This is a genomic window from Maribacter sp. UBA3344, from assembly GCF_002362375.1.
Taxonomy (GTDB): domain Bacteria; phylum Bacteroidota; class Bacteroidia; order Flavobacteriales; family Flavobacteriaceae; genus Maribacter; species Maribacter dokdonensis.
In genome coordinates this window covers 115,344-173,014 of the sequence record NZ_DERI01000021.1, presented here as the reverse complement: position 1 = coordinate 173,014, position 57,671 = coordinate 115,344, and the positions used below count along the sequence as shown (strand labels likewise).

Here is a 57,671-nt window from a genome sequence, read left to right as displayed (position 1 = left end):
ATTGTCCGTCCACGTTCCACCGGTATCCGGGGAACCGGTCAGTTGCGCGAACAAGTCTGCATTGGTGAATGTATCACCTTGGCAAATATTCAATGTTCCATCACCCCCGGCATTTGGCTGTGCCTGCTCGGTTACAGTTACGATACTTTCGTCATCCGTTGTACATGGTGCTATTGCAGCAACTGTGTACGTGTGAGTTCCATCACCATTATCAACCCAAGTTCCACCTGTATCTGGAGAACCGGTCAATTGTACGAATAGGTCATCGTTATCAAAGGTAGCTCCGGCACAGATATTTAAAGTTCCGTCAATACCTGCATTTGGTTGTGCTTGTTCGGTTACCGTTACGATGCTTTCGTCATTTACTGTACAAGGTGATGTTGCTGCCACAGTATACGTATGCGTGCCATCACCATTGTCCGTCCACGTTCCACCGGTATCGGGTGAACCGGTCAATTGTGCGAACAAGTCCGCATTGGTGAATGTACCGCCTTGGCAAATATTCAACGTTCCATCACCCCCGGCATTTGGTTGTACCTGCTCGGTAACGGTTACAATACTTTCATCATCTATTGTACAGGGTGATGTCGCCACTACGGTATACGTATGCGTGCCATCACCATTGTCCGTCCACGTTCCACCGGTATCGGGTGAACCGGTCAATTGTGCGAACAAGTCTGCATTCGTAAATGTTTCGCCTTCACAAATATTCAATGTACCATCGATTCCTGCATTTGGCTGTGCTTGTTCGGTTACGGTCACAATACTTTCGTCATAGGTTGTACAAGGTGATGTTGCTGCCACAGTATACGTATGAGTACCATCGCCATTGTCAATCCATGTTCCGCCGGTGTCAGGTGAACCGGTCAACTGTGCAAACAGATCTGCATTGGTGAATGTTGCGCCTTCGCAAATATTCAATGTTCCGTCGATTCCTGCATTTGGCTGTGCTTGCTCGGTTACGGTTACGATACTTTCATCATCTACTGCACATGGAGCAGTCGCTGCTACGGTATACGTATGCGTGCCATTACCATTGTCCGTCCACGTTCCGCCGGTATCCGGGGAACCGGTCAACTGTGCGAACAAGTCCGCATTCGTGAATGTTGCGCCTTCGCAAATATTCAATGTTCCGTCAATGCCTGCATTTGGTTGTGCTTGCTCTACAACGGTTACGATACTTTCATCATCTACTGTACATGGAGCTGTCGCTGCTACCGTGTACGTATGCGTGCCATTACCATTGTCCGTCCACGTTCCGCCGGTATCCGGGGAACCTGTCAATTGGGCGAACAGATCTGCATTCGTGAATGTACCGCCTTGGCAAATGTTCAATGTACCATCGATTCCTGCATTTGGTTGTGCTTGCTCGGTTACCGTTACGATGCTTTCGTCATCTATTGTACAGGGAGCAGTTGCTGCCACTGTGTACGTGTGGGTGCCATTGCCATTGTCCGTCCAAGTTCCGCCGGTATCCGGGGAACCGGTCAATTGTGCGAACAGATCTGCATTTGTGAATGTTGCGCCTTCGCAAATATTCAATGTTCCGTCGATTCCTGCATTTGGTTGCGCTTGCTCTACAACGGTTACGATACTTTCATCGTCAATTGTACAGGGTGATGTCGCTGCTACGGTATACGTATGAGTTCCGTCGCCATTGTCCGTCCAAGTTCCGCCGGTATCCGGGGAACCCGTTAATTGGGCGAACAGATCTGCATTCGTGAATGTTTCGCCTTCACAAATGTTCAATGTTCCGTCGCCTCCGGCATTTGGTTGTTCTTGTTCTGTTACGGTTACGATACTTTCATCATCTACTGCACATGGAGCAGTCGCTGGCACTGTATACGTCTGGGTACCATCGCCATTGTCGGTCCACGTTCCGCCGGTATCCGGGGAACCGGTCAATTGTGCGAACAGATCAGCATTCGTGAATGTTTCGCCTTGACAAATGTTTAATGTGCCATCACCTCCGGCATTTGGTGGGTCATGCTCAATTACTGTTACAATACTAGTAGCATTAACCGTACAAGGTGCAACAGCAGTTAAAGTATAGGTAAATGTATCATCAAAATTATTAGTCCAGGTTCCACCTGTATCCGGAGCACCTGTTAAAGACGCAAAAAGATCTGCATTCTCAAAAGAATCCCCTAAACATATATTCAGGATCCCGTCGATACCAGCATTTGGACAAGTATACACTGTAATATTAACTGTCGCGTATTGTGTATAACCCCTTGCATCTGTTATTCCGTAAATAAATGAGTCGGCACCTATAAAGTCCGTACTTGGTGTATAAGAGAAGTAATCATCTTGAGGGTCGGTAGCTGAACCGTTTTCGTTTAAGGAAACACTACCATTGGTGGGGGTACTGACAATAAATATAGCTCCTGAATTAGGACCATTACCTCCAAAATCATCATTATTGGTTACTAAAATATCAACTGAATTATTCTTTTCTACCGTAGCGGCATCATTTAAAGGAACAGGAAAAAAACTATCTGTAGTATCATTAAGTAAATTACCATCTGTATCATCACCATCATCTGAAATGTCATCTGTATCATCTGGACCGTATGGACTATCGGCAAAAACACTTACCTGATTGATTACTCCACCTTCATTAATTTCATTTGTAGTCAAAACATGGCCAGCAGTATAAGTCGCCACTTCATTTGGCAAAAGAGTTCCTTCTAAAGAACCCATTGTAGAAGATAAGAAATTTGGCGGGGTACTTAATGCTATACTATTTCCGCTAGCATCTTTAAAAGTATCGGTTACATCAACATTCGTAACTTTTACGTTACCGGTATTTTCAATTTTTATAGTGTAATCCACTGAATCTCCAGCTTCTACAGGAGAACTAAAGTTATTTATTACAGTTTTGGTAACTTCAATCTCAGGTTCTGCAATAATTAAGTTAGATATCACAAATTCTACATCTTCTTGAAAAAGTGAAAGTAACCCTGATACAGAAACATCCATATTTATAGATTTTACCGCTTCATCCATTCTCATGGTTCCTCCGCCTGTACCATAAAATGAATTATCACCACACTCGCCCCCATTAAAGCTCAAAAGAGCATCGGCATCTATTGTAAATTCTGTATTTGTGAATTGAAAAATATCGCCATTATTACCAATATTGGTCCATGTTCCGTTGGTAGATTCAAATACACCTGTATTTGTGCCTGTTATAAATCCCAGAGGCAGAAGACCATATGTACCCACTTTATCAACATTTAAAAACGGGTTGGTAATAAACACCTCATCACCGGTTATCGCATCAAAAAAATGAAATGCTATTGTTCCTGTAAATAATGGATTGATGGAAACACCTAAGGAAGTTTCCCCAAAAACCGCAGGATCTGGATTACCATACGTGTTGTTAGAAATACAACCCATAGTCTCATTCCCTGTAATTGAGACTCCCCCCGTAATTCTACATTCAACTCTTACAAGTCCATCTGAACTAATAGATTCCCATGTACTTGAGGAAGGTTTTTGGGTCCAATTGGTAGTTTTCTGAGCATAAGAAATACCATTTACCAACATTAATAAGAAAAAGACGAAGAGCCCTTTCGCTAAATATTTAGGAATAAAAAAAGCTGTAATAAGTTTGGTCATTGGCTAAAATAATCCATCCATATTTTTCAAGTTTGAATGGATATTAGTTCGTACGTAAACTAAAGGTAATAGTAGCTTAGTGCCCTATAAATAAATTGTTGTCAATACACCGAAAGTAAAGGTATACCAAGAGATAGCTGTGGAAAGTATTAATTATAGTACTGATAAATAATGAAAATCAATCATTTTAATCAGTCCTATTATGCTCGATATATGTGGAAAACAGACCAAAATTATAGAATAAAGTGATGAAAACAGTTCTCTAATAACGTTTAAAACAATCCTATACCTTTCTGCAAAAGTGCATTGTATTTTTCTTCATCGAACATATATAAATATGGTGCCTTATTTGAAGCTCCGGTCATTTTTTTTTCAAGGCGAATTAAAATATCAAGTTTCAAAAACTTTCTTTGAAAATTGCTTCGTACGAGTTTAATACCAAGAATAGCTTCGTATAATTTTTGCACATCTTGCATAGTAAAAGCCTCTGGTAGCAAAGATTTACTTATAGGTAAATAATTAAGTTGAATTCTTATTTGTTCTAGACATTTTTGAACAATAAAAGAGTGGTCTAATAAGAGCTCTGGAAGGTGATCAACATTCACCCAATGACATGAATCACTAGTCATATCAGGTGTTAATTCGGCTTTTTCAATATCAACAAAAGCAAAATAACCGGTGGTTATAAATCTATTTTCCAGCCATTTTGCAAACTTGGAATTAACTTCGGAAACTTGTTGAAACAAAGGTTCCCCTTTTTCATTTTTTATATCCCATAATGTAGGTCTTTCTTTTGCACCAAACGTATAAAACTGCTCCAAAAATAAATCTTTAAGACCTGTTCTATCATATAAAACACGCTGAGCAGCCGCATCTATATGCTCGTCAATTTTTATAAAACCTCCTGGCAAAGTATAGAACTCCCCAAAATTCATTTTCATAAGTAGAATCTTTAATTCTTGGTCTTGATATCCAAAAATTGCACAATCTACAGAATGACCAGGTTGATACTCATTAATGTCAAATGAATTTATTCTTAAATAATTCTGTACTATATAACTAGTAACATCATCTATTACAGGTTTCATGTATTTATTTTTTTATAAAACGTCATCAACTCTATTGGTAAAGATAAACTTCACATAAAATTTAACACCCTTATTTGTCGAAATTCATTTCTCCAATCTTTCAAAAGGCAAACATTTCTGAATCTCAAGTATAGCTAAATAATAATAGAAAATTACCTAAAAATCCTCAAACTAATTATTTCATAATAACAAAAGAACAAAAAAGAGATAACTATAATTTTTTATATCATTTTTTGGCAATATAGAAATATTTATATACTATTGTATTAAATTGATACAATAGATTTTGTATTTTAACACTACGCTATTATGAAAACCAACAATCAACCTAACTCAACAAAAAAGTCGATTCTTCAGTTTAGAATTGGCATTTTAACGATGTCCTTATTGCTATCGTTATTGTCTGTTCCCAACTCTTGGGCTTCTACAAAACATAGTTTTGATAACGTACTACAAGAATCTACAATTACTGGAACTATTACAGATGAAAGAGGCGAACCATTGCCAGGTGCAACAGTACAAGTTGTAAATACAACAGTTGGCTCCGTTTCCGATTTTGACGGTAAATACACGATAACAGTACCTAATAGTGCTACTAAATTATTATTCTCCTATTCCGGTTTTGCCCAACAAGAAGTTTCAATTGAAGGCAAAACAACCATCAACATCACCTTAGTTGAAAGTGCATTATCTCTTGAAGAAGTCGTACTAACAGGTACTACAAACCCTCGTAAAAAGATTGAATCAAGTGTGGCTATTTCTACATTAAGCGTTAAGGAAATGGAAAGTCGTGTAATTCGTAACAGTGCAGATTTATTAAAATCAGTACCAGGTTTATGGGTTGAAAGTACTGGTGGTGACGGACCAGGTAATGTTAGGGTAAGAGGATTTCCTGATGGTGGCTATGCGTTTATGGGTATCATGGAAGATGGCCTACCTGTTTTTCAAGCAGGCACAAATTCAATTCCTTCTCCCGATCAATTTTTTAAGGTAGATGCTACAATAAAACAGTCAGAAGCAATTAGAGGTGGTACAGCCCCAATAATTATGCAAGGTGCCGCAGGTGCCTTAGTAAACAATATTACTAAAACAGGTGGTAATGAATTTGAAGGATTAGCTAAATTATCTACAAGTCCTAATCAAGACATGTACCGATTAGATCTTAATTTAGGCGGACCAATATCAGAAGGGTTGCATTACAACATCGGTGGTTTTTTAAGAACCGATGACGGTGTTTATGACTATGGCTATGCTGCAAACAGAGGTGGGCAGATCAAGGCTAATGTTGTAAAATATTTAGATAAAGGTTCTATTAGAGTTTATACAAAATTCATTCATGAAAAGGTAAATTGGAACCTGACCTCACCGTACATTTTCAATAAAAATGGTGATTTAGGTGACGTACCAGGTTTTGATAATAAAAAGGACGGCGCTGGTTTAAACGGGGCAGATACTCAATACAGTTACACCCTACCTAGCGGTGAGGTGGTTAATAGAGATGTTCAAGATGGTTTTTATACCAATTTAATTTCTGGCGGATTTGAATTTAAACATGAATTGGGAAATAACTGGTTCTTTAAAAACAACTTTAGAATAGATGATATTACACATAATAACGATACCGATGTATTAACAGGCATTGCCGTATTAGACACCAACAATTCATATTTCTATACTGATGGAACCCAAATTGAAGATGTAGCCAATTTAAATGGTAACGGATTAGGAATGGGGGCTGTTATTATAGCGTCGGACAATAAGTATAAAAACTTGATCAATAGACTAGAAATATCTAAAAGAGGTGATAAGAACGGATTAACCATTGGTCTTGAATATTTTAAGTATCAATTAGAGAGTTCTAGTTCGCAAGCATTGGTTACCAAAGAACTTACACATGCCCCAAGGTTATTGATTGCAAATGACCCTAGTGCATCGGCATTTTTACCCGTAGCCCTTTTAGCTCCAGGAGGTATTACCCAAGCAGATGGTACAGAGAATACGATTTCCATTTACATTACCGATGAATTGGAATTATCGGACAAATTAAGATTGGATACCGGTTTTCGTTATGACCATAAATCGTTAAAAGGAAACAACTTTGGTAAAGATGGCTCTTCCATATTTGCTGGTGGTGCCGGCTATACCATTGGTGCCCCTGTAGCTTTTGATGAAAGCCAAGGAAACTGGGTAGCATCTATAGGTCTTAATTATAAAATTAATGATGGCTTTGCATTGTTTGCAAGAGGAAGCAGAGGTTATAATGGTCTTAAATTAGGAGATTTTACAGCCGATGGAGCAGATGCTACCGCATTGACAGAATTAGATACAAGAGTAATAAGACAAGGTGAAGTTGGCTTCAAATATAGCTCTCCAAGTTTCGGTCTATTCTCTTCATTGATTTATGCCGATGTAAATAACCTGGCGAAAGGTATTGCCATACCAGGTCCTAGCGGTTTAGTAAACCAACAAATATTTATTTCTTCAAGAACCATATCGGCAGAAATAGAAGCATCGTACAAAATAAACAAGAACTTCAATTTAAAATTGATAACCACTGTACAAGATCCTGAATATACGGATCTAACATTTACTGCCAACGAGGGTACATTCGTTGAAGGACAAACATTCGATTGGGCAGGAAACACAGCAGAGAGGGTTCCTAAACTAACCGCTGATATGACCATAAATTACTCGGGAAAAAAACTAAATGCTTTTACCGGACTAAGGTATTATTCCAAAAGATGGTCTACACCTGCCAACAACGTAGAACTTAAAGGCTTTTCTGAAGTATATCTAGGTGCCGGATATAACTTTTCAAAATCCTTAAATCTCAATTTCAACGTAGCCAATTTGTTCAACACCATACAACTAACAGAAGGTAATACTAGAGGAGATCAATCAGTTTGTTGACATTGATACAATTGACGGTACACCAAGATTGGGAAGAAGAAATTTACCAAGAACATTCTTTATAAATATGACCTATAAGTTTTAATTCATTGTGTTTAGTTTAATAATTGTATGGGCAAAAGTCATTCTTTAATTAGAATGACTTAGTTCATATAAATAGCTACTAAAACTTTAAATCCAACCACTATAAAATTCATAAACCAAGAACATGAAAAAGTTTTTAAAAATATTCTATCGCATATGGAAATCCTTGGTTTCCGTTTTAGGTTATATTCTTGCCATATCAATTATAGCAGTACTTTGCATTGTATTTATTTGGTATCCAATTAAAGTAAGTATTTATAAGCCAGAAAATCCAACTCACTTAAATCAGAAAATTTCATATTTAAAAGAGGTTTCTTCTCAACATATTCCAGATTCTTTAAAACCCAATGTTGTCATCATTATGTTTGACGATTTAGGGCATGGCGATTTAAGTTCATATGGCAATAAACTTATACAAACTCCGAATATTGATAGTGTTGCCAGTAAGGGTGTTAAATTCACCAACTTTTATTCAAGTTCACCAGTATGTACACCATCTCGTGCCGGAATGTTAACTGGCAGACTTCCAATACGAACCTTGGCAGGCAATGTCTATTTTCAGACAGGGTCAACTTTCGCAAATGTACAGAAAGTGATGGGCAATAAAAACGAATTACCACAAGATGAAATTCTTTTACCTGAGGTCTTCAAAGCTGCTGGTTATACCACAGGAATGATGGGTAAATGGCACTTAGGGGACATCAATGGTCATTTACCCAACGATTTTGGTTTTGACCATTTCTTTGGTGTTCATTATAGCAATGACATGTTGCCCCTACATGTATATAGAAACGAAAACATTGAAATTGAGGACAAAACAGAAATGTCAGATGGCAGTAAATTACATACAGACCATCAAGATGATATAAAAACCCCAGGGCTAGACCAATCTAACTTGACCCACTTATATACTGAAGATGCCACAAACTTTATTACTGAAAACAAGGACAATCCATTCTTATTATATTTTGCCCATTCTTTTCCGCATGTACCACATTATGCTTCAAAAGAACATGCAGGTGAATCAGATGGTGGTCTGTACGGTGATATTGTAGAAGACCTTGACAGAAGTGTAAAAGTTGTGATGGATGCCTTACAAAAAAACGGATTAGAAGAAAATACAATCGTCATTATTACCAGTGATAATGGTGCCGACTTAAATGGAAGCGCCGGTAATTTAAAAGGTAAAAAACAAACCACTTTTGAAGGTGGTCAACGCGTACCACTTATCGTTCAATGGAAAAACCATTTACCAGCAGGCTTAGAGACCGATCAAATGGCAATGAATACAGACTTTTTTCCTACGCTATTGAATGTTCTCGATTTACCAATGCCCAAAGACCGAATGATAGATGGCAAAAATATTTGGCCAATATTACAAGGCGAAAAATCGCCACATGATTATTTATACTACACCAAAAACGCAAACGGAGAAATAAAAGGAATTCGTAATGATCGATATAAATATCATGTAGCTGCCTACCAAGCGGTTCCATTATTCGGTTCTTTTGGTTTTGTAAAAAATCAAAAACCTCAACTCAATGATTTATTGCTAGATGGAGAAACTCATAATCTTATAGAGAAATACCCAGAGATCTCTAAAGATTTGGAACATCGGATGAATAAAAAAATTGAAGAATTAGACACAAAGAACAACAAGCGTGGATGGTTAGACTAACCAACAAACCTCTATAATTAAAATTGGTATTAAAATGACAGAAGTAAAAAAAGGAAGAACAAAAAGAAGAATCATTAGGGTTCTTGTTGGTTTGGGCATACTAGCCGCCATTATTGCAATTGTTGGGTATTTTGCACTAAAACCTGCGGAGGTTAAAGTTTTGGTATTCTCTAAAACCGAAGGTTTTAGACACGAATCCATTGAGCCGGGTATTGCAGCAATAGAAAAAATAGGAGAAGCAAATAACTTTACTGTTGTTGCAACAGAAGATGCCGAAAATTTTAACCAAGATTACCTAAAAGATTTTATGGCGGTAGTCTTTCTAAACACCACAGGCAATGTATTAGATCCCGTACAACAAAGCCAGATGGAGCGCTTTATACAAGCAGGTGGCGGTTTTGTAGGTATACATGCCGCAACGGACACTGAGTATGGTTGGCCATGGTATGGTAAATTAGTTGGCGCATATTTTGATAGTCACCCGCTTAACCCAAATGTTCAGGAAGGAGAAGTAACTATAGTACAACCCAACCATGCAGCTACAGATTCATTACCACCATCATGGACCGTTGCCGATGAGTGGTACAATTTTAAATCTATTGAACCCACCAATACGATTCTCATTACCTTGGATGAATCTACTTATGAAGGTGGTACCAACGGTGCAAACCACCCTATTTCCTGGTATAAGGAATATGATGGCGGTAGGTCTTTCTATACCGGTTTTGGGCATACCAACGAACAGTTTTCTGATGCCAAATTTTTAAGTCATTTAAAAGGAGGTATCAAATATGCCATTGGGTTAGGACAACCTGTAGATTATAGTAAGGCATATGCTGAATTAGTGCCAGAAGAAAATAGGTTCAACAAAGTGATGTTCACTCAAAACCTAAATGAACCTATGGAACTTGATTTTCTGTCGGAAAAAGAAATTGTTTATGTAGAACGTAAAGGCGGAATACATATTTATGACCTAGAAAAAGGAAAGGATTCCTTGATTGCTACCCTTGACGTATTTTCTGGCTTAGAAGATGGATTATTAGGTATTGCCGTTGACCCTAATTATAAAGAAAACAATTGGGTTTATCTGTATTACTCAGAGAACAAGAATGACAATAACCAAAATCTATCTCGCTTTAAATTAGCAGATTATTCACTTGACCTATCATCAGAGAAAATACTACTACAAGTGGAAACTCAGCGCGATGAATGTTGTCACTCCGGGGGCTCGGTAGAATTTGGACCAGATGGTAATCTGTACCTTTCTACAGGTGATAATACTAGTCCCCGTGTAGATGGTTTTGCGCCTTTGGACAATAGTGAAGGTAGATCAGCTTGGGATGCACAAAAATCTGCAGGGAATACCAATGATTTAAGAGGAAAAATTCTACGTATTAAACCAGAAGCCGATGGCACATACAGCATACCAAAAGGAAACTTATTTGCTGAAGGTACACCTAAAACACGCCCAGAAATTTATGTTATGGGCAATCGTAATCCCTATAGAATATCTATAGATTCAAAAACAGGCTTTTTATATTGGGGTGAAATTGGTCCAGATGCCAATGGAGATTCTTTAAACCTAGGTCCAAAAGGATATGATGAAATTAATCAGGCGCAAAGTGCCGGTAATTTTGGTTGGCCTTATTTAATAGCTGACAATCAACCGTACCATACTCGAGATTATGTCAATAATTCTACCGGTGTTGCATACGACTCATTAAAACCAATTAACGACTCGCCCAATAATACCGGGTTACGTGAATTACCACCTTCACAACCGGCCATGATATACTATCCATATGCAGCATCAGATAAATTTCCTGCTTTGGGAAGTGGATCAAGAAATGCTATGGCAGGCCCTATATACTATAGCGAAGATTATGGTGAAAGTGAATTGAGCTGGCCCGATTATTTTGATGGTAAATTATTGGCATACGATTGGATGCGCGGATGGATTTTTGCCGTAACCATGAAAGAAGACGGTTCTTTTGAAAAAATGACTCAGATTCTACCAAATATGAAATTCAACAACACCATAGACATGGTTTTTGGACCTGACGGAGCCTTATATATTTTAGAATATGGTTCTGGTTGGTTTTCACAAAATGCCAATGCTACCCTATCTAGAATAGAATACATAAAAGGAAATAGAGCCCCTAAAGCGGAAATTGCCGCAGACAAAACTATTGGCGCTAATCCTTTGACCGTGAATTTTGCGGGTAGAAATTCCATTGATTATGATGGTGATGAACTTACGTACAAATGGACTTTTGGTGATGGCGATGAAACTTCATCAGAAGTAAATCCTGTTCATGTTTTCAATGAATCTGGAAAGTACAAGGTAAAGTTAGAAGTTACCGATGCTGAAGGAAAAGTATCTAATTCTGAGACAGAAATAATGGTAGGCAATGAACTACCAGAACTTTCATGGAAAATAACAGGTGGCAATAGTAGTTTTTATTGGCCAGATGCCCCTGTAAATATCGATTACAAAGTAGACGTAACAGATGCAGAAGATGGTAAACTATCAGACGGTTCTTTAGATGCATCACGGGTAATTGTCTCATTCGATTATTTAGCGGAAGGAAATGACAAGGTTCTAGCCATGAAAAATCACTCTGACATGAGTGATGCGGCACAATCATCCGTAGGGCTAAACCTAATAAATGCATCAGATTGTATGGCATGTCATAAAGAGTCTGATAAATCTATAGGACCATCATATATGGATATTGCCAACAAGTATGCAACCATAGCTGGTTCCACTGAAATGCTAGGCAATAAAATCATAAATGGAGGAAGCGGTAATTGGGGTCAAGTACCAATGGCAGCTCACCCAGGTTTAAGTACTACCGAAGCCAACCAAATGGTCGAATACATTTTAAGTTTATCAGAGAGCGCAGCACCTAAAAAATCTAAATATCCGCCAACAGGAAGTTATACCAGCAAATCTCATATTGGCAGTAAAACCCAAGGTACATATGTACTTACGGCAAGCTATACAGACTTGGGTGGTGGTGAAATAGAAGGACTCAATGCACAACAAACATTTTTACTACGTTACCCAAAATTAGAAGCAGAAAATTTTGACGAAGGTTCTTCTCAAAAAATGAACGTACCGGCCGGCACCATACCTGATTTAGATGAGTCTTTAGGGATTGCAGTAGGTCAAAAAGACTCTTACTTCATGTTCAAAGACATGGACCTATCTGGTGTAAAAGGTGTTAAGGGTAGGTTTGCCGTCGCAGCAGGCATGATAAAAGGCGGTGATGTAGAATTTCGTGTTGGTGGCATCGATGGTGAGTTAATAGGTATAATAGTTATTGAAGTCGGACTCACAGATTTCGGGCTAAAAGAATTTCAAACCAATTTTACTTCATTAGTTGAAGGAAGAGAAGATTTATATGTGGTTTTTAAAACTGAAGAAAAAGATGAAGGTACAATAGTAGGTGTTGTAGATTGGTTAGAATTTTCAAACAAATAGTTAAATTAATTCTTTGTCTCTATGAGTATTAAACGTAAAATAAAAATAGCACTTTTAGCCATTGCAGGAGTGGTTTTATTGATTGTCATGGGAATGGGCATTTTCATATACAAGGCATTTTATGGCATCAATTTTTATGATAGTAACCCGCCAGAATTACCAGCTAACCTAACTGGTAATACCGTATTGGTGTTCTCCAAAACAAATGGTTTTAGACATGATGATGCTATAGAAGCCTCTTTACCTGCATTTGAAAAGATGGCGAATGTTAATGGATGGAACCTATTCACTACAGATAATGGTGCCGTATTCAACCCAGAGCAATTACAGAAATTCGATGTAGTCATTTGGAACAATACGAGCGGAAAAACTTTAGACGAAGAGCAACGTCAGCATTTTAAAAAGTATTTAGAAAATGGCGGTGGTTTTGTAGGTATTCATGCTGCGGGTGATAATTCACATCAATGGGATTGGTATACCAAAGAAGTCTTGGGCACCCTTTTCTCCCACCATCCCATTAACCCACAATTTCAAACAGCAACAATGCATTTAGAAGATAGTGATCCTAAATTGACCATTGGTCTAGATGAAACTTGGGAAAGGCACGAAGAATGGTACATGTTTTTTGACAATCCTAGAGATAAAGGTTTTGATGTTTTATATACCGTTGATGAATCTACCATTAACCCAAACGGAAATATTCCAATACTGGCAACGGATAAGGATTTGGGAATGGGAGAAGATCACCCTGTAGTATGGTACCACCCTTTAAAAAAAGGAAGGGTAATATATTCCTCATTAGGGCATAGCGGCGAATCGTTCAAAGAACCGGGGCATTTAATTTTATTAAAGAATGCGATTAATTGGGCAGGTAGATTTTAAAATATAAATAGATTATTTAAAAACATACATATGAATAAAAGGCGAAAATTTATAAAACAAATAGGTTTAGGAACTTTAGGCACAGGTTTCTTGACCACTTTACCAAATTCCCTTTACGCCAAGAACATTGCTAAGAGCTATCCCATTTCATTGGCACAATTTTCTTTGGCTTCAGAATTTTTTATGGGAAAACATAATACTTTGGAATTCCCCGCTAGAGCCCAAAAAGATTTTGGAGTAAATATAGTTGAATATGTTTCTATGTTTTTTGCTGATAAAATGAACGACTCTTCTTTCTTTAAAGAACTTAAATTGCGAACTGACGATTTAGGGGTAACAAATCATCTAATCATGGTTGATGATGAAAATATCGCCGACCTTGATAAAACAAAAAGAGAACATGCCGTAGAGAGTCATTATAAATTTGTAGACGTCGCAAAAGTGTTGGGTTGTAGCTCTATTAGAGTCAACTTAGGTAGTTTAGAGCAAACAGGCACAGCAGAAGCAGTTAGCGATGCCGCTTTAGAAGGCTACAGCAAGCTTTTAAAATATGGCGATGATCATGAAATGAACATTATAGTCGAAAATCATGTAGGCCATTCTTGTAATGGCAAGTGGTTGGCAAATATAATGAAACAGGTTAACCATAAAAGAGCTGGAGTACTACCCGATTTCGGTAATTTCTGTGTCAACCGCACTAAGCCAGAAACAATGGATATTGCCGGATACATGAACACCAAATGTTTGGAACAATATGATATGTACTTAGGTATAGAAGAGCTAATGCCCTATGCCAAAGGGGTAAGTGCCAAAACTCATAAATTCGATTCACATGGAAATGAAACCGAATTGGATTTCAAACGCATTTTTAATATTATAGAAAAATCTGGATTTGACGGTATTATCGGTATAGAATATGAAGGCGGATTAATGCATGCGCAGGGTATTGAAGGTTACGTTAGCAACGAAGAAGGAATTATGGCTACTAAAAAATTAATACAAAAGTCAATGTAACCACTTAATCAAACTTGCAAAATTAAAGGTGGCATTTACGAGGTTGTTCTTACTCTGCTCCATAGCCTGATTTAAAGTAGAAATGCCTCTTACAATCGATGCCACATAATTTAACCCGAATTTTTGTTGCTGTGCAACGCTAATACTTACCGAGCCACAAAGTGCGGCAACGGGTATATTCTTAGATTTGGCAGATTTTACTACCCCATCTATGGTCTTGCCAGAAAGCGTTTGCTCATCTAACTGACCTTCGCCGGTAATGATCCAATCTGCTCCTTCAATAGCATTATTAAAATCTGCCAATTCCTTGACCAAATTATTCCCAGAAATTAATTCTCCGTTTAGAAAAACAAGGGCGCCACCACCAACACCACCTGCTGCACCGGAGCCACTTACTTTCTGTAAATCGATTTCATAGCGATTCTTAATAATTTCTGCAAAGTTGCACAAACCCTGATTTAGAAATATAATCTCATTTTCAGAAGCACCTTTTTGTGCCCCATAAATATAAGCGGCACCTTGTAGCCCATAAAAAGGATTGGTGACATCACATGCGACTTTCACTTTTACCCCATCTAACCTATGATGCTTGTTGGAATCATCTATAGTTTTCACCTTTGAAAGATGTTTCCCTATTGGGGATAACTCCAGTCCTTTTTCATCCGAAAAGCGAAAACCCAACGCATTTGCCATGCCCATACCACCGTCATTGGTAGCACTGCCGCCAATACCTAAAATAATTTCTGTTGCTCCTTTTTCAAGCGCATCATAAATAAGTTCTCCCGTACCCAATGTTGTCGTTTCCATGCAGTCAAACTCATCTACATTCAACAATTTCAATCCTGATGCTTCAGCCATCTCTATGTAGGCAATCTTTGTTTCATCAGAATATAAATAAGAAGCATTTATAGGTCTAAAAAGAGGATCTTTTACAGTAATGGTTACCGTTTCTCCTTTTATATAATGTTTAGCGACTTCCATGGTACCATCACCACCATCTGCTAAAGGCTTTTTCAAAATTTCGGCATCATTGAACACCATTAGGAGTCCTTCCTCTACGGCATCACAAAATTCGAAACCGGTTAGTGAGCCTTTAAACTTATCTGGTGCTATTACAAATTTCATTGCTATAAGATTAATTCAAAATATTTGGTAATGCAACACTAAAAGCAACTATTGCTACAAAGTAGGCCAACAATATTACCACTTCTTTTTTACCGGAATAATATTCAACCTTTAACCCTTCATTTACCCTTCTTTTAACCGTGTAGCTAACACCAAGCGCAACCAATACAGTAACTATACACCCCAGTGCATTCCACCAGAACCAAAAGATCTGAGGCACATATAGCCATAGGTAAACATTGAACAATACCCCAACGACTATACCTATATTGGCACCAAGAGCATGAGTTTTCTTGGTAAGTATTGCCAAAATAAAAGCTGCCAAAATTGGACCATAGAAAACAGAACTTATTTTATTGATCACCTCTATGACCGTGCCTTCTATACTGCCTGCAAAAAATGCAAAAAACAAACAGACCAGACCCCAAAAAATAGACAGTAACTTTGAATAGGTCATGTATTTTTTATCTGGCATATTAGTGTTGAATCTTTTTACGAAGTCTTCCATAGTTACGGCAGATAAGGAGTTTACCGTAGAACTCAAGGTAGACATAGCTGCTGACATGATAGCTACGATCAAAATACCGATTACCCCATTTGGCAAATACTTAATTATAAAGACCGGCACCATTAAATCTGCCTTTTTTCCTTGTAATGAAGTTATATTGGCTTGGTACACGGTTTCCATCTGTTCTTGAAAACTAACATCTTGCAACAACAATGTACCCAACACAAGCCCCATAATGCAATAGGTCAATGTAAACGGAAAACGCAATAATCCGTTGGCCATCATTAATTTTTTAAGGTTAGACATGCTACTTGAAGATAACAACCGCTGCGATTGGGTTTGATCGGTACCGTAATAAGAAGCGTACAAAAAGAATCCGCCAATGACCATGGGCCAAAACCCAAATTCATCATTACCATCGGCATTGTTAAAACCCCATTTGTTAAAATTTACCGCTGTAATTCTATCAGTATCCACATGGGTAAGAAAATTATCTATTCCACCAAGCTCACTAAAACCAAAGTACAAGCATATAATAATGCCAATAAAAAGGATACTCATTTGAATGACATCGCCCCATATCACCGCTTTCATACCACCTTGAAAAGAGTAGACCATGGTAATGAGTCCGATAATTAAAATGGAAATCCAAAAATCCAATCCAATAGTGGCTTGTAAAATTAAGGCCATAGTATATACCATAACCCCTGTAGCTACAGACCTGCTTATTTGAAAAACGAAACTTATTAATAAACGCGATGAAGAATCAAATCTTTTCTCTAAATATTCATATACGCTAACAATACCTGATTTATACAGTGTTGGTAATACTGCAATAAGCAAAAATGCCATTGCCAATGGTACACCCAACTCATACGTTAGCCACTGCATACCCCCACCATCTTTTAAACCGACGAAAGCAGGTGCCGAGATAAAACTTATGGCAGACAATTGGGTTGCCATTGCCGATAAGCTTAATGGCAGCCATGATGTTTTACGACCACCCAAAAAGTAATCGCCACCAGAGTTGTTTTCCTTGAACATGAAGCCCAACCCTAAAAACCCAACTAAATAAACGACAATAATGATATAGTCAACGTAGTTCATACCTTAGTTTCTATTTTTTTTGATTAAAAAGCCAACCATAACAATACCGAATATGTAGAATACAATTAAAAAGTAATCAATATAATTCATAACACATCAGTTTTAATCGGTATTCACCATATCAATATATAAAGCGGCGCTCCAAGAGAAATTATTACCGCCGTATCCCGTCTGATTTTTATCTCCGGTATCTCGTCTACAGTCAAAATATTCGTAAAAACCGTACTGCTGGATCAGTTCTAAACTGTCTATTTTAATCCGCTCTGCTAGATCTGTGTAACCGTTACTTCTTAGCCCACGAAAGAGCATCCAGTTCATATTGATCCACACAGGACCTCTCCAATATTTTCTAGGATTAAAACAATCATCAGTAGGATCAAACGATGCGCATAGGTATTTATCTTCTCCACCGAACTTCTCCATCATTGTTTTCACTAAAACCTGAGCTCTTTCTTCAGATGGAATATGTGCGAACAAAGGTGAAAAAGACGATGAGGTAATGTGACGAATAGGTTCTTCGTTTCTTAAATCATAATGTACATATGCCCCTAATGCCGCATCGAACAACTTATCATTGAAACTTTTAATACTTTTTGATTGCCATTGAGATAGCGTTGCAATTTTATCTTTATGACCCCCGATCAATTCATATAATTCAATTAACGCCTGATTAGATTTTATAAGCATTGCATTGAACAATGGATCTTGAACCAAAAAGGGGGATAACTCGGCAATTTTAGCATCATCATAATTGTGCTCTTTAGCAATATCGATAAGGTGCAGATAATGATCATACTCCCTTTTGGTAGGGCGCTGGGAAGCATCTACATGCGTAGTATCTTTTCTAACAAATGTATATTCCGGCGGATCCATCGTTTTCCAGATATCATCCCATACGGGGGAGTTGTCCGTACCAGATTCCCAGTTGTGATAAATGTAGACCAACCCTTCATCTTTTGGGTCTCTATTTTCGTAGAAATACACGTGATTGTCAAAAACCTTATCGATCTCTTCTTTGATAAAGTGCAACATATCATCCTTATCTTCTGCAATACCATACATTTCTTGCAACACAAAACCAGAAACCGGTGGTTGTGTCATACCAGTAGACCTATATTTTTTTGATGATAAAGGATGCAATTCAGATTGATGAAAATCTGCCCCAGGGAAATAGGAATCATTCTCCGTATGAAAAACAATATGTGGTATAAATCCGTTTTCCCACTGTGCATCAAGCAAGGTTCGCATTTCGGTTTTGGCTTTTTCTACGTCATAATGAGCAAAACCGATAGCTATAAAACCTGAATCCCACTTCCATTGAAAAGGATACAGCCCTGCACTAGGTATTGTAAATCCACCTTCTTGAAAATTTGCATCCAAGATTGCTATAGCCTTCTTATATAATTCTTTCTTCATATTATCCGGTATACATTAGTATGATATTAATAGTTGAAAATTAAAAATATCTGAATTCCCTAAAAGGGCTATGCTAATAACATCAATTTCCAATGCAATCGATACCGCAAACGTTTGCATTTTTATTGTAATATTGTAAAGTATTCTTTTTCAGATATGAACAAAAAAAGAAACATTACTTTAAAAGAACTTTCTAAAGAACTGAGTCTATCTATTTCAACAGTTTCAAGGGCGCTGAACGATCACCCGGATATTAGTCTTGCGACCAAAGAGAAGGTCAAAAAATTAGCCAAACAAATGAATTATATACCTAATTTATTTGCTAGGGGCTTCCGCTCACAAGAAACTCATATACTTGGTGTCATAGTACCCAACATCTCGCATTTATTCACTTCTACTATCTTAAAAGGAATTATTAAGGAAGCTGAATTAAGGGGGTACAGAGTAATTATCTCAGAATCTAATAATGACGACGCCAAACAAGTAGAAATGTTAAACACCATGACCCAGTTTGGAGTTGACGGAGTGCTAATATCATTGGCCAGAAAGACAAAAGATGTAGAAGAATTATTAAAGGTTTTAAATAGAATACCTATTGTATTATTTGACAAGGTATCAAGTAAAATACCTTGCACCCAAGTTGTTATCAATGAAGAAGAAGCTGCTTTTAACGCTGTTGAACATTTAATTGAACTCGGTAAGAAACGAATAGCCATTATTAAAGAAACTGAAAACTCATACAACTCAGAAAAGAGATTTGGGGGCTATTTGCGTGCTTTAAACCAATATAAAATACCCGTACGGGACAAGTTGATTTTAAGCACAGAAGATATTTCATTGGGTAATGGAAGACGGTTGGCCAATATTCTCATTAGTATGAAAAAACGTCCAGATGCCATTTTTGCCATTACCGATAATGCTGCAATTGGTGCTATAAAGGCATTACATAAATTTAAGATCAAAATACCCGATGAAATTGCCGTAGTAGGTTTTAGCAACTCTATCAACTCAACCATCATCAGTCCGGCTTTGACCACTGTTGACCAACCTGGCGACAAGATCGGTAGAACAGCGGTTCGGTTTCTAATTCAAGAAATAGAAAGTAAACCCAACGAAGTACATACCAAAACTGTTGAGATAAAGACCAGTTTGATCGTTAGGGATTCTTCACTAAAAGCTTAAAGTAAGACCACTTGTTACAACGGAATATTGCCATGCTTTTTCTTTGGCAAGACCGCTACTTTATTTTCAAGCAAGGTATAGGCTTTTATGAGTTTCCTCCTGGTGTCTTTAGGAAGAATAACCTCATCTATAAATCCTCTTTGTGCAGCACTATAGGGGTTGGCAAATAATTTTGCATATTCCGCCTCCTTTTCCGCTAATTTTGCTTCTGGGTCATCAGCAGCACTTATTTCCTTCCTAAAAATGATCTCACTTGCACCTTTGGCTCCCATAACGGCAATTTCCGCTCCAGGCCACGCATAATTTAGATCGGCACCAATATGTTTGGAGTTCATAACATCATACGCACCGCCGTATGCTTTTCTAGTAATTACGGTTACTTTAGGTACCGTTGCTTCACTTAGGGCATACAGTAATTTTGCACCGTTTGTGATAATACCGTTCCATTCTTGATCAGTGCCCGGTAAAAACCCAGGAACGTCTACCAATACTAAAAGCGGAATATTGAAACAATCGCAAAAACGAGTGAAACGCGCAGCCTTTTTAGAGCTATCAACGTCTAACACCCCCGCCAAACTAATAGGTTGATTGGCAACAATACCAATACTTTTGCCTGCCAACCTAGCGAACCCTACAACAATATTATCCGCATAGGCCTTATGTATTTCAAAGAAGGTATCCTCATCAACTATACCATTGATGACATGGCGCATATCATAGGGTTGATTTGCATTTATGGGCACAATATCTTCCAACACATCACGTACCTCATTACCAAGTGTATAGTGAACATCTTCGGGTTTATCTTCACAGTTTTGAGGCATATACCCGATCATCTGCTTAATTTGTTCTATACATTGAATATCATTAGCAGCCGTTAAATGTGTAACACCAGATTTAGTGGCATGTGCCGATGCGCCACCAAGTTCTTCTGATGTCACTTCTTCATTGGTTACCGTTTTTACCACATTAGGACCAGTGACGAACATGTAGCTAGAATTTTCTACCATTAAAGTAAAATCGGTCATGGCTGGCGAATATACCGCACCACCGGCACAAGGTCCCATAATAGCCGAAATTTGGGGAATTACTCCCGATGCCATTACGTTCTTATGAAAAATATCCGCATAGCCACCTAAGGATCGTACACCTTCTTGAATACGGGCACCGCCACTATCATTAAGACCGATCATTGGAACACCTATTTTCATGGCCATATCCATAATCTTACAGATTTTTTCGGCATGTGTTTCAGACAAGGCACCACCAAAAACGGTAAAGTCTTGTGCAAAGACGCAAACTTGTCTTCCGTTGATCGTACCATAACCAGTGACTACTCCGTCACCATAAAAAACTTGTTTTTCCATTCCAAAGTCTTTGGTACGGTGGGTAACCAAGGCACCCATTTCTTCAAATGATCCTTCATCCAATAAAAAATGAATTCTTTCATGAGCAGTTAACTTTCCTTTGGCATGCTGTTTATCAATACGTGCTTGACCTCCACCCAATTTGGACAATGCCAGTTTTTCCGCTAAAATCTCTTTATTATCTTTCATGCTACTCGTTCAAATCTTATTTGCAATTCTACACTCTACTCTTCTGCCAATTAGAAGAATTTTTGGACGGAACCTTTAAAACCTTTTCATTTTCCCTATACAACTTCAATGCTACCAAGGCCGCTATTCTTCTTTCTTCGGCATATTGCATTTCTAAATGTTCTGGCGAATAGTAGTTTTTAACAAAATGGGTGTCAAAATTCCCTGAAGTAAAGGCTTCATGTTCACAGACAAACTTTCCAAAAGACAAGGTTGTGGCAACACCCTCTACTTTATAATTTTCAATAGCCTTTATCATTAATTGGATAGCTTCTTCCCTGGTTTTACCATAGGTTATCAACTTGGAAAGCATGGGATCATAATAAATAGGCACTTCCATACCTTCTTCAAAACCGTCATCAACACGAATACCCTCACCTACCGGTACTTTATAGGTTGATAATGTTCCTATACTGGGCATAAAATCTGCCAAAGGATCCTCTGCATACACCCGCACTTCAAGCGCATGACCGATTATTTTTAAATCTTCTTGGGTAAAAGTCAACGCTTCTCCACGAGCTACTTTTATTTGTTGCTCTACCAAGTCGACCCCAGATATCAACTCAGAAACAGGATGCTCTACTTGCAACCTGGTGTTCATTTCCAAGAAATAAAAATTCTTGTTTTCATCCAACAAAAACTCCACCGTGCCTGCACCTACATAATCGCAAGCTTTAGCTACTTTTATGGCGGCTTCACCCATGGCTTCTCTAATTTCTGGAGTCAATACTGCGGACGGAGCTTCTTCCACCACTTTTTGATGCCTTCTTTGAACACTACATTCCCGTTCAAATAAGTGAACCGTATTACCATGGGTATCGGCAAGAACCTGAATTTCTATATGTCTGGGCGAGCCCACATATTTTTCAATAAAAACAGATCCGTCACCAAATGCCGCTTGTGCCTCACTTATTGCCCTTTGCATCTGCTCTGGTAAATCCTTCAAGTTTTCAACTACCCGCATTCCCTTACCACCACCACCTGCAGATGCTTTTATTAGTATAGGAAATCCTATTTCTTTTGCCACCTTTTTGGCTAAGGTAACATCAGTTATAGCCTCTTCAATACCGGGAACCATAGGAATATCATAATCACGAACCGCCTCTTTTGCCGCTAGTTTATTCCCCATCACTTTAATGGCATGAGGTTTAGGTCCAATAAAAGTGATCCCGTTGTCCTCCACCATTTGTGCGAAAGTCGCATTTTCACTTAAAAATCCGTAACCAGGGTGAATACCATCTGCACCTGTACCCTTTGCTGCGTTAATTACTTTTTCCATCACAAGATACGATTCTGATGAAGGGGCAGGACCAAGTAAAACTGCCTCATCTGCAAACTTCACATGTGGAGAATGACGGTCAACTTCAGAATATACAGCTACGGTTTTAATGCCCATTTTTTGAGCGGTCTTCATTATCCGTAATGCTATTTCACCTCTGTTGGCTATTAGTATTTTTTTCATTAAAACTTAATTTTCCTTTTATACAATGGTGGCTATAAGATTGTTTCTATTCCATTTCAATAATTAACTGCCCTTTCTCAACAGCATCATCTTTTTTAACTTCAACTGATTTTATTACGCCTTCGCCCTGAGCCAGAATAACATTCTCCATCTTCATAGCAGATAGTACCAGTAAAGGAGTACCCTCTATGACCTCTTGCCCTACTTCTACCAAAACATCCACAATTAACCCGGGCATGGGTGCTTTTACCTCGTTTAATTTTTGAGTGGTTACCGCCAGCAATCCCATCTTTTTAATTTGCTGATCATACTCATCTTCAAGTTTAACATCATAAATATTTCTGTTGATGGAAAGGGTAACGGTCTTGTTCAAAAAATTGGAATGAATTATTTCTACGTCAAAAGCGCTATTCTTATCTAAAACATGAAGCGTATTCTCATTGACCAATATACTATCTAAAGAATCTACATCACTAGTGCTACATTGTAATTCTTCTTTGTTTACGGTAATTAAGTAATTTGACATATTTGGATCTTATAAATACAATAGTTAAGTAAACCAAAGATATCGAAAAAGATTGGGGATGGATTTTGCCGTATTGAAATGACCTGTTCCGTTGATTATTTGAATAACAGGGATACTTATAATTTAAAATGGTATGCCGAATAGAACACTGAATCTCATATAATCTCGCGAAGAATTGATTTTATTTAAAAAAGTAGAAGTCTCGGTCAGAACGAAGCAAAGCACCGTAAACATTGACCAAAAACAAAAAATCCAACCTAAATAAATAGATTGGATTTCGTTTTTTGCTCCCCCTCTTGGGCTCGAACCAAGGACCCTCTGATTAACAGTCAGATGCTCTAACCAACTGAGCTAAGGAGGAAAATAACCCGTTTTAGTTTCCTAAAGCGGGTGCAAATATAGTAGTTTTTTGAAAGTCGCCAAACAAATAAATTATTTTTTTTATTTAAATATCGCTTTATAAACATCATTACCGTTTGCGAACAGTAAAAGTGCTATTAAAATAAAGAATCCGGTGATCTGTGCGTACTCTAAAAACTTATCGCTTGGCTTTCTGCCTGTAATCATTTCATAAAGCAAAAACATCACATGACCGCCATCTAAAGCTGGTATTGGAAGTATGTTCATAAATGCTAGAATAATCGATATAAACGCAGTGGTACCCCAAAACGCTGGCCAGTTCCAAGTATCTGGGAACATACCACCAATAGCGGCAAAACCACCCACCTCTTTATAAGCACCGGTATCAGGATTAAAAATTTTCTTCATCCCTTTAATGTAATCCGTAAGTGTCTTAACACCTTTGTTCCATCCGGCTGGGATAGATTCTATGAATGTGTAATCTAATTGTTTTACTTGAAAATAGCCTTCTTTTTCATATTCCTCTAAACTATCAAATCCTAATGAAACACCTATCTTACCATCGTCAGATATTTTAGCTTCTAATGGCAACTCGGTACCATTTCGCTTTACAATAACATTTACCGTTTTTCCTTTATTGACCTCTAAAATAGGACTTACTTGATCTAAATATTCTACCCTAGTTCCTTCAATTTCAATTAAAGCATCTCCTTTCTCAAATCCAGTATTTGCATTTGGTGAGCCATCTGGTATTGCATTTATTATAAAAGGACTTCTTTGACTTATAAAACGTGCATTCTCTTTGTTATTAGAAATAGTTTCAATAAAATCAACTGGTATTTCCTTTTCAATTTTCTGACCATTACGTTCAATAGTAATGTTCTCTCCATACACCACTTCTGGCACTATGCTGTTTAAAGACTCTATTTTTTTTCCATCAACTGCTAAAATTTTATCACCCGTCTGAACACCAAGGGCATCACCCAAGGTAGTATCCGTAACCCAAATACCGTCTTTTAAACTATCATTGGCAACATATTGATCTCCATAAGCATATGCCAGACCAATGAATATAACAACGGCCAAAATGAAATTTACCGTTACCCCGCCCAACATAATAATTAAACGCTGCCAAGCCGGTTTACTTCTAAACTCCCACTCCTTAGGTTCTTCTGCCATGGCTTCTTTGTCCATGCTCTCATCTATCATACCAGATATTTTTACATATCCGCCAAGGGGCAACCAACCAATACCGTATTCGGTCTCACCTATCTTCTTTTTAAAAAGTGAAAACTTTACATCAAAGAACAAGTAGAATTTCTCAACTCTGGTCTTAAAATATTTTGCCGGTATAAAATGCCCTAACTCGTGTAGTACTATTAATATTGAAAGGCTTAAAAAAAATTGAATTGTCTTTATTACAATGGGGCTCATCCTTATTTCGTGAAAATTAAAATCGCACAAAAGTACATTTTTACAACCGCTAAAAAAAAGAAACCCACTGACCTTATGGTATTTTATGAATAATTTATCAGCAAGACAGCTATATTTACTTGAAATCTTGACACCCCTAGCGTACCTTTGTAAAAAAATAGTATGCGGTCTTTCTTCGCAAAATTCAAGATTTTTGGAATAGTACTTTTAATACTCTCCGTCATAATCATATATTTATTCTATAATGCCCTACAGCCTGTAAAACTGTTGCCCGTGTATTCTCCTGCCATGGTAAACTCTGAACTGGTAGCAGAAGAAATTCAACATGTTAGAAAATACCATACCATTGCAGATTTTTCATTGACCAACCAAAATGGCGAGATCATTACCCAAGAAGATTACAAAGGTAAAATCTATATAGCCGATTTCTTTTTCACCACCTGCCCAACTATTTGCCCTATCATGACCAAAAACATGGTAGACCTGCAAAAGGCACTTGGCAAAGATTCTGATGTTATGTTGTTATCACATTCCGTTACTCCAGAGATCGACTCGGTTACACAGCTTAAAAAATATGCTATTGAAAAAGGGGTGGATGACAGGAATTGGAATTTAGTTACGGGTGATAAAAAACAGATCTATGAATTGGCACGAAAATCTTATTTAGCCGTTAAAACCGATGGCGATGGCGGACCATTTGATATGATACATACCGAAAATTTTATTTTAGTGGATAAGGATAAACGCATAAGGGGCTTTTATGACGGCACTAAAAAAGAGGATATGGATAAAATTATGGCCGATATTGAAATTCTAAAAAATTCTTACGACGAACTAGATAATTAACCGGGCTATTACCTGCCCAAGGCGAAACTAGTTTTAAGATGTAATAATTCCTTAATTGAATTATTTCATTTACTTTTGCCTTACTTATAATGAATCTAAATAAAGATTGGAGACTACAGTAGCACATTTAAAGAAAGGTCAAAGAGGAATCATAAAAGAATTCACTCAAGACCTATTGCCGATCAAGCTACTTGAAATGGGTTGTTTACCTGGTAATGAAGTAGAATTGGTACAGGTAGCACCATTAAAAGACCCAATATATATTAATGTCAACGGATCTCATATTGCCATTAGACGAGAAATGGCCTTACATATAGCACTTGATATTATTGATGACAATGCGGTTATATGAGCAAACAGATCAATGTAGCCCTTATAGGCAACCCTAATACCGGTAAAACATCGGTTTTTAATCAGCTTACCGGACTAAACCAAAAAGTTGGTAATTACCCAGGTATTACCGTAGAAAAGAAAGAGGGTATTTGCAAATTGCCCCGTGGTATCAAAGCTCACATTTTAGATTTACCAGGTACCTATAGTTTAAACACTACATCATTAGATGAAAGTGTTGCCGTTGAACTTCTTTTAAATAAGAACGACAAAGACCACCCAGACGTTGCCATTGTCGTATCTGATGTAGAAAACCTAAAAAGAAACCTTCTTCTTTTTACACAGATCAAGGACCTAAAAATACCTACCATTTTAGTCATTAATATGGCCGATCGTATGGTTCGTAAAGGGATTACCATAGATATTGAGTTATTGGAGCAAAAGTTAAACTCTAAAATTGCTCTGGTAAGTACTAGAAAAGAAACAGGTATAGATAGATTAAGAAATCTCATTGCAGACTATAAACTTCTACCAAAAAGCCAAAATGTAAATATTTCCGTCATAGCCCCAGATTATTTTGAACGACTTACAGAAGCTTTTCCGAAAGAGGATATCTATAAGTTATGGTTGGTCATTACCCAAGACGTGAACTTTATGCCGTTGAAAAAAACGTTTACAAAAGACACATCTTCCTTTACCACAAAATCAAAATCTGAGCTTAAACGTTTACAGCAGAAAGAAACCATATTACGTTATCAATTCATTAACGGTATTTTAAAGGAAACGTATAAAGTAGATGCCAATGCCGCCAAAGGATTTAGAGCCACTTTAGACAAGGTCTTGACCCATAAAGTCTTTGGTTATGCAATTTTCTTTTTAATACTGCTCACTATTTTTCAAGCCATTTATGGTTGGAGCGAGTATCCCATGGATTTAATTGATGGTTTTTTTGCATCGGCTACAGAATGGGTGAAAGATACATTGCCACCGGGAGTATTTACAAATCTTATTGCAGAGGGTATTTTAGCCGGTATTGGTGGTATCGTCATATTCATACCACAAATAGCATTCTTATTCTTATTTATAGCCCTACTGGAAGAAACAGGCTATATGAGCAGAGTAGTCTTCTTGATGGACAGGATAATGAGGCCCTTTGGATTGAGCGGTAAAAGTGTGGTTCCATTAATTTCAGGTACTGCATGTGCTATTCCAGCGGTAATGGCTACTAGAACTATTGAAAACTGGAAAGAAAGGTTAATTACTATTCTAGTAACCCCGTTCACTACTTGTTCGGCAAGGTTACCGGTCTACCTAATTATCATTGCCTTGGTCATACCCGAAGGCAGTTTCCTTGGATTAAGCTATAAGGCCCTGACCTTAATGTCGTTATATTTAATGGGCTTTGGAGCTGCTATTCTGTCGGCGGTAATCCTGAATAAGATCTTAAAAATTAAAAGTAGGTCTTTCTTTGTGGTTGAAATGCCCAACTATAAACTACCATTGATAAAAAACGTTGCCTACACCGTTCTTGAAAAAACAAAAAGTTTTGTTTTTGGCGCAGGTAAAATAATATTGGCCATATCTATTGTGCTCTGGTTTTTGGGCTCTAACGGATTCTCGGATGAATTTAAAAATGCCGAAACCATAGTAGCGCAAAGAATTAAAGAAAAGGGGTATAGCGCCAATAGCGAGGTTTACTTTGAAAATCAACAAGAACCACAAGCAAACACTCTTTCCATAAAAGAGAAAGCAGTGCAACAGCAAGAATTGCAAGAAAGAGCATTAAACCAGGAAATTGCCAGCTATAAATTAGAGCATTCCTATATGGGTTATATGGGCAAAGCCATAGAACCTATAGTAAGACCTTTAGGATATGACTGGAAAATAGGAATAGCCGTTTTAACATCCTTTGCGGCAAGAGAGGTTTTTGTAGGTACGTTAGCTACTATTTACAGCGTAGGCAATGATGAAGAGGAAACCATTAAAAATAGAATGGCTGCAGAAGTAGATCCCAAAACGAAAAAACCATTGTTTAATTTAGCTTCGGGCATTTCATTACTATTGTTCTATGCATTCGCTATGCAATGTATGAGCACCTTGGCGGTAGTAAAAAGGGAGACGAATTCTTGGAAATGGCCAGCAGGACAGCTAGTATTCATGAGCCTTTTTGCTTATATTGTAGCTTTAATAGCATATCAATTATTAAAATAATATGGACATTATACAACACATATTGGTTTACATAACACTAGCTATTTCCGTAGGGTATTTGGTAAATAAATTTTTGGTTCCTAAATCTATTTGGTCTGGCAAAAAAAACAACGCTAAATCCTGTGGTCAAGATGATTGTGGCTGCCACTAATCTTTGTTGATAAGTTAAAATAGCTATAAAAGACTCATAACAGTTTCTAAAACTGTAACGTTTCCTGCTTTTGTTCGTTTAGATTGCGTAGGAATAATCTAACACTATGAACAATAAACCAACCCACTTATTACTTTTTACATTTTTTGTTTTCACCATTTTAAACACTAATGCACAGAATTTAAGCGCCAACGTTTTAGATAGCATTACCCAACAACCTATTCCTTACGCCACTGTTCAATTAAAAGAAAAAGGAGTCATTACCAATGAAGAGGGCAATTTCAATTTTATCTTGAACGAAACCATACAAGAATCCGACTCTCTCATTATTTCCTCAATGGGTTATGAAACCCTTGCCAAACCTATTTCAGAGTTTACAAGCGCTAGAATATTACTTGTACCCAAAGCAATTGAACTAAGAGAGGTTATAGTATCCAATAAAAATTATACTGCTGACGAAATAATAGATTTTGTAGTTGAAAATCTAGACAAAAACTATAAGACCGACCTCACTAAAAAACGATTGTTCCATAGGTCATCTAACTTTGATAGATGGACAAAAAGTGATTTTAAAGTCAAAAAATCATCCATAGATATACTAAACCAACAATTTCTAGATAGTGTTATAACCACTGTACCCAAGGACAACAGTTATTATTCTGAAATTGTTGGCGATCTATACGGCAACCCACATGAAGAGTTATTAAAGTTAAATCTTTTAAAAGCCTCCAAACTATTTGATAAAAGCAAGGAACTTGATGCTGAAAAATTAGAGGAAAAATTCAATGAAATACTTCGTGAAAATGTTAAAGAAGGATCTTATTTCAAGATAAAATCCGGTTTGTTCGGTACAAAAATAGATGCCGAGGAGGTTAGCGAATTTCTTGAAGAAGATATTGACTCTACAGATGTGGCCGCTGCCAACGAACAGCTAGAGAAAAAGAAGAAAGATAAAGAGCTGCAACAGAAAAACTACGCCAATTGGAAAAAAAGTCAATTGAACAATATCTTCAATAATTTACCCACGCAAGAAGACAATGATCTAAACTTTATAGTAAAATCCAGAAAGTATGATTATACATTGCAAGAATTCACATATTTAGGTAATGATGCCGTTTACGTCATCTCTTTTAAACCAAGTGGATCAGCAGATTTTGAAGGAACACTATTTATAAATGCAGATGATTTTGCCGTACTGCAAATAGACTATAGCAATGTAAAGCCTGTTAAAAAATTCAGTCTTTTAGGGATATCAACAAATACCTATTTGTCCAAAGGAAAAATTATATATCAAAAAGATGCATTTGACCATTACGGCCTACGCTATTATGAGTCTGAAGTAGGTGAACGTATTGGCGTTAGAAGACCATTAAAAATCATTGAAAAGAATAAAATCGTAAAAGGCAAAAACAAACAAAATGAGCTATCTGGCGATATGGATTTTGTCTTTATAAATGTTGTTAAGAATGAATTGATCATTTTTGAATCTGATCAAATAGACCAAGCTACCTTTGATGGTTTTACAGAAAACAATGCCGTATCACCGACATATATGCCTAAATACGATCCTAATTTTTGGGAAGGCTACGCCATTATGGAACCCAATACAGCAATAAAAGAGTTTAAGTCAACCACCATTGATTAAATATAGTTCTTAACTATATTATAGAACAAAAGCCCCCAACCCGTTACCAAAAGCAAACCTCCAATTGGAGTAATAGGACCCAGTATTTTTATTTTATTTCCTTTGGATGCAGATATACACAATCCGTAAATACTAAAGGAAAAAAGAATGATTCCAATGATTATGCAATAGATAATTGCCTTTTCTAGACCAGTTTCTAGATTAAGGTTGAAACTTAACATCAATAGTAAAAGTGCGTGGTACATTTGATATTTTACTCCTGTTTCAAAACTATTCAGTTGATCTTCAGTAAACGTTTTCTTTAACAAATGTGCACCAAATGCCCCAAATACTACTGCTAATAATCCTAATAAGGCTCCTACCAATTGCGCAACTAATACCATAAAATTTTTCTTTCAAAGATAATGGCATCCATTTAATTGTATACCTTACATAAAACTAATTATCAAAAAATGAAAAAGTTTATTACTGTCTATGGTTTTATGCTTTTGATAATGACCGGCTGCGGATCATCAAAAAACACAAGTAATGCCAATAACGGTACATCTTCTTTAGATGTGGAATTGAGAGAAAAAAATAGGGCGAACTTTTCTCTACTACAACGTATACGCCAAAAGAGTGGCGTAGTCTTGCAAAACAATGTACCTATAATCAATAAGACCAGTAATTCCTTTGCCTCTGGTGGCAGTCAAGAACCTTTGTACGTTTTAAACAATCAGATAATTGGAAATTCTTTTCATTCGATCAACGAGTTAATAGATAGCTACAATGTGAAGAAAATAGTTATACTATCGGGTGCAGATGCTGCTGGTTATGGTACTCAGGGAGCCAACGGAGTAATCAAAATTACAAGCTATTAGTATTTACTGCAAACTAATATTCATTTGCATATTTGAATCTAGAATAAAGGCACACTCGGTATATTTTGGCGGACCAAACATTTTCATTTTTCCTTTAGAGAATGCTATTTGCTCTTTTGGAATACCCAACATGTTCGTATCTAAATTATTATTTCCGTTAGCATCATGAAATATAGCAATGGCATACTCACCATCGGGCAAGTTTTCAATATCAAAAACCGTCTTACCCTTCACAGCCTTTTCAGAGCCGGATTTATATACTTTATCAAACTTTAAAAAGGAACTTTCATCAGTATAAACGGCAAAACAGATATTACCTTCTTCAGAAGTGACCCCATCAATATTTAAACTAATATTATGCTGAGCAAATAGACCTGTAGACATCAATCCTAAAACAAATAGTACCAATAGATTCCCTTTTATCATGCCATATTACTTTAAAATCTACAATCTAATTAGGCGCGCTCAATGCCCCTATTTTTCCGCCGAGTTTCTGAAACAATTGTAAAGTTTGGACCGAGTCTTTTAGATTAAAATATACGTAAGTAGAATCTTTATAGACCAACTTAACTTTATGTTGTTCAATATTATCTACAAATACATGAACTTTCTTGTCTGTCAAAGAATCTTTAAACTCCCTAAAGACACCTTTCTCTTTTTCCAGCGCAGAAAAACCGTGCAAACGCTCCATTGGCGGTATTCTTTCAACCAACACCACACTATCTAGTTCATTTAATGGAATTTCAACATTATAAAACCCGGAACGAATTCCTAGGCTATTGTCATTATTACTTACCCAATTTTTTAAATGAAGTATTAAAATGAACGCGCAACAGATTACTGTTAGAATCAACACCACTGTCCATACCCAATTTTTCTTGGTAAAATGCATAAAGGTTTAAAGTATCAAGTTAACCATACTATTGCCTTAAACGGTAAAATTCAAATTAAATTATTAACCTAAACCAACATCTAGGGTCATCATGATGATGAAGCCACCAATGAAGCCCATGGTAGCAATATCAGTGTACTTATCTTGCTGTGTTTCTGGTATAACTTCCTCTACGACCACAAAAATCATTGCGCCGGCCGCGAAAGAAAGCGCATAAGGCAGTATAGGTTGAAAAGTAAGCACGGCCCACGCCCCTAATACTGCTGCAACGGGCTCTACCAATGCGGAAGCCTGACCGAACATAAAACTTTTTGTCCTGCTCAGTCCATGTCTACGTAACGGCATGGCAACGGCAAAACCTTCTGGAAAGTTTTGTAGACCAATACCTAAGGCCAAAGCAACGGCACCACCAATAGAAGCGCCATCAAAACCTGCGGCCACTCCCCCAAAAAGTACACCAACAGCTAAACCTTCCGGTATGTTATGTAATGTGATGGCCAATGTAAGTAAGGTTGTTCTACGCCAAGGTGTTTTAACACCTTCTGCCTCATCTTCCTTAAAATTAATATGTAAATGGGGCAATACTTTATCCAACCCAAAAATGAACAAAGCACCTAGCAAAAAACCTACTCCTGCCGGTATAACTTTCACAAACCCTTCACCTGGGCTCATTTCTATACCTGGCGCCAGTAAGCTCCAAAAACTGGCCGCTACCATTACGCCTCCAGTAAACCCCAACATTCCGTCTAAAACAGCACGGTTCATTGTTTTAAAAAGAAAAACCAGTGCCGCACCCGCTGCTGTGAGTCCCCAAGTAAACAATGTAGCATAAAATGCTGCCAGTACGGGATCTATTGATTCAAAATACGCTATAATTTCATCCATAATTCATATAATTAATATGCTACTCTTCATCTACAATCTCCAAAAATAAATTTGTTGCAATCTGTTTTGATATCCTAATGGAGCCTGATCTAGTAGAGATGGTAACGGAACCATCAAACTCCTCAATTTCCAATATTTTAAAGGTATCGCCCAAGGCAATTTTATTCTTATCCAAAAATTTTAAAAATGCCGCGGAAGAATCGTTGACGCCTACACAAACCCCTTGACTACCCACAGGCAAATCACTGATCAACTTCTTTACGGATTTTGTAAACACACCATCTTTGTTAGGAATAGGATCGCCATGTGGATCTACTTTAGGGTATCCTAAATGGGCGTCTAACTTATCAATTAAAGCATCACTTTTTATGTGTTCCAATTGCTCTGCCACCACATGAACCTCATCCCAAGAAAAATTAAGTTTATCTACCAAAAAAACCTCCCATAAACGATGTTTTCTAATAATAGAAAGGGCAACCAACCTGCCTTTTTCCGATAGTGAGACGCCTTGGTATTTCTTATAGTTCACCAAAGATTTCTCAGACAACTTTTTTACCATATCGGTTACAGAAGAAGGTTTTGTCTTCATCTGTTCTGCAATGGCATTTGTTGCAACAGATTTACTGTTGAAATCACTTAGGTGATAAATGGCTTTTATGTAATCTTCTTCTGATAATGTCATTTGAAAAGCAATATTAACACAAAAATACATTTTTATACCTAAAAACAATTTTTTAGATTTGCCTAAATTTAATTTTAGATGTTTAAAATATTATTTTTCGCTTGCTCTATTTTAGCTTTTACAACTGTAAATGCTCAAAAAGCTACCATATCTGGAACCATATCTTCAAAGGGATTTCCTGAAGCCTATGTAAATATTTATTTGAAAGGCACTCAAATTGGCGCTGCGTCAGACGAAAACGGTCAATACTTACTTAAAAATATTCCTTCTGGCGATTACATTATCATTGCTTCCAATATAGGTTTTGAACAATTTCGTAAATCGATCTCCGTTTCCGAAGATGAAGACCAAATTGTAAATATTGACCTAAAACCATCAACCGAGTCTCTTGATGAAATGGTAGTTACAGGCACTCTAAAACCTGTTAGTAGGTTAGAAAGTCCAGTACCGGTAGAAGTATATACACCTACCTTTTTTAAAAAGAACCCAACACCAAGTATTTTTGAAGCATTACAGAATGTAAACGGAGTAAGACCACAAATAAACTGTAATGTTTGTAATACAGGTGATATTCATATTAATGGACTAGAAGGTCCGTACACCCTAGTCTTAATAGATGGCATGCCCATAGTTAGTGGTTTGGGAACTGTATACGGACTCTCAGGAATTCCCAATTCACTTATAGAACAAATTGAAGTGGTTAAAGGCCCAGCTTCTACATTATATGGAAGTGAAGCCGTTGGCGGACTCATTAATATTATTACAAAGAACAACTTATCTGCCCCGGATTTTTTTGCAGATAGTTTTGTAACCGGTTGGGGAGAATTTAATTTAGACATAGGCACTAAGTTTAATGTTGGCAAAAAAGCCAATGTTCTCTTAGGTGCCAATTATTTTAAGTACGATAACCCTATTGACAATAATGGAGATAATTTTACCGATCTTACATTACAAGATCGCATATCTGTTTTTCAAAAATGGAATTTTGAAAGAAAAGACTCCAGAATCCTTTCTTTGGCAGGAAGGTTTTTTTATGAAGATAGATGGGGAGGTGAACTGCAATGGACTCCAGAATTTAGAGGCGGTGATGAAATTTATGGGGAAAGTATTTACACCCGTAGATGGGAAGTTTTAGGCAAGTACCAGTTGCCGGTAGAAGAGCAAATGATGCTTTCCTTTTCCTATAATGACCACAAACAAAATTCCGTTTATGGCGATGTTCCTTATTTGGCAGATCAACGTATTGGTTTTACCCAGTTAACATGGGATAAAATCATAGGAAAACATAGCCTTTTAGCAGGTACTGCATTACGTTATAATTATTATGACGACAATACGCCTGCTACAGCAAACACAAATGGTAATGAGCCCGATGAAGTAATTATACCGAGTGTTTTTTTACAGGATGAGATAGCGTTCAATAAAAAACATTCCCTTCTCCTAGGGGGCAGATATGATTATGATAACCGCCACGGTAATATCTTTACGCCAAGAGCGGCCTATCGTTTTAAGTTTACCGAAAATGACATTATTCGCTTAAATGCGGGTACCGGTTTTAGAGTGGTAAATTTATTCACAGAAGATCATGCAGCACTTACCGGTTCTAGAGATGTCATTATTGCAGAAGAACTGGAACCGGAAGAATCATTTAATGTAAATCTTAACTTTCTGAAGAAAATTTACGGTGATAATGGCACGTTTGTAAGTTTAGATGCATCAGTATTTTACACCTATTTCCAAAATGTTATAATCCCTGATTACGACACCAACCCCAATCAAATTATATATGACAATTTAGAAGGTAAATCAATTTCAAAGGGAATAAGTGCAAACATAGATATAACCATGTACAATGGTTTACAATTTATGATCGGAGGAACATTACAGAACGTGAGCAATACTGAAAATGGGGTTACGCAACGTCAAATTTTAACAGAAAGCTATTCCGCCAATTGGAGTGTTGGGTACCAAATTAAGCCATGGAATTTAAAGATAGATTATACGGGTAATTTATATGGCCCTATGCGATTACCAACCTTAGGGGAAAGTGATCCCAGGCGAGATTTTTCACCCGCGTGGAGTATTCAAAATATACAACTATCTTATGATGGGATAAAGAATTTTGAAATTTACGGAGGAGTTAAAAATTTACTGGACTGGACACCCAACAGAGGGAACCCCTTTATCATTGCCCGTACCAACGATCCTTTTGATAAAGGAGTTACCTTTGATGCAAATGGCAATGCGGTTGCCACACCCAATAACCCGAATGCATTAACATTTGACCCATCTTACGTCTATGGACCAAATCAAGGAATCCGTTCTTTTATTGGACTACGTTATACATTGAATTAAGTATTAAAGACACATGCTATTTTGTACTTTTGAAGTGCTAGACCTTAAAGAAGCTGAGAACAATCTGAAAAATTCATGAACGAATTCGATTACATTATCATTGGCGCAGGCGCATCTGGTCTTTTGCTGGCAGATGCTATGGCCAACGATTCGTTTTTTAATCAAAAAAAGATTTTACTGCTTGACAAAGCACCAAAAAATAGCAACGACAGAACGTGGTGTTTTTGGGAAAAAGGTAACGGTAAATTTGAAGAGATTATCCATAAGAGGTGGAATTCCATTCATTTTCAAGGAGAAGATATTGCCAAAAGAACCAAGATCGACCCATATTCTTATAAAATGATAAGAGGTATCGACTTCTATGATCATTACCTAAAAAAGGTAAAGGCAACTAGCAATATAACGTTTGTACAAGACACCGTGGTGGGTATCTCCGAAACTGAAGACCTTGTTGCGGTTAAAGCAGTAAACAACACATATACAGGCAAATATATATTCAATAGCCTTTTTGATTATAAAATGGCTACCCAGCAAACAAAATATCCCGTATTACAGCAGCATTTTATAGGCTGGGTAATAAAGGTCAACAAACCTATTTTCAATACCAAGGAAGTCACATATATGGATTTTTCCATACCTCAAAAAGGCAATACAAGATTTATGTATGTACTGCCCTACTCCAATGATACCGCATTAATAGAATACACTTTGTTTTCAGAAAAGCTATTGCCAACAGCTGAGTATGAAGAAGCTATAGAAGACTATATTTTACAACGGTTTCAATGCCAGGAATATGAGATTATAGAAAGAGAATTTGGCAGTATACCTATGACAGCGTATGACTTTAGGGAACACCATACCAACAGAATACGCTATATAGGTACCGCAGGGGGTTGGGCCAAACCCAGCACAGGTTATACTTTTATGAGTACGGCAAACAAAGTACCAAAATTGATAGCGTTCATTAAAGAGGGGAAACCTTTGAAAAAATTAAAATTGAAAGGTAAATTTTGGTTTTATGACATGCTCTTTTTAGATGTACTTTACAATGACAATGCAAATGGCCATGTAATATTCGAATCTATCTTTAAAGCATTACCACCACAAAAGATTTTTAAGTTTTTAGATGAAAAAACAAGTCTCATAGAAGATTTGGAATATATCAACTCTTGTCCTAAACAACCGTTTATCAAAGCATTGATAAAACGAATTTTCTAAACCGTTCTATTCATTAAGTTTTCCCCAAACTGTCTTAGCAGTTCTTTATTTTCAGGATCAATATCCATATCATCAAGAACTTCAAAAGCTTTAGCCGTGTAATCTGCAATGGCAGTTTTAGTAGCTTGATCCGCTTTTGTCTTTTCAAATATAGAACGCACTGCGTTAATTTTAGCTTCGGCCTCTTTTGGGTGAATAGAATATAAATGCTCTAATTCTTTAGCGATTACTTCTGATCCAGAGTTTAAAGCTTTAAGATATAGGTAGGTCTTTTTGTTTTCAATAATATCACCACCAACCTGCTTACCAAAGGTGTTAGGATCACCAAAAACATCTAAATAATCATCTTGTAATTGAAAAGCTATACCAAGGTTTAGTCCAAAATTGTACATCTGTTGCTGTGCTTCATCTGGTGCACCTGCAACTATAGCGCCCATTTTTAAGGCAGCTGCAACTAAGACGGCAGTTTTGTATTCTATCATTTTAAGATACTCGGGCAACATCACATCATCCCTAGTTTCAAAATCTACATCGTATTGTTGACCTTCACAAACTTCCAGTGCCGTTTTACTGAACAGCTTAGCCAAATCTCTAAAAACATTAGGCTCATAATTTTCAAAAAGTTGATAGGCCATTATCAACATGGCATCACCAGACAGAATACCCGTATTAATATCCCATTTTTCATGTACCGTAGTTTTACCCCTACGTACCGGTGCATCGTCCATAATATCATCATGAACCAAAGAAAAATTATGAAAGACCTCAACAGCAACGGCAGCATCTAAAGCTTTTCTAAAATCGGTATTAAAAATTTCAGCAGTCATTAAAACCAATACCGGTCTTAACCTTTTGCCGCCTAAACCCAGAATATATGTGATAGGCTCATACAGGTTTCTAGGCTCTTTTGTAATCTTCATAGAGTCTAAATACGCAATAAACTCATCTCGATAATCACTAATAGTATGCATTCTTTGCAATTTTGCACAAAAATAGAACAAAAATGGCTGAATAAGCCCCCTTTTTAAGTGAGAAGAAATAAAACTTTACAGATGAATCCCTAATTTAAAAAAGCTGTCAAATATGAACTTTTACGCTACTTACTAATTATAAAGAAGACCTCTTGATCAGTCTAGAGGGCATAATTAATTTTGTAACTGTATCACCTTTTAAATGCAATGCCGCTCTTTTTGCCATTTCGTTAAAATCGGTGGAAATAGTAGTAATTCCACCAAACACAATTTCTTTTGAAACATTATCGTTTTGGGACAGAATACCGATATCCTCCCCAATTTTATATTTATTTCTAACCGAATCTCTTAGAATTTGCCAAAGTATGGTATCTCCTAACGCAAAATATAAATTGCCTTTTTTAGCAGACCCAATAGTATAATTATTCTTGACACAACCATTGACCTCAAACTCATCTATGAATTTTTGAAACGCGTTTTTTATAGATATAGGAGAAAAATCGCTCTCTTCGTTGAAATACAAAATAATCTTATTATACTTTTTTATTTCTGGCAGTAACCTAACCAAAGATGTATAAATGACCTCTTCAAATTCTTGGGAGATATAAGAATACCCTGGTCCCAAATTTAAATACCTATCTACCAACAATAATTTTTTGGGTTCAATATTCTTTAATAATGTTGCAACTTTTTCATTTTGTATTGGAGCAATAACATACATGCCATATTTACCATTGATATTAGAAATTATGGTCTTAAAAACAGTGAGATTATTATGATGGAAAAAAACATCTATTTGAAACCTTCTTCCCATTTCTTTACGAAAGGTTTTATAAAATTCCTCTTGATAACTCTGAAAAGCAAATAGTAGCAAAGCCATTCTTTTGGTAATATTGGTAGCTTGGCTAATCACAAAATAACCCTTTAATTGCCTAGACTCTATTAAGCCCCTATTCTTAAGCTCCTCATATGCCTTAAAAATAGTTTTTCTTGCATAGCCTATTTCCTCAACCATAGTGTTTATAGAGGGTAACTGATCACCAATAGTCAATTGCCCATCTTCAATAGATTCAATTACGCCTTGAACCAATTGTTCATGTTTTGTAAGGTTATTATTGTGGGTGAGGTTTAGAATTTTACTAATAACCAGCATAAATTATAAATGAAATTTGCAGGCGTCAATATACAATTTAAAAAAAGATATCAAAAAATAGCGCCTGAATTATAGTGTACCTATCACAACAAATTAGCATGTAAAAAAAAGGTTTATATGCTGAAAAAGGCTACAAACACGCAAATACAGATTTTTTAGATAAAATGACAAATAATATGTATTTGATAATATTTTAAGATCTAAATGAAAATTCTAAAAAATAACATGTTAATATTTATTAAATTAACATTTTATTTTATATTTGTTCACAGTAGCATAGTGTATCATAGTCTCTTCATCTCAAAAACGCTCCCTAAAGAGACTATAACGCCTACGTCAACATAATTAACTAACAACTGTAAGAACTAACTTTATGAATTATCAAACAGACTTTTCTAAGTTTTCCATGATTCGGAATCATGTAAGCTTAACGATGATTTTATTTTTTAGTGGATTTCTCTTTATGGGTCTCCACGCACAGACAACCGTTTCTGGAACTGTTACTTCAGCTTCAGACAACATGCCGTTGCCAGGTGTTTCGGTCATTGATGCCAACAACCCTACAACAGGAGTACAAGCGGATTTTGACGGTAACTTTACAATTACCTTAGATGATGGAAGTACCAGTTTACGATTCAGCTACATTGGATTCAAGGCTGTAGTGGTACCGGTAAACAATCAAAGTACCATCAATGTATCTTTAGAAGAGGACGTTGCCAACCTAGACGAAGTTGTTGTCGTTGGTTACGGTACTCAGAAAAAAGCGACCGTAACAGGTGCGGTAACCGCAGTACAGGGTCCGGTACTAGAAAGTTCACCGGCCATAAGTGTATCGAATTCCTTGGCAGGTAGATTGCCCGGGGTAGTAATCGTACAGACCAGTGGGGAGCCTGGTAATGACGAATCGAACATAAGTATTCGTGGAACCAATACCTTAGGAAACAACCAACCTTTGATCGTTATTGATGGTATTCCAGATAGAGATGGTGGTATAGGTCGTATTAACCCAGATGATATTGCCAATATCTCTGTACTTAAAGATGCATCAGCTGCAATTTATGGAGCTAGAGCGGCCAACGGAGCAATAATCGTTACTACCAAAACCGGTAAAGCCGGCAAAATGCAAATAAATTATAAGGCTGATTTTGGTATAACCAGACCTACAAGAGTACCAGAAATGGCAAGTGCGGTAGAGTATCAAACTATAATGAATGAATTGGCAATTTATAACAGTAATATTCCTTCATCACAATGGGGAGCTGCAAATACCGCTTTTCAAACCTCAGGTAGTTATACTATACCAGGCAGCGATCCTGCAGAAACCGTAAACGCTGCATTTAGTCCAGAAACAATCAATAATCATAGAACCAATGCTGATCCATGGTTATATCCTGATACGGATTGGTTTGGTGCCACTTTTCAAGATTGGGCGGAACAACAAAGACATAACCTATCCATAAGCGGTGGTAGTGAAGACCTAAAATATTACGCATCTGTAGGTTATGCAGATCAAGGCGCTATATATAAAAACTCGGCCAACAGATACCAACAGTATAATTTTAGAATCAATACCGATGCTAGAATTAATGAATACCTGTCTACCAAACTAAGTATGGGATATAGAAAGGAAGATAGAACCTTCCCTACTGAAGGTGCAGGTGCTATCTTTAGAATGTTGATGAGAGGTAGACCAAATGAACCTGCAATATGGCCAAATGGATTACCAGGACCTGATATTGAAAATGGTCAACAACCGGTGGTAGTTACAACGAATGCTACAGGGTATGACAAACAACCAACAGATTACCTACAATTTACAGGTTCTTTGGATATTACCAACCCATGGGTAGAAGGTCTTAAACTGACATTATTGGCAGGTGTTGACCAAAGCCAGTTACGTAGAAAACTATGGCAAACACCATGGACTCTTTATTCTCTTGACCGTGCAAACTATATTGCTACCGGTGTACCGGAACTAAGCGGATCTATACGTTCCAACTTTACAGATGCAAGATTATTACAATCATCTAATAATGTACTAAACACTAACCTAACCGGTTTATTAAGTTATGACAAAACAATTGGTGATGACCACACCATTAACTTATTGGCCGGTGTTACCCGTGAGAATTTTCAAGGGGAGTTTTTCTCTGCATTTAGAAGAAACTACCTTTCTACCGCTGTTGACCAGTTAGGAGTAGGTGGTGAAATTGCACAAGAAACGGATGGTTTCGGTTACAACAGAACACGTTTAGGTTACTATGGCCGTGCCCAGTATAACTTTAAAGAAAAATACTTAGCCGAGTTCATCTGGAGATATGATGGTTCATATATTTTCCCAGGTAATGATCGTTTTGGGTTCTTCCCAGGATTGTTAGTTGGTTGGAACATTAATAATGAAGATTGGTTCAACGTTGACTCTATTAGCTACTTAAAGTTAAGGGGTTCTTACGGTGAAATGGGTAATGATCAAGTTTCATTTGACACCAACGGTGACGGTGAAATAACCGATGATGAATTACAAGAATATGCTTACCAATCTATTTACGAATTTGGTCAATACCCAATAAATGGTCAAGTACAAACGACTTTATTTGAAAACCTCTTGGCTAATCCTAGCTTTACATGGGAACGAGCTAAGAACTATAATATTGGTTTAGACGGTATTGTATTGGACGGAAAAATGAGTTTCACCCTTGAATATTTCTTGAACAAACGTGATCAAATTCTAATTCAAAAAACAGGTTCTACCCCAGGTTCTTCTGGTATTTCAGACCTTTTACCTCCTGTAAATGCAGGTAAAGTAAATAACGAAGGTTTTGAATTTGCGTTGAACTATTTTGGTGGTAGCTTTGATGGTTTTAAATGGGATGTTGGTGTAAATGGAGGTTACGCACAAAATACAGTTGAGTTCCTAGATGAAATTCCTGGTGCTCCAAGTTACCAATTACAAGAAGGAAAGCCTATTGGCTCATATTTAGTATACGAGTCTGATGGTGTATTTATTGACCAAGCTGCCATTGATTCCAATCCACTAGATTATAGTGCTGTTAAGCCAACATTAGAGCCAGGTGATATGAAATTTAAAGATATCAACGGAGATGGTGCCATTAACGACTTAGATCAAGTAAGGTTAAAAAATAGCATCAACCCTAACTTTAACTTTGGTGTTACGTTTAACGCTTCATACAAAAACTTTGATCTTTCTGTATTATTACAAGGAGCTACAGGGGCTAAATTATTTATCCAAACAGAATCTGGTGACATAGGTAACTTTTTAAAGTACAGCTTTGACAACAGATGGAGTCCAGACAACCCAAGTAGCGTTCATCCAAGACTTGCCAGTCGTGGAGACACCTACTATACAGGTGGTGATTATGGCAATAATACCTACAACTTATTTAGTAAAGATTACCTAAGACTTAAAAATGTTCAATTGGCATACAACTTTCCTTCAGAATTGATTGAGCAATTTGGTCTATCTAAATTTAAGATATATATGAGTGGTCTAAACTTGGCTACATGGGCGGCTCAAGATATATATGATCCTGAATCGACAAGTAATGACGGTCAGTTTTATCCACAACAGACTATTATTAACACAGGTTTTAGTTTAACATTTTAAAAAAAAATCATGAAAAAAGGAAAATTAGTACTCTTAGGCCTACTGACGTTAGCGTTAGTACCTATTTCGTGTAATGAAGATTTTTTAGAAACGCAGCCATTAGATTCAATCTCGGCAGATGCCACTTGGGCAGACGGTGCGTTGGCACAAGCATTCGTATTCAACGTCTATGCATCCCTTGGCTATGGAGGTTTTGAAGAAGAAGGCTTGGCTTCATTAACGGACGAAGCAATGTTTACACACTCTGGTAGAGGAGTAAACGTTATTACAGAAGGTTCACTTTCCCCGTCGGGTACGGGTAACGTGAATATCATTCCACAATGGAACGAATTATATTTAGCAATACGAAAAGCGAATATAGCTTTACAAGAATTACCAAATTCAACTTTTGATGATCAAACATTGAAAGACAGGTTAACGGGTGAAGCACATTTTCTAAGAGCGTATTATTACCATCAATTAATGCGCTATTACGGTGGCGCACCATTAATTGATGCCCCTTATGGCTTAGATGATGACTACTCCATAGCTAGAGGTACTTATGCTGAAAATGTAGATTTTGTAACCAGTGACCTTGACAAAGCCATTTCATTACTGGAAGGCAAAGAGGTTACACCAGGTAGAGCATCCATGTTAAGTGCTATGGGGTTAAAATCTCGTGTATTGACATATGCCGCCAGTGATTTGCGCGACGGACCTACAGCGAGCGCTAAGTCGGCAACATTGGGTGGATATTCAAATTTAGAACTGGTTGCATATACTTCTGGGGACAGAGATGCAAGATGGAACGCTGCAAAGACCGCTGCCAAGGCCGTTTTAGATGCGACCACTGGTTACAAGTTAGATTTAACCGAACCTGCAAGTGCAGAAGAAGCGACTGAAACATACATCTCTATTGCTATGGGAGGTGGAAGTGCCGTTGGTGATGCTGCTGCAAGATCAGAACTATTATTTGAAAGAACACATTCGCCTCTATTTACACAAGAAAGTAATTGGCCTTTAGGTGGAATTCACCAAGGGATCAACAATGGACCAAACGGATATCATAACTGGGCAGGTAACACACCTATTCAACAATTGGTAGACGACTATCAAATGATGGACGGTTCTGATTTCGACTGGAGCAATGAAGAACACGCGGCTGCACCATATGAAAATAGAGACCCAAGAATGGCCGCAACTATTCTTTATGATGGAGCAGCATGGAAACCAAGGCCAGATGACGTTGCCTCAATAGATCCTTATGATGAAATACAGACAGGTACATATGCAGATGGTAGCGGTGGAATAATACCTGGTGTTGATATGAGAGATTCACCCATTGAAAACTGGAACGGAAGTAGAACCGGTTATTATGTACGAAAGTTCATTGATCCAGACCCATCTTTAGTGGACAATCAATCTAGTGCCCAAGTAGTACCATGGCCATTTATTAGATATACCGAAATAATATTGAACTATGTAGAAGCTTCTATTGCACTTGGTGATGAAGGCGAAGCGAGAAACTGGCTGAACAAGATTCGCTTTAGAGCAGGTATGCCGGCACTTACCTCATCTGGTACTGAGCTTTTAGAGGATTACATCAATGAAAGAAGAGTTGAATTGGCATATGAAGAACACAGATACCATGATGCACGAAGATGGATGATCGCTGATCAAACTTTGGGCAGGGGCATTAAGGTTATGAAAGTAACAGCTACCCTTAAAGCCGGTGCAACACCAAGAACTCCTTATCAATATGACACATCTGTATATGATTACACCTATACCGTTGTAGACAATAATGATAATGAAACCAGAACTTGGGACGATAAAATGTATTTCATGCCTATAAGTAGAGATGAAATCAATAGAAATAACCTTTTGATTCAGAATCCAGGTTATTAGTTTAGTTTAAATTGAGTTAAATTAAAGATCTATTCCAAAAAGGAATAGATCTTTTACTTTTAAACAAATGACAAAAAATCTAATCTTCTATATTCTTATAATTTTCTTTTTACATCAAAGTTGTACAGAGAAAGTTAAAAAAGATGAAACCTCTTCAACAATTAACAAGATTGAAGAACCCACCCTATTCACTCTTTTATCCGAACATGAAACGAAAGTAACTTTTCAAAACACCTTAAAGGAAGGGTTAAATGCCAACGTATTGGTTTACGAATACCTCTATAACGGTGGTGGTGTAGCTACAGGGGATTTTAATAACGATGGTCTTCAAGACTTATATTTCACTTCTAACATGGGTGAAAATAAATTCTATTTAAATGAAGGCAATTTCACATTTAAAGATGTTACCTCAATTTCTAAAGTCGCCGGTAGACCTGGACCTTGGAAAACAGGCATAACCTCTGCAGATGTAAACGGAGATGGTAAATTGGATCTGTATCTATGTTATTCTGGGGCCTTACCAGATGCAAAGCGTAAAAACCAACTTTTCATCAATCAAGGGAATGATGCCAACAACGTACCAATTTTCAAAGAACAAGCGGAAGAATATGGTTTGGCCAGCGCTGCTTTTAGCAATCAAGGATATTTCTTTGACTATGATAAAGACGGTGATCTAGATATGCTTTTACTAAACCACAATCCAAAATCTTTACCTGTTTTAAATGAAGTAAGCACTAAACAGTTTTTAAAAAAAGATGACCCTTATCAAGGTATTAGGTTGTTTGAGCAAAAAAATGAGAAATTTTATGATATAACCCAAAAAGCAGGTATTAGTGGTTCTGCATTAACCTATGGATTAGGTATAGGTATTAGTGACATTAACAATGACGGTTGGCAAGACTTCTATGTTTCTAATGATTATACTGTACCAGATTATCTCTATATCAATAATAAAAATGGCACATTTACAGACCAACTAGGTGATCAAATGGGACATACAAGTCATTTTTCTATGGGCAATAATGTAGCCGATATCAATAATGATGGCCTGCAGGATATTTTCACTTTAGACATGTTGCCTAAAGATAATAAGCGCCAAAAATTACTTTTATCGCCAGATAATTATGAAAAATTTGATTTAAATATTAGAAGTGGATTTCATCATCAATATATGCGCAATATGCTTCAGTTGAACAATGGCGACAATTCATTTAGTGAAGTAGGTCAACTAGCCGGTATCTCAAATACAGATTGGAGCTGGGCTCCACTTTTTGCTGATTTTGACAATGACGGATTTAAAGATCTATTCATTACCAACGGATATTTTAGGGATTACACCAATTTGGATTTCATCAATTATATGGACAGTTTCGTACAATCTAAAGGCAGACTACAACGGCAAGATGTTTTAGAACTTATAAAAGAAATGCCAGCTTCTAACCTGACCAATTTCTATTATACCAATAAAGATGGCGTCCACTTCAATGATCAATCTCAAGAAGCAGGTATAGCCCAACCTGCCAACAGCAATGGTGCCATATATACTGATTTAGATAATGATGGTGATCTAGACCTCGTTATTAATAACATTAACAAACCGGCATTTATTTATAGGAATGACACCCAAAAAGGTAATGGCAATTTCTTAAACATTCAGTTAAAAGGAAACCAAAAAAACACACATGGTATTGGATCAAAAATCAGTATCTACGCCAAAGGAAAAACCCAAGTACTTGAGCAAATGCCAACCAGGGGATATCTTTCGACCGTATCATCGATTTTACATTTCGGATTAGGCGACATAACTACCGTAGATTCTTTAAAAGTAACTTGGAACTCTGGAAAAACGGAGACTATTGAAGCACTTTCAGCGAATAGAACAATTGAGCTGAATGAATCCAATGCCCAAACCTTGGAATTGGCTCAAAAGAAAAGTAAAACGTTGTTTTCAACTGTACGCAATTCCGTTAATTTTGAGCACAAACCATCTTCTGTAAATGATTTTAAACGACAGTCGCTCTTAATAAAACAATTATCTCATAGTAGTCCTCCTATTGCTAAAGCAGATTTAAACAATGATGGGTTAGAAGATATTGTCATTGGTGGCGGCGTTAATCAACCTACCGCCATATATCTTCAAACTAACAATAAAAATTTCAATCAAAAACCAAACGCAGATTTTGACCTAGACAAGGCTCATTTTGATACTGATATTGCAGTACTTGATGTTAATAATGATGGTCATCTAGATATTTATATGGCGAGTGGCGGATATCATAACCTAACCGCTAATGATCCTCTATTACAGGACAGGCTCTATTTGGGCAATGGGAAAGGGAATTTTAAAAAGGCTCATAATTCATTACCACAAATGACCATAAGCACCGGATCGGTTTCATTTTCAGATATAAACAATGATTCGCACTTAGATATATTTATCGGTGGTTATAATGTTCCTGGTCGCTTTCCTGAAATACCAAGAAGTTATATTCTTATCAATGACGGTAAAGGAAGTTATGTAGACAAGACCAATGAAATTCAACCCAACTTACAATATCCTGGTATGGTTACCGATGCCACTTGGGCAGACATGGATGGTGACACTATAGAAGATTTAATTATAGTTGGTGAATGGATGCCCATAACTATTTTCTTGAATAAAAATGGCAAATTGATCAATGGAACAGACCAGTTTTTTGAAAGTGATTTAAATGGGTTCTGGAGCAGCGTTCTTGTTGAAGATTTAAATAAAGACGGCAAACAAGATATTATTGCAGGAAATATTGGTACCAATACACAATTCACAATAGACAAAGACACTCCGGCTGAATTGTATTATTCAGATTTTGATAATAACGGTTCTATTGATCCCATTCTAAATTTTTACATTGACGGTAATAGTTATCCATATGTTACCAGAGATGAACTGTTAGGACAACTATCGAGTAAAAGACAGAAATTTAACAGTTATGAAAAATACGCTGATGCGCAGATAACAGACATTTTTAATGATACTGAATTGAAAAAGGCGAAAAAATTAACTGCAACACACCAAGAAACATCCTTGTTTTTAAGTTCAACAGATGAAAAGTTTACAAAAGTTCACTTGCCATTACAAGCTCAATTTTCCCCGGTTTCAGAAATTATTGCGGAAGATTTTAACCAAGATGGTGATTTAGACCTGCTACTTCTTGGCAACAATGATTATTATAAGTTACGTATAGGTAAATTCGATGCCAACTATGGTACATTACTTTTAGGTGATGAAAATGCCAATTATAAGTACATTTCCCAATCTAAATCTGGTCTATCCATAAAAGGAAGTAATACCAGAGGTATTATCATTGACGATAAACTAATACTTACCAACTACGGCAAGTCAATACAAACATATCAACTAACAAAATAGCTTTATAAATAACAATGACCATTTATAATAAAAACATACTTGGCAGTACGCTCTTACTATCACTACTTTTAATGATTACAGCTTGTTCTACAGAAGAACAACCAAATATGAGTGAAAAAGATGTTGCTACGGAATGGGCCAACATGACTTTGTACATTACCCAATATACCCCATCTAACTCCCCTACATTTGCCTCAAGAGCATTTGGTTACACCGGTTTAACCATGTATGAATCTATAGTACCAGGTAATAAAGAATATAGTACAATGAACAATCAGGTTACTGGTCTAACCATGTTACCAACAATAGATACGGACAAAGAATATAATTGGATACTATCTCTTAATGCAGGTCAGTCAGAAATATTGAAGAATATTTATGTTCAAACATCAGATGAAAATATCCAAAAAATAGATTCCCTTGAACAGGTTGTTTACGATCAATTTAAAACAAGTGTTGCTCCAGAAACGGTGAAGCGCTCTATAGAATATGGTAAATCTGTTGCAAAAGTAATTTTTGAATGGAGTAAAACAGATGGAGGTCATAGAGGATACTTATACAATTTTGACAAATCTATGGTTCATCCAGACAGACCGGGAGCATGGAAACCACCATTGTTCGCACAGTCTTTTAGCCATCATCCATTACACCCACATTGGGGCGAAAATAGAACCTTTGCTCCTATCAATAAAACAATTGAGGATCCACAAATGATACCTTATGACACACTTCCAGGGTCTGCCTACTACCAACAATTTGAAAATGTTTATCTAAAAGATTTAGAATTGACCCAATTAGAAAAGGAAGCTGCCATTTGGTGGGGAGATGACCCTGATGTTAGCTTTACACCGCCTGGTCACTCGTATTATTTTGCTACGTTGGCAGTAGATGGGCATGATCTTTCACTTATAGAAAGCACCCAAGTGTATGCCCAAGTAGGCATGGCCGTGGCAGACGCTTTTGTTAATTGTTGGAAATGGAAATATCTTTTCTTTACGGAAAGACCTAATACCTTTATCCCAAAGTACATTGATGAAGAATGGGAATCTTTTTGGCCAGACCCGCCATTTCCTTCATTTCCATCTGGACATGCAATACAAGCCGCCGCTGCCGCAACCATATTAGAACATAATTTTGGCAAGGAATTCACTTTTACCGATAGGGCACACGAAGGAAGAGAACGAGATGAGTTAAAAGAAACCGATTTTGTCGTTCGTTCTTTTGACACCTTTTGGGAAGCTGCACAAGAAACTGCAGATTCTAGATTTTACGGTGGTATACATACTCAACTTGACAACGAGGTAGGATTAGAAAAAGGAGTGGAAATCGCAAAAAATGTTTACACCCTACAATGGAAGAATACAAATGAAAAATAACACCACTATAACGCACACATATTTTTTGGCAGTACTTTTTTTCTGCGGATGCCTAATTAACGCACAAGAAACTTTTGTTGATGTTACAGAGCATGCAGGTATTGAACACCAATACGAAGTATATGAAGGAACATTTGGTGGCGGTGTAACCGTTTTCGACTTTAATAACGATGGCTTTGAAGATCTTTATATCACTAGCGGTATACAAGCGGACAGATTATATCTAAATAAAGGAAATGGTACGTTTGAAGACGTTTTTAAAGGCTCTGGTCTAGAGGTTACCAATGAGTATGTTACCCAAGGTGTGGTCAGTGCAGACATCAATAAAGATGGGTTTAGAGATTTGTTCATTACAACAATCACAACTACAGATGGTAAAAATGTAATACCTAGGGCAAAAAATCTATTGTTTCTAAATAATGGAAATGCCACGTTTACCAATGTTACAAAAGCATATGGTTTAGAAGAATTCAACTCTTTTAGTACAGGTCCAAGTTTTGGAGACATAGATGCCGACGGATACCCAGATCTTTTTGTTGGCAATTACTTCCAAGAATTTACCGGAAAACTAGGTATTATAAAAGACGCAACTATAGTTAGTGCAAACCAAACCGCAAGAAGTTATTTACTAAAAAACAATGAAGGTAAAAGCTTTAAAAATGTGTATGATGACTATGGCTTAGGTCATAAAGGTTTTGGGTTTGGTGGTGTTTTCACCGACTTCGACAATGATCAAGACCAAGACTTATTGGTGAACCAAGATTTTGGTTACAAAGCAGTGCCCAACTTCCTGTACCAAAATGAATATCCTAATGATCGCTTTGAGGACGTAAGCCAGCAAACCGAAATGGATTTAAAGATCAACGCTATGGGAGCGGCTGTTGGTGATTACAATGGGGATGGATGGATGGACTATTATGTTACCAACATTAAATTCAATATGCTTATGGAAAACCAAGGCAATGGTAATCCGTTTGTAGATAAGGCTAAAGAATTGGGTACCTACAATTTAGCCATAAGCTGGGGCGCCAATTTTGCCGATTTTGATCATGATGAAGATTTAGACCTTTTTGTTTCCAATGGTGATTTAAACCCCAACTGCACCCCAATGGGCAATTTCTATTTTGAGAACAATGCCAATACGTATACCGAAAAGGGACGTGAACTGGCTATTAACGATTATGGTATTGGTAGAGGTTCGGTAATTTTTGATATGGACAATGATGGAGACATGGATTTACTGGTCGTAAATCAAAAACCTATTCTAAACTATCCTATTGCGTCAACCACCCGCTTATTTAGAAACGACATTGCAACAGGAAATTGGTTAAAAATAGCTTTAAAGGGCGTACAAGCAGAAAGCAATGGTATTGGTTCTAGGGTAACGGTAATTGCGAACGGTAAAAAATTCATTAGGGAAATAGATGGCGGTGGGTCTAGTCATATTTCTCAAAACTCGGTCATTGCACATGTTGGCCTGGGTACAACCACCAAAATAGATTCCGTCATAGTAAACTGGTCTGGTGGCAACACTCAAATTATTACCAATATTAAAGCCAATCAATTATTAGAAATTGTAGAAACAGCCCAACCCAAAAAGCCCTTATTCAATTTTTGGTACTTCATTGGTGCTCTATTTTTAATAATTACAGTCCTATATATATACCGCAACAAGAGAAGTTAAACAGCTGATTATATTATCTTTACACATTTTACAAAATTAATTTTTAAAAAAATTCCTTAAAAATGCAATAGGTTTCAAATTCTGCGTCTTTATAAGTGAAGACCAATTGAAAAAGCTCTTGGATGGCATCTGACCAAAAAGATAACACAAACCTGAATAGTTTTTTTGAAGAAGAATACAGCTCGATCAAGCGCTACATTCAATCTAAAATTAAACAAACATCAGAAAGTGATGCCGAAGATATTATACAAGATGTTGCTTTACGTATTTTCTCTAGACCTATAGATGCTTTACCAATACATAACATTGGTGGTTATGTGTATAATGCCGTCAAAAATAAGATTACAGATATATTACGCACCAAAAGAACACGGTTTGATGACCAAGAGCAACTAGAACAACTCTGGACAGATTTTACCTATTTGTTCTATGATCAATCTTCAAATGAATACCCTGCACTAATACAAGAAAAACTAAAGATTGCCATAGAGGAATTAAAGCCTGTTTATAGAGATATCATAATTGCAGTTGATTTTGAAAATTATAGCTACAAAGAAATTTCAATGGAAACCGGTATACCTCAAGGCACACTAATGTCTAGAAGACATAGGGCACTTTCAATACTTCTTAAAAAAATAGAACATTAAAAAATAGCATTATGAAATCTAATTTGGAAAAAACCATGGAAAAATCAGCTCAATATTATGTTTATAAAGCGTTCAAAATTCTCATGTATATTTTACTAGGGATCATTATAGTCTTTTTAGTAGGCTACATTGTTATGCGTTTATGGAATTGGCTTATGCCAGATATTTTTGGATTACCTCAAATAGACTACTGGAAAGCTCTTGGCATACTACTATTATCTAAAATAATCTTTGGTTTTGGTGGTGGTGATGGTCCTAACAACAAAAAAAAGAAAAAGGATAAACACAAGAGATTTTCAAAATTTGATCCATGCAAACCTATGAGAACAGATTTTTCCAAGTGGAAACACTATGATGAATTCTGGAAGAATGAAGGCGAACAAGCTTATAAAGAATACGTGGCACGTAATGAATCTATAAACAACGGATGAAGTTTCTAAACGACATTAACAAATTGTAAAACTTTGGAAACTTTTACAGTTTCTAAAGTTTCCTGGTGTATATTTGCACTCGTTATGAAAGAAAAAATACGGAATACGGCATCACAGCTATTCTTGGAACGCGGTTTTAAAAGTATAACAATGGATGATATTGCCAATGAAATAGGCATGTCCAAAAAAACGATCTACAGCGAATATGAAAATAAGACTTCGCTTATTGAAGATTGCGTTATGGCTAAGTTTTGTGTTTTAAATGAAGGTATAGATCTAATAATAGCTATGGAAAAGAATGCTATTGAAGAATTATACGAAATCAAAAGGTTTGTAATGTCCCATTTGAACAACGAAAAAAGCTCTTCTCAATTCCAATTAATGAAATACTACCCTAAAATCCATAAATCGCTAAAACTTATGCAATTTGAAAAAATGCATAAGTGTGTGCTTTCAAATGTAGAAAGAGGGCTAGCTCAAGGGCTTTTTAGAGATAATGTAAATCCTGAATTTGTAGCCCGAATATATTTTAGCGGAATGAATACCATTAAAGATCAGAACATTTTCCCTTTAGACCTTTTTCCTATATCTGAACTTATGGATTCATTTTTGGAATATCATTTACGAGGTATAGTTACTCCTAAAGGGAAAACCATATTAAATAACATCATCAATTCAAATCAAGAATAAATGCGAAATCAATTAGTAATCTTAATCACTGTTCTAAGTCTAAACTTAGGTCTATCACAAGAACAGACCTATTCTTTTACCTTAGATGAGGCAATTCAATTTGCTTTAGAAAACAACTACGCCGCTATAAACGCCAATAGGGACATCATAGATGCCCAAAAGCAAAAATGGGAAACTATTGCGGGTGGCTTACCTCAAATAAACGGATCAGTTGGGTATCAAAACCAGTTAAAACAACCCGTTACCCTTTTGCCTGCAGAGCTTGTTGGGGGTGCGGCAGGTGAGTTTATTCCGGTAGTATTTTCCCAACCCCAATCTATGACTGCCACGGCAACCTTAACCCAGCAAATTTTTGATGGGTCATACATTGTTGGTGTTCAGGCAACAAAAGCCTTTTTGAGCTATAGTGCCAATAATAAAGAAAAAACAGAGCTAGATGTTAGAAAACAAGTAGTTGAAGCCTACGGCAACGTTTTATTGGCAGAAGAATCGGTAAAGATTTTAGAAAAGAATAAGGCAAACCTTAAAAAAAACCTTTACGAAACAACCAAATTGTACGAAAACGGGTTAGGAGATGAAGAAAGTGTAGACCAACTTCAAATAACACTTTCTTCTGTAGAAAACCAATTACAAAATGCACTTAGACTAAAAGAGATTACCTTACAAATGCTCAATGTTAGTTTAGGTTTAGACTTAAATGCACCTACGCAATTACAAGAAAATCTAGAAGACCTTACCGTTTCTAAAATGGATCTTAGCATACTAAGTACAGCTTTTAATATCAGCGACAATGTAGATTATAAACTTGCCGAAAACTTAAACGAGCAACGTTATTACGAATGGAAATTGTCTAGAAGTAGAGCCCTACCCACTTTAAACGCTTTTATAAACTACGGTAGTTCTTCCTATTCAGAAAGTTTTGATTTCTTTAGTGGAGACCCAGAGTGGTTTGATTCTTCCATATTGGGCCTTGACCTCAACATACCAATATTCAGTTCTTTAAAGCGTAGTGCCAGTACACAACGTGCAAAAATTGCGTTAGAAAAGGCAAAAACACAATTAACGGAAGCAGAACAACAAATTAGATTACAGTTAGAGAACGCCAAGAACGACTATACGTTAGCCATTAACAATTATGAAACGGCAAAACAAAACCTATTACTTTCTGAACGTATAGAAAACAAAAATCAAATTAAATACAAAGAAGGATTGGCTACCAGTTTTGAGTTGCGCCAAGCACAAACCCAACTATATACCACTCAACAAGAGTTTTTACAGTCAATGGTTGAGGTTATCAATAAAAAAACGGATCTAGAAATTATACTAAATACAAAATCCTAAATAATCAATCATAAAAAAAACGATCATGAAGAAATTACCTATTTTATTAATAGCCGTCATAAGCCTTTACTCATGTGGTGGTGAAGATCAATCGGTAGCTGAAATTATTTCGGGAAAAAACCTTGAGGCCATAAGAGCCAAAAAAAATGAAATAACTACCCAGCAAAAACTGATAGATGCCCAACTAAAATCTTTGGACTCTGCAATTGCCATTTTGGGCAATGAAGAGAAGTTACCTTTAGTAAATACATTAACAGCCAAAAAGGAAATATTTAATCACTATCTGGAATTGCAAGGAGATGTAAGTACCAAACAGAATGTACTGATCTACCCAGAAATGGCAGGTACCTTACAAAGGGTATACGTTAAAGAAGGGGACCGTGTAAGCAAGGGACAAGTTCTTGCAACCATAGATGATGGCGGAATGTCAAGTCAATTAAACCAATTGAAGACACAGGCATCTTTAGCCAAAACAACTTTTGAACGTCAAGAACGTCTTTGGAATCAGAATATTGGATCGGAAATTCAGTACCTACAGGCAAAAACGAATTATGAAGCGGCCGAAAACATGGTATCACAAGCGCAAAGCCAGTTAGGCAAGTCTACGATCAGAGCTCCATTTTCAGGAATCATAGACAATGTAATTAAAGACCAAGGTACTGTGGTTGCACCAGGACAGGGATCTGAGGTATTTCGCATAGTTAACTTGTCTGATATGTATATTGAAGTAGAAGTACCAGAAGCTTATTTAGGCAATGTTACAAAAGGAAAGGAAGCTTTGGTCTATTTTCCTATACTAGGTGATAGCGTTGTTACTAAGATCAGGGAAACGGGTAATTTCATCAATCCGTCTAACCGTTCTTTTGAAGCTGAAATACCGGTACCGAACAAAGAAGGTAAAATTAAACCTAATCTTTCGGCAAAGGTGAACATTAATGATTACACCAGCGAAGATGCAATTTTGATACCAACAAGTATAATCTCTGAAAATGCAGAAGGGGAACAGTATGTATTTGTTGCAGATGAACCAAATGCAGATGGAGAATCAATCGTAAAAAGAACCATAATCACCACAGGTAAAACCCAAGGTGCAGCTATAGAGGTCTTAACAGGATTAAACGACGGAGACCATATTATCAAAGAAGGCGCAAGAAGCGTCAAGGATGGTCAAAAAGTTAAAATTAAAAAATAAAGATCGATGAGTAAAGTAAAAAAGAACGCCGATAAGGAATTCGGTCTTTCATCATGGTCCATAGATAACCCCTCGGTTATTTATGTCATGATCGCCATTTTTCTTTGGTTAGGTTTCAGTGCTTATATGGCTATGCCCAGAGAAGATTTTCCTGAAATCATAGAAACCAAAATTTATATCAGTACACCCTACCCTGGCAACACTGCCGAGGATATTGAAAAACTGATTACAGACCCTTTAGAAGATAGATTAAAGAACATAAGTAACGTAGTAGAGATTACGTCAACCTCTCAAGAAGATTACGCAATTTTAACCGTAGAATTCGATGAGGATATAACCGTAGAACAAGCCAAACAAAAGGTTAAGGACGAAGTTGATAGTGAAAAGGCTAGTGAAGACTGGCCAACGTTCAACGGAGCTAAGGTAGAACCAAATGTTTTCGATTTAAATTTCTCTGAAGAAGTTCCCATCATGAACATCAATTTTACGGGAGATTATCCTGTAGAAAAACTGAAGGAATTTGCAGAATACCTACAAGATGAAGTTGAAGACCTTCCAGAAATTAAACAGGCCGATATACGTGGTGCCCAAGATCTAGAAGTAGAAATTGGCGTGGACATATATAAGATGATGGCCGCTAAAATTAGTTTTCAAGATGTTATCAATGCCATTAGCAATGGTAATATGACAATGTCGGCTGGTAACCTGAAAACAGTTGGTCAAAGACGTACCATTCGTATTTTAGGCGAAGTAGAAGATCCAAAAGAATTGAACAATTTTGTGGTCAAGTCTGAGAATGGCGCCGTGTACCTTAAGGATATTGCATCCGTTAATTTTCATGCTAAGGATAAAACCACCTACGCCCGTGAGTTTGGTAAGAATGTAGTCATGCTCGATGTAAAGAAGAGAGCTGGTAGAAATGCGATATCTGCCGCAGACAAAATCAAAGAATTGGTCAAGAAGGAAGAAGCTGATTATTTTCCGCCAGATCTTAATATTTCTATTGCCAATGATTCTTCTACTAGAACTTTGAACCAGGTAGACGATTTAGTGAACAACATCATATTCGGGATCATTTTAGTTGTAACCGTTTTAATGTTCTTCTTAGGATTTAGAAATGCCCTATTCGTTGGTTTTGCCATACCTATGTCAATGTTCATGTCTTTCGTAATATTGTCATGGCTTGGTTATACGCTAAATACCATGATCTTATTTGGTATGATCATGGGGCTTGGTATGTTGGTAGATAACGGTATTGTAGTGGTAGAAAACGTTTACCGATTAATGGACGAAGGTCTTTCCAGAACCGAAGCTGCCAAAAAGGGAATTGGTGAAATAGCCTACCCTATTATCATTTCTACCGCAACAACAGTAGCAGCATTTGTACCGTTAGGATTATGGCCAGGTATTTTTGGGCAGTTTATGATTTATTTCCCTATCACACTTTCTGTTGTATTGGGATCCTCATTGTTCGTTGCTATTTTCATGAACTCTATGTTGGTTTCTAAATTTATGAGTACCGATGAAAAAGAACTGACCCTAAAGCAGCTTATTCGTATGAGTATTATTTTGGGGGTATTGGGAGCTTTAATCTTAATATTTGGTGGTGCTATGAGAGGCTTAGGATCTGTATTGATCTTAACCGGTATCATGTTCTGGGTATACAAATATGTAATTAAAGGTGCTGCTATACAATTTCAGCGTAAAA

The 57,671-nt window shown here is 36.9% G+C and carries 40 protein-coding genes and 1 tRNA gene (2 of these 41 cut by a window edge); 24 read left to right on the top strand and 17 right to left on the bottom strand.

Annotation, left to right across the window (positions count from 1 at the left end):
- A protein-coding gene (locus B2Z27_RS13965; RefSeq protein WP_286814103.1) for a gliding motility-associated C-terminal domain-containing protein crosses the window boundary here: on the bottom strand, positions 1-3,624 show its 5' portion. The gene continues 3,087 nt to the left of window position 1, outside the view; 3,624 of the gene's 6,711 nt are visible here — the first part of the coding sequence; the start codon lies at positions 3,622-3,624; the stop codon falls past the left edge of the window.
- A gap of 272 nt (positions 3,625-3,896) precedes the next feature.
- A complete protein-coding gene (locus tag B2Z27_RS13960) occupies positions 3,897-4,712 on the bottom strand; it encodes an NUDIX hydrolase (RefSeq protein ID WP_286814102.1) in 816 nt (271 codons plus the stop codon).
- A gap of 309 nt (positions 4,713-5,021) precedes the next feature.
- Between B2Z27_RS13960 and B2Z27_RS13955 the strand changes: the two genes are divergently transcribed.
- The 5 genes from B2Z27_RS13955 to B2Z27_RS13935 all read left to right on the top strand — a co-directional run bounded on the left by B2Z27_RS13955 (position 5,022) and on the right by B2Z27_RS13935 (position 14,767).
- Positions 5,022-7,622 (top strand): TonB-dependent receptor, encoded by a 2,601-nt coding sequence (locus tag B2Z27_RS13955; protein ID WP_286814101.1) that lies wholly within the window; start codon positions 5,022-5,024, stop codon positions 7,620-7,622.
- Between the two features lie 208 nt (positions 7,623-7,830).
- On the top strand, positions 7,831-9,384 hold the full coding sequence (locus tag B2Z27_RS13950; RefSeq protein WP_286814100.1) for a sulfatase family protein: 1,554 nt from the start codon (positions 7,831-7,833) through the stop codon (positions 9,382-9,384).
- Positions 9,385-9,418: 34 nt separating this feature from the next.
- Positions 9,419-12,871: a ThuA domain-containing protein gene (locus tag B2Z27_RS13945; protein WP_286814099.1), complete on the top strand. Its 3,453-nt coding sequence runs from the start codon at positions 9,419-9,421 to the stop codon at positions 12,869-12,871.
- A 21-nt stretch (positions 12,872-12,892) separates the two neighbouring features.
- On the top strand, positions 12,893-13,753 hold the full coding sequence (locus B2Z27_RS13940; RefSeq protein ID WP_286814098.1) for a ThuA domain-containing protein: 861 nt from the start codon (positions 12,893-12,895) through the stop codon (positions 13,751-13,753).
- Positions 13,754-13,783: 30 nt separating this feature from the next.
- Entirely contained in the window at positions 13,784-14,767 is a 984-nt protein-coding gene (locus B2Z27_RS13935) for a sugar phosphate isomerase/epimerase family protein (protein WP_286814097.1), read from the top strand.
- Here B2Z27_RS13935 and B2Z27_RS13930 read toward each other — a convergent pair.
- From B2Z27_RS13930 to B2Z27_RS13920, 3 genes are all read right to left on the bottom strand, one after another.
- Positions 14,759-15,892: a glycerate kinase gene (locus B2Z27_RS13930; RefSeq protein WP_286814096.1), complete on the bottom strand. Its 1,134-nt coding sequence runs from the start codon at positions 15,890-15,892 to the stop codon at positions 14,759-14,761. The two genes, B2Z27_RS13935 and B2Z27_RS13930, sit on opposite strands and share 9 nt — an antisense overlap.
- A 10-nt stretch (positions 15,893-15,902) precedes the next feature.
- Positions 15,903-17,507 carry a sodium:solute symporter gene (locus tag B2Z27_RS13925; RefSeq protein ID WP_286814095.1) on the bottom strand — a complete coding sequence of 535 codons (1,605 nt, stop codon included), beginning with the start codon at positions 17,505-17,507 and terminating at the stop codon, positions 15,903-15,905.
- A gap of 102 nt (positions 17,508-17,609) precedes the next feature.
- Positions 17,610-18,923, bottom strand: coding sequence for an MGH1-like glycoside hydrolase domain-containing protein (locus B2Z27_RS13920; RefSeq protein ID WP_286814094.1), 1,314 nt, complete (start codon positions 18,921-18,923; stop codon positions 17,610-17,612).
- A gap of 156 nt (positions 18,924-19,079) precedes the next feature.
- Here B2Z27_RS13920 and B2Z27_RS13915 point away from each other — a divergent pair, with 156 nt between their 5' ends.
- The gene (locus B2Z27_RS13915; RefSeq protein WP_286814093.1) at positions 19,080-20,105 is read left to right on the top strand and encodes a LacI family DNA-binding transcriptional regulator; all 1,026 of its coding nucleotides are present in this window, start codon (positions 19,080-19,082) and stop codon (positions 20,103-20,105) included.
- A 14-nt stretch (positions 20,106-20,119) separates the two neighbouring features.
- On the opposite strand, the gene B2Z27_RS13910 is transcribed toward B2Z27_RS13915, so the two are convergent.
- From B2Z27_RS13910 to rseP, 5 genes are all read right to left on the bottom strand, one after another.
- The gene (locus B2Z27_RS13910; RefSeq protein ID WP_286814092.1) at positions 20,120-21,661 is read right to left on the bottom strand and encodes an acyl-CoA carboxylase subunit beta; all 1,542 of its coding nucleotides are present in this window, start codon (positions 21,659-21,661) and stop codon (positions 20,120-20,122) included.
- A 28-nt stretch (positions 21,662-21,689) separates the two neighbouring features.
- Positions 21,690-23,162 carry an acetyl-CoA carboxylase biotin carboxylase subunit gene (gene accC / locus B2Z27_RS13905; protein WP_286814091.1) on the bottom strand — a complete coding sequence of 491 codons (1,473 nt, stop codon included), beginning with the start codon at positions 23,160-23,162 and terminating at the stop codon, positions 21,690-21,692.
- A gap of 46 nt (positions 23,163-23,208) precedes the next feature.
- Complete coding sequence (locus B2Z27_RS13900; RefSeq protein ID WP_286814090.1) at positions 23,209-23,688, bottom strand: acetyl-CoA carboxylase biotin carboxyl carrier protein subunit; 480 nt, start codon at positions 23,686-23,688, stop codon at positions 23,209-23,211.
- Between the two features lie 287 nt (positions 23,689-23,975).
- Positions 23,976-24,049: transfer RNA gene (locus B2Z27_RS13895), tRNA-Asn, on the bottom strand.
- Between the two features lie 80 nt (positions 24,050-24,129).
- On the bottom strand, positions 24,130-25,482 hold the full coding sequence (rseP, locus tag B2Z27_RS13890) for an RIP metalloprotease RseP (RefSeq protein ID WP_058104352.1): 1,353 nt from the start codon (positions 25,480-25,482) through the stop codon (positions 24,130-24,132).
- A gap of 162 nt (positions 25,483-25,644) precedes the next feature.
- Here rseP and B2Z27_RS13885 point away from each other — a divergent pair, with 162 nt between their 5' ends.
- The 4 genes from B2Z27_RS13885 to B2Z27_RS13870 all read left to right on the top strand — a co-directional run bounded on the left by B2Z27_RS13885 (position 25,645) and on the right by B2Z27_RS13870 (position 30,665).
- The gene (locus tag B2Z27_RS13885) at positions 25,645-26,328 is read left to right on the top strand and encodes an SCO family protein (protein ID WP_286814089.1); all 684 of its coding nucleotides are present in this window, start codon (positions 25,645-25,647) and stop codon (positions 26,326-26,328) included.
- Between the two features lie 106 nt (positions 26,329-26,434).
- A complete protein-coding gene (locus tag B2Z27_RS13880; RefSeq protein WP_286814088.1) occupies positions 26,435-26,680 on the top strand; it encodes a FeoA family protein in 246 nt (81 codons plus the stop codon).
- On the top strand, positions 26,677-28,869 hold the full coding sequence (gene feoB / locus B2Z27_RS13875; RefSeq protein ID WP_286814087.1) for a ferrous iron transport protein B: 2,193 nt from the start codon (positions 26,677-26,679) through the stop codon (positions 28,867-28,869). The genes B2Z27_RS13880 and feoB overlap by 4 nt, the downstream gene beginning before the upstream one ends.
- Positions 28,870-29,126: 257 nt before the next feature.
- Complete coding sequence (locus B2Z27_RS13870; protein ID WP_286814086.1) at positions 29,127-30,665, top strand: carboxypeptidase-like regulatory domain-containing protein; 1,539 nt, start codon at positions 29,127-29,129, stop codon at positions 30,663-30,665.
- On the opposite strand, the gene B2Z27_RS13865 is transcribed toward B2Z27_RS13870, so the two are convergent.
- Positions 30,662-31,048 carry a DUF423 domain-containing protein gene (locus tag B2Z27_RS13865; RefSeq protein ID WP_058104357.1) on the bottom strand — a complete coding sequence of 129 codons (387 nt, stop codon included), beginning with the start codon at positions 31,046-31,048 and terminating at the stop codon, positions 30,662-30,664. The two genes, B2Z27_RS13870 and B2Z27_RS13865, sit on opposite strands and share 4 nt — an antisense overlap.
- Before the next feature lie 69 nt (positions 31,049-31,117).
- On the opposite strand from B2Z27_RS13865, the gene B2Z27_RS13860 reads away from it, so the two are divergent.
- On the top strand, positions 31,118-31,525 hold the full coding sequence (locus tag B2Z27_RS13860) for a hypothetical protein (protein ID WP_210706461.1): 408 nt from the start codon (positions 31,118-31,120) through the stop codon (positions 31,523-31,525).
- Between the two features lie 3 nt (positions 31,526-31,528).
- On the opposite strand, the gene B2Z27_RS13855 is transcribed toward B2Z27_RS13860, so the two are convergent.
- The 4 genes from B2Z27_RS13855 to B2Z27_RS13840 all read right to left on the bottom strand — a co-directional run bounded on the left by B2Z27_RS13855 (position 31,529) and on the right by B2Z27_RS13840 (position 33,984).
- Positions 31,529-31,951, bottom strand: coding sequence for a DUF2141 domain-containing protein (locus B2Z27_RS13855; RefSeq protein WP_071341003.1), 423 nt, complete (start codon positions 31,949-31,951; stop codon positions 31,529-31,531).
- Between the two features lie 25 nt (positions 31,952-31,976).
- Entirely contained in the window at positions 31,977-32,417 is a 441-nt protein-coding gene (locus B2Z27_RS13850) for a hypothetical protein (RefSeq protein WP_286814085.1), read from the bottom strand.
- A gap of 63 nt (positions 32,418-32,480) precedes the next feature.
- Positions 32,481-33,302 carry a ZIP family metal transporter gene (locus B2Z27_RS13845; protein WP_058104361.1) on the bottom strand — a complete coding sequence of 274 codons (822 nt, stop codon included), beginning with the start codon at positions 33,300-33,302 and terminating at the stop codon, positions 32,481-32,483.
- A gap of 19 nt (positions 33,303-33,321) precedes the next feature.
- Entirely contained in the window at positions 33,322-33,984 is a 663-nt protein-coding gene (locus tag B2Z27_RS13840) for a metal-dependent transcriptional regulator (protein WP_058105099.1), read from the bottom strand.
- A gap of 78 nt (positions 33,985-34,062) precedes the next feature.
- Here B2Z27_RS13840 and B2Z27_RS13835 point away from each other — a divergent pair, with 78 nt between their 5' ends.
- Both B2Z27_RS13835 and B2Z27_RS13830 read left to right on the top strand, forming a co-directional pair.
- Positions 34,063-36,339 (top strand): TonB-dependent receptor, encoded by a 2,277-nt coding sequence (locus tag B2Z27_RS13835; protein ID WP_286814083.1) that lies wholly within the window; start codon positions 34,063-34,065, stop codon positions 36,337-36,339.
- 75 nt (positions 36,340-36,414) lie between these two features.
- Positions 36,415-37,557: a lycopene cyclase family protein gene (locus tag B2Z27_RS13830; protein ID WP_286814082.1), complete on the top strand. Its 1,143-nt coding sequence runs from the start codon at positions 36,415-36,417 to the stop codon at positions 37,555-37,557.
- Here the strand turns inward: B2Z27_RS13830 and B2Z27_RS13825 are convergent.
- Together B2Z27_RS13825 and B2Z27_RS13820 are read right to left on the bottom strand one after the other, a co-directional pair.
- A complete protein-coding gene (locus B2Z27_RS13825) occupies positions 37,554-38,528 on the bottom strand; it encodes a polyprenyl synthetase family protein (RefSeq protein WP_286814081.1) in 975 nt (324 codons plus the stop codon). The genes B2Z27_RS13830 and B2Z27_RS13825 overlap by 4 nt on opposite strands.
- 136 nt (positions 38,529-38,664) lie before the next feature.
- Positions 38,665-39,681, bottom strand: a complete 1,017-nt coding sequence (locus tag B2Z27_RS13820) for a GntR family transcriptional regulator (protein WP_074671232.1) — start codon at positions 39,679-39,681, stop codon at positions 38,665-38,667.
- A 433-nt stretch (positions 39,682-40,114) separates the two neighbouring features.
- Between B2Z27_RS13820 and B2Z27_RS13815 the strand changes: the two genes are divergently transcribed.
- From B2Z27_RS13815 to B2Z27_RS13765, 11 genes are all read left to right on the top strand, one after another.
- The gene (locus B2Z27_RS13815) at positions 40,115-43,306 is read left to right on the top strand and encodes a SusC/RagA family TonB-linked outer membrane protein (protein ID WP_286814080.1); all 3,192 of its coding nucleotides are present in this window, start codon (positions 40,115-40,117) and stop codon (positions 43,304-43,306) included.
- Between the two features lie 9 nt (positions 43,307-43,315).
- Positions 43,316-45,193 (top strand): RagB/SusD family nutrient uptake outer membrane protein, encoded by a 1,878-nt coding sequence (locus B2Z27_RS13810; protein ID WP_058104367.1) that lies wholly within the window; start codon positions 43,316-43,318, stop codon positions 45,191-45,193.
- A 67-nt stretch (positions 45,194-45,260) separates the two neighbouring features.
- On the top strand, positions 45,261-48,602 hold the full coding sequence (locus B2Z27_RS13805) for a VCBS repeat-containing protein (RefSeq protein ID WP_286814079.1): 3,342 nt from the start codon (positions 45,261-45,263) through the stop codon (positions 48,600-48,602).
- Between the two features lie 14 nt (positions 48,603-48,616).
- On the top strand, positions 48,617-49,978 hold the full coding sequence (locus B2Z27_RS13800) for a phosphatase PAP2 family protein (protein ID WP_286814078.1): 1,362 nt from the start codon (positions 48,617-48,619) through the stop codon (positions 49,976-49,978).
- Positions 49,968-51,662, top strand: a complete 1,695-nt coding sequence (locus B2Z27_RS13795; protein ID WP_286814077.1) for a CRTAC1 family protein — start codon at positions 49,968-49,970, stop codon at positions 51,660-51,662. Before B2Z27_RS13800 ends, B2Z27_RS13795 begins: the two co-directional genes overlap by 11 nt.
- 122 nt (positions 51,663-51,784) lie before the next feature.
- Positions 51,785-52,309, top strand: a complete 525-nt coding sequence (locus B2Z27_RS13790) for an RNA polymerase sigma factor (protein ID WP_286814076.1) — start codon at positions 51,785-51,787, stop codon at positions 52,307-52,309.
- An 11-nt stretch (positions 52,310-52,320) separates the two neighbouring features.
- Complete coding sequence (locus B2Z27_RS13785) at positions 52,321-52,740, top strand: hypothetical protein (protein ID WP_074671217.1); 420 nt, start codon at positions 52,321-52,323, stop codon at positions 52,738-52,740.
- An 84-nt stretch (positions 52,741-52,824) separates the two neighbouring features.
- Positions 52,825-53,430 (top strand): TetR/AcrR family transcriptional regulator, encoded by a 606-nt coding sequence (locus tag B2Z27_RS13780; protein WP_286814075.1) that lies wholly within the window; start codon positions 52,825-52,827, stop codon positions 53,428-53,430.
- Positions 53,431-54,771 (top strand): TolC family protein, encoded by a 1,341-nt coding sequence (locus B2Z27_RS13775; RefSeq protein ID WP_286814074.1) that lies wholly within the window; start codon positions 53,431-53,433, stop codon positions 54,769-54,771. It begins immediately after the preceding gene.
- A gap of 25 nt (positions 54,772-54,796) precedes the next feature.
- Complete coding sequence (locus B2Z27_RS13770; protein ID WP_286814073.1) at positions 54,797-55,963, top strand: efflux RND transporter periplasmic adaptor subunit; 1,167 nt, start codon at positions 54,797-54,799, stop codon at positions 55,961-55,963.
- Positions 55,964-55,969: 6 nt separating this feature from the next.
- Positions 55,970-57,671, top strand: the 5' end (the start) of a protein-coding gene (locus B2Z27_RS13765) for an efflux RND transporter permease subunit (protein WP_286814072.1). 1,802 nt of this gene lie beyond the right edge of the window; the window shows 1,702 of its 3,504 coding nt (coding positions 1-1,702); its start codon is at positions 55,970-55,972; the stop codon falls past the right edge of the window.

Excerpts from the sequence above, each read along its gene's own strand:
- B2Z27_RS13800 (WP_286814078.1), top strand. The coding sequence starts at position 48,617 with ATGACCATTTATAATAAAAACATACTTGGCAGTACGCTCTTACTATCA.
- B2Z27_RS13940 (WP_286814098.1), top strand. The coding sequence starts at position 12,893 with ATGAGTATTAAACGTAAAATAAAAATAGCACTTTTAGCCATTGCAGGA.
- B2Z27_RS13860 (WP_210706461.1), top strand. The coding sequence starts at position 31,118 with ATGAAAAAGTTTATTACTGTCTATGGTTTTATGCTTTTGATAATGACC.
- accC (WP_286814091.1), bottom strand. The coding sequence starts at position 23,162 with ATGAAAAAAATACTAATAGCCAACAGAGGTGAAATAGCATTACGGATA.
- B2Z27_RS13795 (WP_286814077.1), top strand. The coding sequence starts at position 49,968 with ATGAAAAATAACACCACTATAACGCACACATATTTTTTGGCAGTACTT.
- B2Z27_RS13780 (WP_286814075.1), top strand. The coding sequence starts at position 52,825 with ATGAAAGAAAAAATACGGAATACGGCATCACAGCTATTCTTGGAACGC.
- B2Z27_RS13815 (WP_286814080.1), top strand. The coding sequence starts at position 40,115 with ATGATTTTATTTTTTAGTGGATTTCTCTTTATGGGTCTCCACGCACAG.
- B2Z27_RS13825 (WP_286814081.1), bottom strand. The coding sequence starts at position 38,528 with ATGCATACTATTAGTGATTATCGAGATGAGTTTATTGCGTATTTAGAC.
- B2Z27_RS13790 (WP_286814076.1), top strand. The coding sequence starts at position 51,785 with ATGGCATCTGACCAAAAAGATAACACAAACCTGAATAGTTTTTTTGAA.
- B2Z27_RS13960 (WP_286814102.1), bottom strand. The coding sequence starts at position 4,712 with ATGAAACCTGTAATAGATGATGTTACTAGTTATATAGTACAGAATTAT.
- B2Z27_RS13925 (WP_286814095.1), bottom strand. The coding sequence starts at position 17,507 with ATGAACTACGTTGACTATATCATTATTGTCGTTTATTTAGTTGGGTTT.
- B2Z27_RS13920 (WP_286814094.1), bottom strand. The coding sequence starts at position 18,923 with ATGAAGAAAGAATTATATAAGAAGGCTATAGCAATCTTGGATGCAAAT.
- B2Z27_RS13840 (WP_058105099.1), bottom strand. The coding sequence starts at position 33,984 with ATGACATTATCAGAAGAAGATTACATAAAAGCCATTTATCACCTAAGT.
- B2Z27_RS13865 (WP_058104357.1), bottom strand. The coding sequence starts at position 31,048 with ATGGTATTAGTTGCGCAATTGGTAGGAGCCTTATTAGGATTATTAGCA.
- B2Z27_RS13835 (WP_286814083.1), top strand. The coding sequence starts at position 34,063 with ATGTTTAAAATATTATTTTTCGCTTGCTCTATTTTAGCTTTTACAACT.
- B2Z27_RS13770 (WP_286814073.1), top strand. The coding sequence starts at position 54,797 with ATGAAGAAATTACCTATTTTATTAATAGCCGTCATAAGCCTTTACTCA.
- B2Z27_RS13775 (WP_286814074.1), top strand. The coding sequence starts at position 53,431 with ATGCGAAATCAATTAGTAATCTTAATCACTGTTCTAAGTCTAAACTTA.
- B2Z27_RS13805 (WP_286814079.1), top strand. The coding sequence starts at position 45,261 with ATGACAAAAAATCTAATCTTCTATATTCTTATAATTTTCTTTTTACAT.
- B2Z27_RS13950 (WP_286814100.1), top strand. The coding sequence starts at position 7,831 with ATGAAAAAGTTTTTAAAAATATTCTATCGCATATGGAAATCCTTGGTT.
- B2Z27_RS13830 (WP_286814082.1), top strand. The coding sequence starts at position 36,415 with ATGAACGAATTCGATTACATTATCATTGGCGCAGGCGCATCTGGTCTT.
- B2Z27_RS13930 (WP_286814096.1), bottom strand. The coding sequence starts at position 15,892 with ATGAAATTTGTAATAGCACCAGATAAGTTTAAAGGCTCACTAACCGGT.
- B2Z27_RS13870 (WP_286814086.1), top strand. The coding sequence starts at position 29,127 with ATGAACAATAAACCAACCCACTTATTACTTTTTACATTTTTTGTTTTC.
- B2Z27_RS13910 (WP_286814092.1), bottom strand. The coding sequence starts at position 21,661 with ATGAAAGATAATAAAGAGATTTTAGCGGAAAAACTGGCATTGTCCAAA.
- B2Z27_RS13850 (WP_286814085.1), bottom strand. The coding sequence starts at position 32,417 with ATGCATTTTACCAAGAAAAATTGGGTATGGACAGTGGTGTTGATTCTA.
- B2Z27_RS13785 (WP_074671217.1), top strand. The coding sequence starts at position 52,321 with ATGAAATCTAATTTGGAAAAAACCATGGAAAAATCAGCTCAATATTAT.
- feoB (WP_286814087.1), top strand. The coding sequence starts at position 26,677 with ATGAGCAAACAGATCAATGTAGCCCTTATAGGCAACCCTAATACCGGT.
- rseP (WP_058104352.1), bottom strand. The coding sequence starts at position 25,482 with ATGAGCCCCATTGTAATAAAGACAATTCAATTTTTTTTAAGCCTTTCA.
- B2Z27_RS13885 (WP_286814089.1), top strand. The coding sequence starts at position 25,645 with ATGCGGTCTTTCTTCGCAAAATTCAAGATTTTTGGAATAGTACTTTTA.
- B2Z27_RS13935 (WP_286814097.1), top strand. The coding sequence starts at position 13,784 with ATGAATAAAAGGCGAAAATTTATAAAACAAATAGGTTTAGGAACTTTA.
- B2Z27_RS13955 (WP_286814101.1), top strand. The coding sequence starts at position 5,022 with ATGAAAACCAACAATCAACCTAACTCAACAAAAAAGTCGATTCTTCAG.
- B2Z27_RS13810 (WP_058104367.1), top strand. The coding sequence starts at position 43,316 with ATGAAAAAAGGAAAATTAGTACTCTTAGGCCTACTGACGTTAGCGTTA.
- B2Z27_RS13945 (WP_286814099.1), top strand. The coding sequence starts at position 9,419 with ATGACAGAAGTAAAAAAAGGAAGAACAAAAAGAAGAATCATTAGGGTT.
- B2Z27_RS13855 (WP_071341003.1), bottom strand. The coding sequence starts at position 31,951 with ATGATAAAAGGGAATCTATTGGTACTATTTGTTTTAGGATTGATGTCT.
- B2Z27_RS13845 (WP_058104361.1), bottom strand. The coding sequence starts at position 33,302 with ATGGATGAAATTATAGCGTATTTTGAATCAATAGATCCCGTACTGGCA.
- B2Z27_RS13900 (WP_286814090.1), bottom strand. The coding sequence starts at position 23,688 with ATGTCAAATTACTTAATTACCGTAAACAAAGAAGAATTACAATGTAGC.
- B2Z27_RS13915 (WP_286814093.1), top strand. The coding sequence starts at position 19,080 with ATGAACAAAAAAAGAAACATTACTTTAAAAGAACTTTCTAAAGAACTG.
- B2Z27_RS13820 (WP_074671232.1), bottom strand. The coding sequence starts at position 39,681 with ATGCTGGTTATTAGTAAAATTCTAAACCTCACCCACAATAATAACCTT.